This window comes from Seleniivibrio woodruffii, from assembly GCF_029267515.1.
Taxonomy (GTDB): Bacteria; Chrysiogenota; Deferribacteres; order Deferribacterales; family Geovibrionaceae; genus Seleniivibrio; species Seleniivibrio woodruffii_A.
This window is the reverse complement of sequence record NZ_JAJUIS010000009.1, coordinates 1-55,671: the sequence shown is the minus strand read 5'-3', so window position 1 is coordinate 55,671 and position 55,671 is coordinate 1. Positions and strand designations below refer to the sequence as shown.

Below are 55,671 nucleotides of genomic sequence, written 5' to 3'. Positions count from 1 at the left end.
AATATACATTTGTCCTCGACATAAGGAATATTTACATATGCTGCGATTTTCCTTGCTTCTTCGGACTGCACGCCCTCCTGAAGCCAGATGAGTTTTGCGTTTTTTCCTGCTGCCTCGCGCACAACCTCTGCGGCAAATGCGCTCTGGCGGAAGATATCCACTATGTCCGGTTCAAAATCAAGTTCGTCAAGACTGTCCACAGTGGGAATGCCGAGAACCTCTTTTTCGATGGGGTTGACCGGTACGCATTTATAACCGTTTTTCATAAGAAATTTCATTATTCCGTTGCTGGCGCGCTCCGGTTTGTTTGAAGCGCCGACGATGGCGACTGTTTTTGCGTTTGAAATAAGCTCCCTGAGCTGTTCGTCTGTAAGATTGGTCATTGAAATCCTCCGAGTTAAGTGTATTATAACAGAAGGGAACATATGATACAAGGATTGTATAACAGCCTTAACGGCATGAAGACACAGATTGACGCTCTTGACGGGACAGCAAACAACGTTGCCAATATTAACACGCCCGGTTATAAAACACCTCTGACGGCTGCTTCTGACGAAGCTATGGACAAGGTGGACATCAAGTGGTCAGGTGTTGACGCTGCAAAGGAAATGACGGATATGATGGTTGAGAAGAGGGCGTTTCAGTTCAACGTGGAGGCTCTGCGAGCTCAGGACGAGATGCTTGGAACCATCATAGATCTGAGAGGCTGAGCGGAATCTCAATATAAAAAATCGTTCCCGTTTCCTCTGTAGAGCTGAAATATACGGCTCCTTTAAGATACCTCTCGGTGAGCAGTCTCATGCTGTATGTACCGAGTCCCCTCCCTATGCCTTTTGTTGAGAAAGATCGCTGGAAAATGGATGCTTTGATCTCCTCTTTCATCACACAGTTATTCTGAACGTATATTATGAGTCTGTCTTCGGTCATCCTGCTGCCTACGACGACACTGTCGCCGTCTTTGGAAGCCTCAACAGCGTTTTTGGTCATATTCGTTACAACCCGCTTGAGAATATTTTCGTCAGTGTTTACAAAAGTTTCCTCTCTGTCGGATTCAATGACGAACGTTATGCTTTTGTCCAATGTGGTTTCTTTGAAAAAAGCGGCGACAGATACGAGTATTTTCTGAATATTGCATGATGTTTCCATAACGTCCAGTTCATCTTTTTCCGCCAAAGCAAGCATGTAGCTGGAGCGCAGTTCATTGTTGAGGCTGCTCATGGCGCCTGTCAGAAGAGAAGTGGTCTCTTTTATGGCGTTAAGGTCATCTCTTTTCGCATAACTGTCGATGAAATCGACTATAAGTGTTAGCCCGCCGGCAAGGTTGTTTATGTCATGGAAGAATATTTTTTCAAGTGCCTGTTTTCTATGCTCCGCGCTGACGTCCAGAACGCAGAAAAGAGTGAACAGTCTGTTATCAATGTTTAGCTTTGACGTGCTGACCTTCAGGTCGTATGAAAGTCCGTTTTCAGCTTTTATACGGCACTGCTCAAGCTGACGTTTGCCTTCAGCCGCGTTCGTTATCGCCTGATATGCTCCGCAATAACGGCAAAACTTTGTTTCTCCGCATACGTCAGCATTTTCGAGGGCGTTGACGCATCTGAAAATATCGCCCGGTCTTACGCCTGTTGCCGGATTAAGTTGATTGTTTTCTGCGAAATCCGAAAATTGTTTGTTGTAAAAGACGATTCTGCGATCATGGTCTAAAATAAACAGCATTTCATGCACTGTTTCTGAAACAGCGAACAGAACCGGATAACTGTCGTGCAATAAGTTTGTCAAATCTTTGTTATGTTTATAATCATCCATATTTAACCTTTTTTGAGTATATGCTTTTTAACTAAGGTTTGCATCAGTTTTTTACAAAAATGCGATATTGAATAAAAAAAGATTAACTGATAATATTTTCTTCGTCCAACTTCGTTTGAACAAAGACTGTCTGTATTTGTCTTTTTGACAGAATGGGAGTATTATCTCCGGATATGCAGATTCTTCTAAAGATTAACTTTAGTTAATCCGAATGATTTACGATTATAACAGTGTGCGCGGCACGCTATTTTGATAATATTAAACTATTGAAAACAGTGAGCGGACATCCGCAAAACGGGTGCCTGTGCTCCTGACAGGATGGTACAGTGAGCGAACAGGAAAAGAACACGGAACAGACACCGGAAAAAGGCAAAAAGAGTTTTGGCAACACAATAGTGCTGTTTATCGTCTTTTTTATAATTTTCACAGCGCTTGTCACAGGCGTTGCATTCTTTGCGGATAAGCTGAAACGCTCCGGAAAGGATGCGAAAACCACAGAGCAGGTTAAGCCGGAGGATATGACAAATCCTGAAAGCGGAAAATCATTTACCGTTGACGGACATGGAACCACTGTGGAGCACAATGAACCTGCGGCACAGGAGGCTCCGAAACCTGTGTCGGAAAAACCAGATTCGGTTCTTACTTCGCCCCCTGTGGAAACTGCGAAACACGCTGAACCGATGAAACAGCCGGAACCTGCAAAACCTGTTGTGAAAGAGGAACCTGCAAAGACTCCAGCTCCGTCTGTAAAACAGGAAGCTCCCAAACCCGTTGTAAAAGAAGAACATAAACCTGCAGTTAAAGCGGAACCTGTAAAACCTGTCGTTAAGACAGAAGCTCCTAAACCAGCGGTTAAGGCTGAAACTCCCAAGCCCGCTGTTAAAGAGGAAGCTCCGAAAGCGGCAGTTAAAGCCGAACCCGCTAAACCCGCCGTTAAAAAAGAAGCTCCCAAGGCTGCTGCAAAACCCGCTCCCGCTGCTGAGAAAAAGGCTGAAGCCAGCGGTAAGACAGGAGAATATTACGTTCAGCTTGCATCATTTAAGAGTCTTGATCTTGCAAAAGAGGAGTTTCAGAGAATGAGTCCCAAGGTGAACGACCTGCAGCTTGTTCAGGTTGATCTCGGCGAGAAAGGCGTATGGTACAGGCTCAGATGCGGTACTCCCCTTGCTTATGACAAAGCGCTTGCAAGAGCCGAAGAGATAAAAGCAAAAACAGGATATAATCCCGACATAATGAAAAAATGATGCTTACACGCTTTCTGATCATAACAGCCCTGCTTTTTTCGGCAGGGCTTTCTTTTTCTTCGGAGCAGAATCCCCGCATAAACGGTGTTCAGGTGTTCGTGCTTAACAAAAGCTACGACGGTGATATGGATGCTTTTTTCAGCGGGCTGAAAGCCAAGGGTTACGACACGGTGATGCTGCGTGTTTTCCACAACGGAGGAGACAGGTATCATTTCGCCGGAGAGAACGCGGACTGCAAAAGCGGAGTGTATTTCAAAACGGACAGAGCCTGCGTTGTTCGCGACGTTCTGGGCGAGGCTTCGGTTTCGGCAAGAAAAAACGGTATGAGGATATACGCATGGATGGCGACACGCTCCCTCAGTTTTCTCAAAACCCCGGAGCATATGGAAAAAGTCTTCACGCCTGAGGGTACTGCCGAGGGTTACGGAGCGTCGGTGTTTGACAAAGAGGTGAGAGCTGAGCTTAAAGGGCTGTTTGCAGATCTCGCGAAATACGATATAGACGGCATCCTGTTTCAGGACGATTTCATCATGCGCTATGCGGAAGGCGCTTCGGATGACGCAGTGGCTCTTTATGAGGCTGAAACAGGTAATAAGCTGGCTTACGACACACTCTTTTCATGCAGCGGCAGCTATCCGGTCACACGCGTTTCAAATGCCTGCGGTGAAACTTTTCTGTATTGGGTAAGATGGAAGAACGCAAAGCTGATGGACTTCTTCGGTGAACTGAAAAGCTCTGCGATGGCTGTAAATCCTGATATGAAATTTGCCGCAAACGTTTACTATGAAACGCCCATAGACAAAACAAAAGGGCTGGCTTGGTATTCACAGAGTATACAGTCCATGCTTGCTGCCGGTTTCGACTATCTCGCCGTGATGGGATATCACGACCAGATAGCAACCGAGATGCGCAAGGAGACCGACGAAGCGGTGGACGTGCTTTACGAGATGGCGGAAAATCTTGTGGCGGCAGCGGACGACGAAAACCGTATAATTCTTAAACTCCAGATAACATCATTCGATAAAAAGAGAAAGATAGACGATTCCCAGATAGATCTGCTCTGCCGCATGACGGCGGATTATCCCGGCATAAGCCGCGTTCTTGTACCCGTAAACTCCCTTTCCGACATCAAAGACATCTGTTTTTCCAACTGAACTTGTTCTCTTGAAAAAAGCCTGATACACTATAATATTATCTGTATAAACCATAGGAGGATATCATGCCCAGAATAGGAATAGTGCTGAGCGGATGCGGGGTTTATGACGGTGCTGAGATACACGAGGCTGTGCTGTCAATGTATTACCTGAAAAAATACGGCAACGAACTTCTCATTATGGCTCCTAATGTGGGTCAGGCTCATGTTGTGAACCATCTCACCGGACAGGAGGAACAGGGGCAGAAAAGAAACGTTCTGGAGGAATCCGCAAGGATCGCCAGAGGAAATATAACCGATATCTCGAAAGTGACCGTGGACGATTTCGATGCTCTTCTTTTTCCGGGAGGCTTCGGTGCTGCCAAAAATCTTGTGTCCTTTGCTTTCGACGGTGCGAAATGCTCCATAAACCCCGATGTGAAACGGCTCATTAAGGCTACAGTCGATGCGAAAAAACCCCTTGCGGCGGTTTGCATAGCGCCTGTTGTCGTTGCGAAAGCCCTTGAGGACTCAGGCGTCAGAGCTAAGCTCACGATCGGCAACGACCCCGGCACGGCAAACGCCATAAACGCCATGGGAGCGGAGCACATCGAAAGCCCAGTTAAAGAGGTAATAATCGATGCACACCTTAACATAATCACCAACCCTGCCTATATGCTTGCCGCTGATATTGCAGAGGTCGGCGAGGCAATTAAAAAGACAATGCAGGCACTCACGGGGATGGTGAACAACCTTACTTCCGGGTGCTGAGAAAAGTAAGTACGGAGGGGCATTTGCCCCTCTTTTTTTTGCGCCGCTCACCCCTCCTGCTGTAATAATATAAAATTCGGGTAATATTAACTAAACAAGTGTTTATCTTCTTGATAAATCATTAAGTTTGATATATGCTAATTATTATTGAAGTGTAATTGGAGGCTGTATGCGTATCTTACTTGCGAACGACGACGGCATATATTCAGACGGTATCTACACGCTGTACAAAGCTCTGAAAGAGTTTGCGGACGTAACCGTTGTTGCACCCATAACAGAGCAGTCAGCCGTCGGGCACGCAATCACCATTGCAGACCCTCTGCGCGTTACGGATTTCTATAAATTCGGTGAATTTTTCGGATACGGCATAAAAGGCACTCCCGCCGATTGCGTTAAGATAGCCCTTACAAACATTATGAAGGAAGCCCCGGATCTCATTGTTTCCGGCATCAACCACGGCGCAAACGTCGCCAGCAACGTGATCTATTCAGGAACGGTTTCCGCCGCGACAGAGGGGGCTATGCTAGGCATCCGCTCCATTGCTGTCAGCCTTGCCACAAAGGAAAAATTCGATTTTTCACACGCCGCACAGGTGGGTGCATATTTCGCAAAATACCTGCACAACTCCGACCTGCCTGAGAACACTGTACTGAACATAAACGTTCCTGCCTTGTCTATGAAGAATATAAAGGGATGGCGCTTTGCAACACAGGGCAATGCGCGTTTCCTTGACACCTTCGAGAAAAGACGGGACCCCAGAGGATACAGCTATTACTGGCTGACAGGGGAGAAGAAGGAAGCCGATATGGACGAAACTTCCGACGACTACCTTGTTTCCAACGGTTTTGTCAGCGTAACTCCGCTGATGTTTGACATGACGGATCATAAGATGTATAAACATTTGAAAGATAAGGGAGACGAAGGTGAATTCAGTTAAAAGATTCATACTTGCCGTGCTTCTGGTTTCCGCGTTCAGCGGAATTGTGGGATGCGAGGGCGGATGCTCCGATGCAAACCCCACTTCACCGGATCAGTCACAGCAGCAAAGCAACTGAAAAACAAGGGTAAATGAAAAAAATTACTGCTACAATAGCTCTTTTAGTGTTGAACAACGCGGCACAGGCGGCTGTAACTCTGCCGGACTTCGCCTTCACAGGAAAAGAACTGACGGATTTTTCAATCCGTCCCTCTTTCAAGCAAGTGTCCGTTTCGTTCAGCGTGCAATCCGGTTTCGACAGCTATCTGAAGCAGGAGAGCTTCGAACTTAAACAGGTCGATTCGAAGGCATATCAGTCTGCCGATCCTGGCGGAATGTATTCCGGCAGCTTCGGAACGTCCCTGTCCTCTGTTTTCGTGGGAGAAAAAGCCTATCGCAACAATATCGTGAAAGGCTATCTGGACAAACAGTATCTTTCTGTAATCCAGTCCTATGACAAATATTACCCTAAAATAGCGAAGACTCAGTATGAACAGGAAGTCAATCTGGTCTATGCGTTTGCGCTCCTTGAAACAGGCTCCATAAGCAAATCCATGGACATCATGAAGGGTGTCGCATACAGCGATAGCCCGTTCGCGGGCGTGGCTTCCGACAGGATAATGCAGTATTATCTGGACACTAAACTATACGAAGAGGCGGACATCTTCGCCTCCGGTCTGAAAAACGTTACTCCGTATTCGCTCTACGGCTGGCTTTACAGCCTTCTTCAGCTTCAAAGATACGAAAGAGTCATTGAGACTTTTAATGCCCACAGCGACATAACGTCCAAGGACAAGAGATTCTACGATTTCCTGATAACGGCTGAATACAGCCTCGGCAGGTTTGACGAAGTTATGAAGAACTCTGCCAACGCCGGCGGCAATACTTTTGCCCTGCTGGCGGATTCCTGTCTTGTGCGCGGAGATGTGAAATGCGCCATAGACAACTATGACAGCATCACAGCCGACAACATGAAGAACGTTATTTACGGAAAGATAGCGGTTGCGGAAGGTAACTATAAAGAGGCTGAGAAAGTGCTCTCGTCTCTGGATTCCGACGAGGACAGACTTAATATATTCTTTTTTTATGTCGGAAGGAATTTCCCCGACATCGACCTGACATTTCTGGACAAGTTCGTGTTCGAAAGCAAGATAAACAACGATTACAACAGATTTTACAGAGGCATATGGTATCTCTCCAAAGGGGATGAGATGAACGCCATACGTCAGATTGACGGCATCATCTTCAACCGTGACCTGATAAATTCTGCCTATTACTACCGCGGACTTGCCTATTCCACCATAGACACCGGCAGGGCGCAGAGATATTTTTTGCGGTTCATGGAACTTTCGCAGGACGAACAGAAACTTATGGTCTCAAGGTACATGCTGGGGCAGATATATTATCTGGACGGCAGATACGACGACGCGCTTATGCTTATCCAGCCCTGCACAACGGACTACTGCCGTGTGCTAAAGGGCAAGATATTCATAGAGAAGAAAGACCTCGATTCCGCATGGAAGAGCGTTGACGGCGTTAAGGGCAACGATGCGGCGTTTGTCCGCGCATCCATACTTTATAACAGAAAGAACTATAAGGAAGCTCTGGCACAGCTTAACCCTGTCACTCCCAAGGATGTGCAGAGCGACCTGCTGCTGATGCTGACATACCTGAAACTCGGCGACAGTTCGTCCGCCGGAGAGGTTTTCAGCAGGAACTCTAAAGACGAAAGATTCATGGATGCTTATCTTGAGAATATGATGCTTGCCGGGCAGTATCAGCAGGTGCTTAAACTCACAGACGGCAACAGGACGAAATACAGGCTGGTGCGTTCCAAAGCGCTTTTCTCGCTGGGAAAATATCAGGAAGCTCTCGCCGGATTCCGCAGTCTTGTGGATGGCGGACAGCACAGCTTTGACGCCTGGTACGGCATCCTGACTTCATACACCGCCATGAGAGACGACAAGCGTTTCGACGATGCGGCGCGGGAGATAACTCAGGTTCGGCAGTCGTTTGACAGAAAAGATTTTCTTGTTTTGCAAACCGCAAAAATGGCGCTGGACGCAAAGGATACCCGCCTTGCTACAATGCTGCTTAACCATTTCTTCGACAATTATGACGTTTCACCTTATAAACGCGACGCTTATCTGCTGCGCGGACAGCTTTTCCGCGATACAGGCAGAGTTGAGCAGTGTCTTGATGATGCCCAGATGATGCAGAAAGACGGTCGCAGCGACGAAGGGCTTTTTCTTAAAGCCGAATGTCTGCAAACGTCCAAACCGGATGAGGCAAAGGCAATTTTTGAGGATCTGGCAAAAAATTCCGACCGTTACAGGGAACTGAGCTATGCTAAGCTGATAGCTTTGGAGAATACCCCCAACGAGCTTAAACCCGCGGTCATGTATTTCAGGAACAGGGATGCCGAGGTTTATGTGAACGGGCTTGAGAGATATTTCTCTATGCTCACAGCCGCCCAGCTCTCCGCTGAAAAAACGTTCCTTGATGGGCTTATAAAGGATGCAAATCCCGCCGTTCTGCCGCTGGCATATTTTTACAGCGGTTCGGCGCAGTTCAACTCTAAAGATTACGAGACTTCCGCTGCGACGCTTCTTAAAGGATATTATCTGTATCCGAACTCGAAATATGCCGCGAAAAGCCTCGAAAAAGCCGCCGCCGCCTATGACAATCTGGGCAGAAAGGAAGAGGCGGACATAATGCGCAAAAAAATTAAGAAATAGGATAAACACTTCCCAAGGAGGATATTTATGTTCGAGTTGAATATGGAGCTGATGCAAAAGGGCGGGGTGCTGATGTACCCTATAGTGCTGCTCTCGGTCATTGCTCTTGCTGTTTTTTTTGAAAGGCTGGTGAGCCTGCGTGAATCGAACTTTGTCCCCAAAGACTTCATGGAAAGGCTGATGGATAAGCTGAACAACAAGGACATCGAAGCCGCGAAGACCATGTGTGCCGAGAATAAATCCTCTATATCCATAATAGCCTCTGATATTCTGAAAAACCTGAACCTGCCTTTCGCTAGGCTTGCTGAGACTGCGGAGGAATCTGGCAGATTTCAGGCGAAACGTCTTGAACGCTTTCTGCCGACACTTCAGGCGATATCAACTATAGCTCCTATGCTGGGATTCCTCGGTACTGTATTCGGTATGATAAAAACTTTTATGGCTCTTGCAACTTATGGTGCGGGAAACGCACAGCCGCTTGCGGCGGGTATTGCCGAAGCGCTGATAACAACGGCGGCAGGTCTTTGCGTTGCTATCCCCACAATGGCTGTCTACTATTTTGTGCGTTTCCGAAGTGAACGCATTACAACTGAGCTTGAAAAATCCGCAAGCAGGATAATGAACGCGGTCGTTAAAGAGGACTAAATGAAATTCTCCAGAGACGAAAAGAAGAATCCTGAAATAAACGTTACGCCGCTGATAGATATCGTATTCATACTGCTTATATTTCTGATGGTGTCCACGTCTTTCAACTTCACAAACTCCATAGACGTGAATCTCCCCGCGGCAAAAGGGGATGAAAAGCCCATTGTTGAGAACATACGCGTCGTAATGACAAAGGACGGGATCATAACCGTTAACGATCAGACAGTGCAGCTTACAGGCGTTGAACCGCTTCTGGTTGAGTTTAAAAAGACAGCGCCGGACGCAACCGTCATAATTGAAGCGGATAAAGAGGTTGCCCACGGACAGGTCGTAACAGTTATGGATGCCAGCCGCAAGGCGGGATATACAAAGTTTGCCATCGCTGTTGAGGAACAGGAGTAACATTTGAGATTTACACTCTTTCTCATCCTTTCGTTGCTGCTGCATATTCTGATAATTCTGAACGTGCACGGACTCAGTGTTGCGAAACGTGAGAAACCTCAAAGCAAAATCATAGACGTTGAGATTGTGCCCCCCGCTCCCAAAGAGGAGGTTATGCCTCAGATGCCCGAAACCGCGGAAGCCGATGAAGGCGCGGCGGAAGAGGGCGAAAAAATTGCGGGGAACATTATTCCTCCCCCCGCCTCCTCTGTGCCTGAGATTGAGATACCTAAAGTGTCAACGGCTGATCTGGCAAAAATAGCCATGCCTAAACTGAATCTTAACACAACCGCTAAATCGGGAAGTTCGTATGCAGATTCTGCTTTGCAGACTGAGATAGCCTCCGAGGCGGAAAAATATCACCGCTCAGAAAGCCAGTCTGCAGGTGAGCAGTCCTCCGGCAAAAACGCGGGCGCGCAGGACGCAAACGATTTCTTTAAAATTAAGAATCTCGGCGGAAACAGAAAGCTGACATACGTTCCTGAAAAGCCTTCTTTCTCTTTAACATCAAATACTAATGTGCGTGTTGGCTTTAAGGTTGACCGCAGCGGAAACACATATTCCATAGTCCTTTTAAACAGAACCGATTCAAATATCGAAAGGCTTGCCATTGACTTTGTGCGCAAATTGAAGTTTAATGCCGTTCTGAACGCAGATGCCGAATCTGCGGAAATAACATTATATTTCAGAGTGAGATAGTGGATACAAGCCTTCAAACCTACGTTGAGAACCTGATTCGCGAAAAAGGACAGATAACCTTTGCCGAATTTATGGACATCGCCCTTTACAAAGAGGGGATGGGATACTATCAGAAAGAGAACCCCTTCGGACAGCAGGGCAGTTTCTATACTTCAGTAAACGCATCCGAATCTTTCGGGCGCACCCTGGCGAAATCCTTTGTGTACATGATAAAAACTCTGAAACTGGAAAACGCCTTCTGCGAGATGGGTGCGGGCAGCGGGATGCTTGCCAACGACATTCTCAACTATCTGAAAGTGAACGAAAAAGAGATATATGACATACTGTCTTACACCATTATAGAGAAGAGCGGATACCTCATTAAACGTCAGAAAGAGCTCATTGAGAAAGAGCATAAGGGCAAGGTCGTCTGGAAGAGCTTTGAAGAGCTGAATAATTTTTCCGGCGTGTTCTACAGCAACGAGCTTGTGGACGCATTCCCCGTTCACCGCGTTATACGCATGAACGACGAGTTGAAAGAGCTTTACGTTAAAGAGGTTGACGGAAAGCTGCGCTTTTTTCCCGATGAGCTTTCGACTCCCCGCCTCAAAGAGTTTCTTGACGCTATCAATCTGAAAGTTGTGGAGACCCAGATAGTTGACATCAATCTTGATATGGTCGGCTGGGTGCACGCGCTGGCAGAAAAGTTGGGCAAGGCTGTTGTTGTCACCATCGATTACGGTTTTGAAGCACCAATGCTCTATCAGTCCTACAGACGGGACGGAACAGTCACCTGCTATTACCGCCACACACAGAACAACGATTTCTTTGAGCGCATAGGCTATCAGGACATAACCGCATTCGTGGATTTCACCTCTCTGTCGCTTTATGGCTCGCAGAATGGGCTCAACCCTCTTGCGTATATGCCCCAATGGCTGTATCTGGTACAGTCCGGCATACTGGAAGAGATTTCCGCCTGCAAAACAGACCTGCAAAAGCAGTCCGTCAAGGCGCTTATAATGCCTGAAGGCGGTTTCGGTACCAATTTTCAGGTGTTTGTGCAGGGTAAAAACGTTGATATCAGTAATGATTTTAAGTATACCCGCTCCGCTAAAGAGGTGCTTGACGAGATGGGGAAAGTTTTTTCCGCCTGAAACTGGCACGCAACATGCTTATTAGTCCTCAGAACAAAGTTTACAGGGGGCTAAGATGATAATTTCAGGAAAATATTACCCGACACAGGATCTCACAAATAAAGCAGAGACATCCTCTTCATCAAAAACATCAGACGTAGACAGCCTTACGGCGCTGAAAACTTTCTTCGGCGAAAGCGAAGAGTCCAAGCCCACAGGCTTTGCCGACACAGTTGACATATCCGCGAAGGCGCTTTCCGTTCTTGAGGACTACGTTCAGTCGTCAGGATCAAACGAGAGTGATTCGCTTCTTAGCTATATCAAAGGAACAGCGCGTGAAAAATTCCTCGGCACATATGACAAAAGCGCCATGGAAGAGCTTTCCGGCGCTATGCAGTCATACAATAACAAAGAATTGCAGGAAGTATACGAGAAGGTGAAGGAAGCCAACCAGCAAATGTCCGGCGACTTCATCTCCGTAGCTTCAAGATACGGCGTGCAGTCACTTCTTTAAGAATCAGAGCTCCACAATTTCCATAACATCGCTGAACACAGACCTGACGGCATCGTCCGTCAGGTCGTTCAGAATTGCAATGTTGAATTTATCCGATTTTGCCGCCGCAAAGTGGTTGTTGACCGCGAACCCTGCGAAAGGCAGCCCCTCTTTTTCAAGAAAATAATGGTTGAGCATGGCGTGGTTGATACATCCGAGCTGATTGGGCACAACAACGATTGTCTCCAGCCCGCAGTCCCGCGCTATGTCATAGTTCATGTATCCCTCGTCCAGAGGCACCATGAGACCGCCTGCACTTTCCACCACCAGCCAGTCGTAACCGCTTATGCCGTTTATCTTTTTTATAGTATTTTCATAGGGAAAATCATCGAACGCAAGATACGGCGCAGCGGGGAACTTAGCCGTGTTGAGCGTATAGGCGTGCTCCGGTTTCAGACCGGACATGTTTATAACTGTCTGCCTGTCGTCGTCTTCGGGAAACCCGGTCTGTACGGGTTTTACATAGCAGACGGAATCGCCTTTTTCCAGCAGATACTTACAGAGCAGTCCGCAGTAATGTGTTTTTCCGATCCCTGTGTCGGTTCCTGATATGAACAGTTTTCTCATCACAGCACCTCATAAACGGATTCATAAGCTATATCAGCAAGTTTTATCATCTCATCCTCGGTTATGACATACGGGGTCATAAAATATATCACGTCGCCCAGATTGCGCAGGTACGCGCCTTTTTCAATTGCTTTGCGGAATATGCGGAATCCGGTTCTGTCTTTCCATTCGAATTTTTCTTTTGTATCAGTATCTTTAACGAGTTCTACGGCTGAAACGCATCCGAGGTGGCGCACTTCTCCCACATGAGGTTTGCCGAGGAATTTTTTATCAAGATATTCGTGCATGGCGTGGAATTTTTTTGCGTTCGTTTCAACAACTTTGTCTTCGCGGAATATTTTCATGGTCTCCACTCCGGCGGCGCAGGCGAGCGGGTTGCCTGTGTAGCTGTGACTGTGGAGGAAGGCTTTCAGCGTTGTGTAGTCATCGTAAAAAGCGTCGTAGATGCCGTCATGGGTCATAACGACGCTGAGAGGCAGGTAACCGGATGTTATCCCTTTTGAGAGGCATAAAAAATCGGGACATACGCCAGCCTGTTCCAGAGCGAACATTGTTCCCGTTCTGCCGAACCCGCAGGCTATCTCATCAAAAATAGTGTGAATGTCGTAATGCTCAGCCGCCTGTACCAGCTTTTGCAGATATCTCGGCGGATACATCTTAAATCCGCCAGCGCACTGGAGCAGTGGTTCAAGGATAACGGCTGTGATGCGGTCATGGTTTTCCGCCATGGCTTTTTCCATATGGCAGAAACACTCTGCATCGCAGGATGAGCGTTCTTTAGCGAACGGGCAGCGGTAGCAGTCCGGTCCCTGGACGCGGACGTTCTCTATCATTATGTTGCCGAAAAGTTCTGTATAAAGTTCCTCGCCGCAGACGGAGAGTGCGCCAAGTGTTTCGCCGTGGTATCCTGCGTCGAGGTACATGTAGCGGTTCTTTTTTGTATTGCCTGTGTTGTAGCGGTATCCGTAGCTCAGCTTCATAGCCGATTCCACCGCGGCGGAACCGATATCGGCAAAGAACACCTTAGTCAGTTTTTCCGGTGTTAGCTTGACAAGTTCGTCCGCAAGGGTTTGCGCAGGCGTATGGGTTATGCCGGCAAAAATCACATGCTCTATCTTATCCATTTGATCGGAAATGGCTTTTTTGAGTCTGGGGTTGTTGTGCCCGAAAAGATTCACCCACCATGACGATACTGCGTCTATGTATTTTCTGCCTGCGTCGTCGAACAGATAGATTCCTTCGCCCCGTTCGATTTTGATTATGGGGTAGGTTTCATGGTCTTTCATCTGGGTGCAGGGGTGCCAAATGGGCGTGTTAACTTTCATGATTCTTCCTTATTCATTGACAGGGTCTGTGCCTTTGATATTATTTCCCCATGAGAGATAAAATCAAGAAAAAACTGAACGAACTGCACGAACAGCATCTTTTCCGCACCATGCCGGAAATGAGCGAGGGTGCGGGCAAGTTTGTGAACATCAACGGCATAAAATATCTTAACCTTGCTTCAAACAATTATCTGGGACTTTCCGAGGTGGAGGCGATACGCTCGGCGTCAGCAGAGGCGGTTATGAAGCTGGGTACCACCAGCGGCGCATCCCGCATAGTGACGGGCAACTACAGCATTTACGACGAACTGGAGCATAAAACCGCACTGTTTAAGCAGACGGAGAAAGCTCTTGTTTTCAACAGCGGGTATGCGGCTAATCTTTCCATATTCTCAGCATTTGCAGACAGGAACACTGCCGTTTTCTCCGATAAGCTGAACCACGCCAGCATCATAGACGGAATAATCCTCAGCGGTGCAAAGCACGTCCGGTATAAGCATAACGACGTATCCGATCTCGCCGCACTTCTGGAAAAACATAAGGATATCAAAGATAAAATAATAGCTACCGACACGGTGTTCAGTATGGACGGCGACGTTTGCCGCCTGAGGGATATCGTTGCTCTGGCGAAACAGTACGGAGCGCTTACGGTTATCGACGAGGCTCACGCTTCCGGCGTGTTCGGGCGTGGAAGCGGCTATGCCCATGAGTCTGGGCTTGAAACCTCAATAGACGTTCATATGGGCACTTACAGCAAGGCTTTCGGCTCGTTCGGGGCATATGTTGCCGGCGATGCGGATATTATAGATTATCTGCGCAACAGAGGACGCTCGTTTATCTATTCAACATCGCTTCCGCCCGCCGTTATCGCAGCAAACCTTGCGGCGCTGAACTACGTTCAGGATAACCACGATATAGGTTACAGACTGCTCGATTTCTCAGACAGTATCCGCGGCGCTCTGCGTTCCATGGGATTTGACACGGGTCTGAGTGTAACTCAGATAATTCCCGTTATCCTCGGCGCAAATGAGAGGGTTATGCTGGCGAAAGAGTTTCTCATGGAAAAGGGCATATACGCAGGCGCCATACGACCGCCCACTGTTCCTGTGAACACTGCACGTCTGAGGCTCACCATGCGGCTTGACGTGACGGATGAAACGGAAAGGATACTGGACGCGTTCAGGGCGCTGAAAGCGAGCGGTATATGAAAGATATTTTTCTGTCGGGCTGGTGCGGGTTTCCTGCATTGTTCGGCGGCTTTGCGGATAAGTTTGAGTTCCTTGTGCCGTTTTACGATGATATTGATATTGAAAAACTGTCAGGCAGAAACCTTGTCTGCTGGTCAACGGGCGCGAATCTCGCACTGAAAGCCGGAAGACTGGATTTTGAGAACGTAGTTCTGGTGTCTCCGTTCATCCGATTTACCGATTACACGCCGGAACGTGTTCTGAAACTTATGATAAAGAAATTCCGCACTGCACCGGAAACGGTGATAAAAGATTTTCTTGCCGCCTGCGGCTGTCCCGGAATTGTGCTCCCGCAGATAAGGGATTATTCCGTGCTTGAAAAAGGGCTTGAGTACCTTCTGGAAACCGGAGAAGGCATACGGGAAACAATGCCGCCTTTGACTGTTATCCACGGTGCGCAGGATGGTGTTGTGAACGTTTCCTCCGGTGTGGCTGTGTCTGAAAGGTTTTCTGCCTACTTTGTGCGGGCGGATTGCGGTCATTTCGTTCCGCCGGAGATAATTTCGGAATACCTGATATGAAGATACACATAAAACACGCCTTCTGCTCGTCTTCGGAATCCTATGATTCATCTTGCGATATTCAGCGCATTGTTGCAGAACATCTAGCAGAACTCCTGCCGGATGGCACACAGGACAGGATACTTGAGATTGGAACGGGAACGGGTATATTTACGAAACTGCTGAATGAAAAATGCGGTTCGGCAGTGTGTGTTGATATTGCTGATGCTCTTTTGGCAAAGGCGGCACGGCAGTTTCCTGATAATATTTTCATCTGCGGCGACGGCGAATATCTGCCCGTCGGCGGTGAATTTGCTCTTATAACCGGTTCTTCCGCCATTCAATGGTTCCAGCAGCCTGAGAAAAGCATTCCTGCAATGCTGAAACACCTTAAAAAAGGCGGAAAGTTCGCATTTTCGGTATTTGTTGAGGGAACTTTCGTTGAAATGTCTATACTCAACCAGATGACGGGTTTCGGTTCTGTGTATGCCCTGCCGAAAGAGGATGATTTTGCGCGTATATTTGAAGGCTGCGGCGTTTCCGTTAATAAAGAGGTACGGGAATACGTTCTGAATTTCGAAAGCGTTTCCGGCTTTCTTAAAAAGCAGAAGGGGACAGGTGCGACTTTCAGCGGTAAGGATAAGGTCACATCAAAGACGTCCTATAAAAAATTTCTTGAACTCTATCCGGAGCTTTTCGGTGAAAATGGAAAAATTCCGGTCACATACAGGATATTATACATAAGCGGAGAGAAATGAAAAAGGCAGCCGGAAGGCTGCCTTTTTTTACTGTTGTAGTGTCGAAGTATTGTGTTATTCCGCGCCTATACCAAGATAAGTCCTGATCTTGTCGTCTTCAAATTTCTCCTGAGCTTCAGGTTCGGGAGACATGAGTGAAACAAGTATCGCCACTATGAACGCCAGCGGCATAGAGAACACTGCGGGGTTCTTCATGGGGAAGATAGCGGTTTCGTTTCCGAGTATGTTCACCCAAACAGTGGGGCTGAGGATGATGAGCACTGTTGCGCACAGACCGCCGGAAAGTATTGACCAGACAGCACCCTGAGTTGTCATTTTTTTCCATATGATGGAAAGGAACAGAGCGGGGAAGTTGGCGCTTGCCGCTATTGCGAATGCAAGACCCACAAGGAACGCAACGTTCTGTCCTTTGAAAAGGATACCGAGTGCAACTGCAACTATACCGAAGATAACAACTGACATTCTCGCAACTTTAACCTGCTCTTCCTCTGTCGCGTGACCTTTTTTGAATACGCTTACATAGATGTCGTGGCTCATTGCTGAGGATGCAGCCAGTGTCAGACCGGCAACAACCGCGAGGATAGTGGCGAATGCAACCGCTGCTATGAAGCCGAGGAAGGGTGTTCCGCCGAGAAGTTCAGCCAGAGCGGGAGCAGCCATGTTTCCGCCTGCGTCAATAGCTTTTATGGGCTCTTTACCGATGAGAACTGCAGCCGCAAAACCCACGATCGGGATAACCAGATAGAAGTAGCCTATGAAAGTTGTTGCGTATGCAACAGATTTTCTGGCTTCTTTAGCGTCCGGCACGGTGAAGAATCTCATAAGGATGTGCGGCAGACCAAGCAGACCGAACATCAGAGCGAGACCGAGTGAAAGTGTGTCCAGAGGACTTTTTACAAGACCGCCGGGGTTAAGCATATTGTCCGCGGGGTACATTGTAACAACTTCTGTATAAAGGTTGCTGATGCTGAAATCAAATTTCGCAAGAGCAAGCACTGTAAGAACGGTTACACCGAAAACAAGAAGTACGGCTTTGATGATCTGTACCCATGTTGTTGCAAGCATACCGCCGAAAAGAACGTAAAGAAGCATAACCACACCAACTATGATCTCTGCCATTTCATAGGGCATACCGAACATAAGCTGGATAAGTTTGCCTGAACCCACCATCTGCGCGATGGTGTAGCAAAGAACAACGAGCAGACCGCCGACAGCGGATGCTATACGGATGGGACCTGATTTAAGTCTGGATGCCACAACGTCAGCAAAGGTGTATTTACCAAGGTTACGCAGAGGCTCTGCGATGAGGAACATAAGCGCGGGCCATCCGACCAGCCAGCCCACCGCATATATGGCGCCGTCGTAGCCGCTGAGTGCCACCATACCGGAAATACCGAGGAAAGACGCCGCAGACATATAGTCGCCTGCAAGAGCCAAACCGTTCTGGAAACCTGTAACGCTGCGTCCGGCAGCATAAAACTCACTTGTAGTCTTTGTTTTCTTTGCCGCAAAGTAGGTTATGATAAGAGTCAGAATAACCACCAGAACAAAGAAAAGAATGGCGGTGCCGTTAGGTTGACCGAGTGTTGATTGCATAGTTTTCTCCTTGTTCCGTTACTGAAGGTCTTTTTTCAAAGACTCAACTTTTTTGTCATAAACGTTGTTTGCCCACACGACATATATAAGTGTGAGTATCCATGAGCCAACGATTACGGCTGTACAGAGTACGATCCCGAGTGTCACGTTTTTGCCTACCATGATGGCTGCGATCTCTTTGTGTTCTGCTACAATGTAAATGTAGCCGTAGTAGATCACGAACAGAATCGCCAGCATGATGAAGCTGAACGTCCAGCGTGTTCTGACTAAGTCTTTGAACTTTTCAGAGTTCGTAAAGTCTCTAGCAGTCATTTTGCTCCTCCTGATAAAAATCTGCAAAGGTGTTAAGTGATAGAAAACATGGTTAACTTGTTTTTTACCCAATTAACCATGGCACGAATATAAAACACTTTTTAATTATAATCAACAATAAAAATGAGCTTAAATTAAAATAATTTTTTAAACGGTTTCGTATGTGGAAATTATCTTAATGGATAATTTTGATACATATATGTGTAATTTATTCATGATAAAGTATAAATTTTAAAAACGCGCATGTTTGTGCTGTTATATTTTAAAACAGGTATTAAGCGGCTCTATTCGGCTGTGGGGCACGGTTCAGGATTGTATACAGTATTCAGGATCATAAAAAATCCTTGTTTTTCAGCAAAGGGTTAATCGTGGCTTATAAATATCAATAAATGACGAACCATAATATTACGGTGTTTGATATTTGTGAGACAATATTTATTTTACTTCTTATTGAAATGATGTATAATCAACACATGCAGATATTGATATGTTTAACATAAGTCCTTTCGGGGGAGATATGCAGTATTCGGAAATTTCATCCATTGAGGAAATAGTTGATACAGCGGAGAAATTGCCATTATTTTCATCTGTGCCCAGAGAGATGCTCAAAAATGCAATTATGAAATGTGAGTCTGTTACGGCGGATGCTTCGGAAGCACTCTTTAAAAAGGGAGAGTCATATCATAAAGGGCTTTATATTATTCTGAACGGCAGGGTTCGGCTTACTGACGGTGGGAGTCGTGAAGTCATTGTTGACAGCGGAGGAGTTATCGGAATATCAACCTTCGTGGGCAAATCTACTTACAGGGTGACGGCATACGCAGATATGGCTTGTCTGATGCTCTTTATGCCGGAGCTTTATGTTTATAAACTTATGGAGGACGTGCCGGAGTTCCGCACAGCTTTCCACAGCCTTGTTTCAGAGCGTAACGCAGAGCTGGAGGGCAGGGCGAGCTGGTCTGTGGCGTCCACAACTTATAAGCCGCTGGGAAGTTATATGTCTTCTCCCGTACTCAGTGTTAACATTGAAGATTCAGTTCTGGATGCCTCAAAGCTCATGGCTGAGGCAAACGTCGGAGCAATTGTAGTTGTGGGCGGGGACGGTACTCTTCAGGGGCTTCTAACGTCTAAACACGTTGTCCAGCGGTTCATTCCCGATATGCAGAAGAACCCGACGGACATTACCGCCGGAAAATATATGGAACGCTCTCCGGTTGCGCTTCCTGTCGAATATCCCCTTGTGGAGGCGCTGGCGCAGATGCAGCATTCTCAGGCGGACTATGTTGTTGTCATAAGCGGAAACAGACCTGTCGGTATCCTTTCCAACAACGACATTTCAAAGATGCTGTTTCATAACATAAACGTATTCGTTACATATGTTGACAAGCTGGACACTCTGGATGAACTGAAAAAGGCATATTCAGATATGTATTCCGTTGCGGCATCCCTTATGGAGAACTCGCGGGTCAGTTATGATATTCTGCCGGTTCTTTCTTCCGTGCATCTTAACATTCAGCGCAAGATATACCGCATATGCGGCGAGGAATATTTCAGAGAGACCGGGTTTGATCTTACCAAGGTCCGACATACTCTGATGATTATGGGTTCCGGCGGGCGCAGGGAGATGGCGCTCGATCCTGATCAGGACAACGGATTTATCTTTGACGATTCCGTAACGGATGAAGAGATCGCCATGTTTATCAAATTCGGTGCAAAATATTCCGATGCGCTGGAATACGTCGGTTATGAAAAGTGCCGCGGAAACGTCATGGTTACAAACCCTGAGATGTCGCTTCGCATATCCGACTGGAAACAGAAAATATCCCGCTGGGTTTCAAATCCCGGTTCGCTGGGGATAATGTGGTCATCCATCATTTTTGACTTCGACGGCTTTGCCGGAGACGAGAAGCTGGTATGGGAACTGCGCAACCACATCAATCAGAATATGAACAACAGTCCTATCTTTCTTATCCAGATGCTGGAGCGTGACAGCAGCCTCAGGATACCCATTTCAATGTTCGGAAAATTCATAGGGGAAAAGGACGGGAAGCATAAGGGAGAAATAAACTTGAAATCCTCTGCGTCTGCGTTTATAGTTGATGTGATTAGAGCTTTCACACTCAAGCACGGCTTGAATGATCTGAACACAGTGGAAAGAATGAAGACTCTGCGGCGTATGAACGTCATCAGCGAAGAGCTTTATCTGCACACTCTGGAAGCGTATGAGACCGTTGTGGACATCATTCTGAAAAGTCAGGTGGAGAAAGCGGCTGCGGGCGTTCATGTAAATAAATATATAAATCCCGATGAACTCTCTCTGTATAACAGGGAGAGGCTGAAAAAGGCTCTGGGGCACATCCAGAAACTTTTGAACATCGGGCTTCGTTATTTTAAGGGGCACCCGTGATGCACACGAATAGTGGATATATTAACACGGGTTTCGGGGGTAAAGTCTCCCGAAAATAGAGGAGACAGTGATGAAGAAGCTTGCCGTAGTTATGTCTGTGCCTTCAACAGCAGCAGCACTCAAAGCAATGGCGCAGATAAAGAACAAACTGGGGCAAACCAAAAGAACAAGGGTAATGTTCACCGAAAACGGCAAACTTACTTTTGTCTCAGGAATTTTGCAGAAATCCGTTAAAAATGTTACTCAGCTTGACAAATACAGCGGCTGTGATGTTTTGATTGTTCCTTCGTATGGCGACGAAACCGGAACAGGACCGAACCTTTCAGATATAAAGATGTACCTCAATAATAATCTTGGATTCAGCATTTTCGTATGCGCTGTTCCGGAAGAGGACGATTCAGAACTGATGGCGGTTACAGAGAACATCGCAGACATAGTTAAGTCCAACATGGGGATCTGAGCTTTCTTCATTTACTAAAAATGCTTAATGACTTCTTTCCGTGTTGCTTTCACCGGCAGCCACTCTCGTTCTGTCACGTTTGCGCATATTGCGCAAAATCTTGTGAAACAGGGCGTGGGGGTCTATTTCATAATGCCCGGTGCGAAACACCGCATTAAATATCTGACGGATATGGGGTTTGACTGTAGTCATATTCTTGACATCGCGGACGCTGACAAATCTTATGACCAAGAAGCGTTGGCACTTCTGGAGGCGCACAGCAGAGTCACAGCATCGTACATGATCATGAGCGACAGACTTTTGTGCAAAAGAGGGGAAGCTGCTTACGGGTATCTTGGCGGAGTTTTTAAAAGCGCTTCAAAGTTTATAGCGGACAATGAGATAGATATCGTTTTTTCTGAGGCTACGTGGGCTTATGAGCTTGCTGTCTGCGCCGCGTGTTCCAGCGCAGGTGCGGAGTTTATCGTGCCACACAGTGTGCGTATCCCGAACGGCAGGTTCGGCTTTTTCAGCGGAATATTTCAGGACAGACTTATCCGTATGAACCGTTCTGAACAGGTACTGCCGCTTCCGGCAAAATTCAGGGCCGAACACGCTCCCGCGCAGCCTGAACTGATCTCAAAACGCCATTTCAAAAGTTTTTTCATACACTTGAGCAGATTAATATGCGGTACGGCGAAGGACGAAACCGAACAGAACGTTTTCGGACTGGTGAGAGAACGCATCGCATGTGATTTAAATATGCGTCTGTCCGGTTTCTCCCGTATGCAGAGAGTTTTATCGGGTGATTATGTTTACATGCCGTTGCATGTATCGCCGGAGGCATCTCTGGACGTTCTGGGCGGTTTTTGCCAAAACCAGCTCGAACTTGTGCGGAATGTAGTAAAGTCTCTGCCTCATGGCGTGTCGCTGGCAGTCCGCGAGCATCCTGCGGGCTTGGGAAAGCGCCGTTACGGTTTTTTCCGTGAGATCGGAAAACTGCCCAACGTGGTCTGCGTTTCCCCATATGCCGATGGAGCAGAGCTTATCGCAGGCGCACGGGCGGTTATTTCCGTTTCAGGTTCCGCCGCTTATGAGGCGGCTTTTGCCGGAGTGGGTTCAGTGGTGTTTTCCGATATGTTTTTCAGTGTGCTGCCCACTGTTTTCAGGTGCACAGGCGCAGAGAGCATCGGCAGTGCTCTTGAACATGCGATGAACGCTAAACCTGACAGACATGCACTGGCGGAGTTTCTGGCTGATATCACTGCTAATTCATACGAAGGATGTGTGGATTCGGCGGAGATATATCCGCAGGCGATAGAAAAAGAGAACGCCCGCAGGGTTTCGCAGGCGTTCATGGATGTAATCGGGTATTATTCCTCTTCGGAAAGACCTTTATATGCGGCGTCTATGTCGTCCAGATGAAGCTGATATGCTTCATAAAGTGTGGCTTTAGCCTCATCCGGTGCAATATGGGTGCCGGCTATGACGATTTCAGTCTTATGCTTTAGCCGCGCGTTGTAAAGGTCGAGTTCAGCGGTCTGCTGTTCCTCGAAACTTTTGCCCATTATCTTCAGCTTTCCTGCATAGTTTTCTGACATTATGGTGTTTATGAAGTTTTTCACCGCGTCTTTGTGGAGACTGCCCTTGCCGTGCCCCATGGATACGGATATATCTATTTTCAGCCCTGAAAGGGTTTCGAGCATTTTAAAATTATCTCCGATTTCACTGTCCAGAACGTTCCCGACAAAATCCGCAGCAGGAGCCTCTATGGAGAGATTTACCTTCCGGAATATCTCCCAGTCGGTCACCTGATTATAGGCGTTGCCTATGAAGATGGGGCTTGCGCCGGATGCTGCATCGCCTGTGAGCCAGCGCGCGAAGTCTGAAAATGCCGATGCAGAAGGACCGAACCCGCCCGAAAGCGTCAGCAATGCCTGCTTTTCAGGGTCTATCAGAGCATAACTGACATCACCCAGACAACCGCCCTCTGTTGGCGCTTCCTGAACCATTCCTTCGCGGTTGAACCACACGGGCAGGAATATCTTCTCTTTAATAAGACTTACGATGTATAGTTTACGGTCGGACAGAGTTATCGGTTCAAATATCTTGAACATAAGTTCGCAGCTTTTTCCGTCGAAAAAACCGAAGTCCATGCCTCCCGCAGACAGTGCCTCCAGCTTGAAATCCATATCCTGATAAAAGGTGTCCACTGCGGATTCCAGTCTGTAAAAATTTACCGTTACGTTTTTTCTTTCAGCCATTGCAATTTCCTTGAGTTTCAGTCATGCCATCTTATACTAAGTTACAAAACAGTCAATAAGGAGAGACACAATGAGTGCTATGGCGTTCGTTTCAATCACACCCCTTGGCGGGGGCGAAAGCGTTTCAAAATACGTTGCGAAGTCTGTTCAGGTTATCAAAGACAGCGGGCTTAACTGGCAGCTGACTCCCATGGGAACCATTATTGAAGGAGAGAAGCTGGACGAGGTTCTTGCCGTTGTTAACAAAGCTGTGGAAGCGCAGGCTGAGTGCGACAGAATATCCGTTTCCGTGAAAATTGATTACAGAAAAAATAAACCGCTGGGACTTAACACAAAAGTTGATTCTGTGATGAATAAGCTGAAATAGTCTTATAAAGAATTGCCGCCTGTTTCCGAATTAATATCTATCAGAAAAACGGAGCGGTCACATGGCGGCGAAAGAAGGCACAGAAAACTTTACGGATTTTCAGGAACGCATAAGGGAACTGCATCTTGTCATAAGAAGCTGCGAACGCCACGGTGTTCAGGCTGACGAACAGGTGGGCAGACTGAAAAAGGTCGTTAAGGGGATGGAAGAGGTTATGAAAAAATCGCTTTCATTCAGCGGCAGGGAAAAATTCTGATGCAGTTCAGTTTCGGCTATACCATTGCGGGTATCGGTGCCACGCTGTTTATTTTCGGCGCGTGGTTTGTTTGCGGGGTACTCCTTGAAAACAGAAGGATCAAGCAGAAATGCCTCCTGCTTGCGGAATCTATCCGTGTGCTTAGAAACAGCAGCGGCGAACTGAACGAAACCCAGAAAGCCTGCTTTGAGCATCTTGCTGATGCTTTCGAAACGTATATTAAACCCAATGCTAAATATAAATCCGGTCTTGTTCAGGCGCTTAACAGGATATGCGGATGCAGCCACAGTCAACTGGATATGTTTGACTGTTTCGAACACAGACGCGTGAACGGCTTCTTTATGGATATGGTGAACAGGAGCGGATTTCTGTTCATAAATATGATATATATGGCGCAGCTCGAACAGCGCGGCTTCCACGTTGCCGATATGGGCGGCGGCATAACAGGCAGATTATAAAAAAAGCCGCTGTTCCCAGCGGCTTTAACTATCCTATTGCTTTTTCATTCTTTTTCTTTAACCGTCCCCGCATGAGCACTGCTGCTGTCACCATGTTCTGTAGTGCGGACAGCGTTTCTCCCCAGCCCCTTGTTTTCAGTCCGCAGTCAGGATTGATCCAGACCTGTTCCGCCGGAATATATTTCAATATTCTGTCTATTTTGCCGGAAAGCTCTGTTGCAGTGGGAATGCGGCTGCTGTGGATGTCGTACAGTCCGGCGCCTATGCCGCTTTTATAGCCGCTGCGCCTGAAACTTTCAAGAACACCCATTTCGCTTCTGCCCGCCTCGATGCTTATAACGTCCGCATCCAGCCTTTTTATGTGCGGCATTATCCTGTCAAACTCGCTGTAACACATGTGGGTGTGCACCTGCGTACTGTCTTTCAGCACCGATGTCACCAGTCTGAAACACCGCACTGCATCATTGAAATAGTGTTCGTGCATCTCTATGCCCAGAGGCATCGCCTCCACAAAAGCGGGTTCATCTATCTGTATTATCGGTATGCCCGCCTGCTCAAGCTCAAGCGCCTCTCCGCGCAGCGCCAGCGCTATCTGCTCCCAGACAGCCTCCTGCGGGATGTCTTCACGCATGAAGCTCCATTTCGCTATGGTTACGGGTCCTGTCAATATAGCCTTCACAGGTTTCTCAGTGAGGGATGCAGCGTATTTTATCCATTTCAGCGTTATTGGTTTGACACGTCTGACATCGCCGTGTATCACGGGAGGCTTCACGCATCTGCTTCCGTAACTCTGTACCCAGCCGTTTTCAAGGAAACAGAAACCTTCCAGATTTTCACCGAAATATTCTGCCATGTCATTTCGTTCCGGTTCGCCGTGGACAAGAACGTCCAGTCCCAGCTTTATCTGGCGCTGAATGTTGTCGTATATCTCTTTTTTTATTCCGCTTTCATATGTTTCACCAGAAATTTCGCCGCTTTTGAAGCGGCTGCGCAGACTTCTGATATGCTGCGTTTGCGGGAAAGAGCCTATGGTTGTTGTGGGCAGGGGCGGCAGACATAGGGTTTCCTCCTGAATTTTACGGCGGACGGAATAAGGGCTTCTGTCCGTTGCTATCTCAGTCTTTGCGGCTGTGTATTGCACGGCAGTGCCGGATGCGCCCGCCATATGTGACGGCAGAGCTGCGGTTTCGCGGCATTTCTGCACGGCGAAAGCCATGCTGTTTTTCAGCGTGCCTTCGAGTCTGTTCTCGTTTCTTATATCAACAGGGCAGTGCAGAAGTGAACAGGATGATGCACACATAACCCTTTCTCCGCCCAGCCTTCTTTCCAGCATATCCAGCAAACCCTTTGCCCTGCCTGTGTCTGTTTTCCAGATATTACGACCGTTGACAACTCCGGCGGACACCGACATATGAGCGGGCAGCTCGCTGATGATATCCTTCATATCATGCCTGATGCACGTTATATCCAGATGGATAACATCATACCCGGATTCATATATCGGCGTCATGTTTAAGAGGGGGTCGCCGAAGTATGTTGTCAGCATCAGCTTTCTGTCCGATGCTGCATCCTTTATCTTTCTGTGGGTTGGAATGAACGACAGCCACGCTTCCTTTTCAAGCTCCGTGCAGAGTATCGGCTCGTCGATCTGTATGAATTTGCACTCCGCGGGTAGCTGTTTGATGGCGGCGCAGTATATTTCGGCAAGTTCATCCATAAGCTCCCAGCGGTTCTTTATCCAAACCGGGTTTGACAGTGCAAGGAATGTTGCGGGACCTATGAGAACCGCTTTGGGTGCGTATCCGTGTTCAACAGCGAGAGATACATCTGAAGTGAGTTTTGAAAAGTCAGGCTCCTGACGGAAAGTGATGTCAGGTTCGGGAACTATATAATGATAATTTGTGTTGAACCATTTTTTCATAGGCAGAGCCGCTAGATTGCGCAGTGCGTCGCCGCGCGCCATGGCGAAATACATTTCTGCTTTTGTCATATCTCCGAATGTGTATCTGCGGGGCACAAGTCCAAGCATGAACATTGTGTCCAGCATCCTGTCGTACAGGGAGAAATCACCTGCTGTGACATAGGAAAGCCCTGCGTCGCTCTGGGTGCGGAATGATTCCAGTTTCAGATTCTCTGCGGTTTTTTCAAGGTCTGATAGTGTCGCTTTGCCTGCCCAGAAATTTTCAAGGGCGAATTTAAGTTCCCTGCGGGAACCTATAGAGGGGAAACCAAGGATGTGTGTTTGCATTTGAAACGCTCCTTTCAAAATATTTTGAAAAAGAGCAGGACAAATTGTGCCGCATATGAAGAGCGAAAGAAAACAGCATGAAGTTTTCTGCGCTTCTGTCTGTAACGCGAGACAGTCCGGCTCCTTACAGTTCCGGGTCGTCTTCTGGCTTCCGGCTCCTGTATCGTTTTGCCCTTCCCGAAAAATCAGTGGGCAAAACAGGAAAAATGCCGGTTACAGCGGCGCGTCCGCGACGGATTTTCACCGTCTTCCGTTTCCCGTTCTGTGTGTGTTAAAGTTTATAACCCCAACGGTTCACAAATGTCAAAAGAAAAATTTTCCGGCAGTTTTTTCCTTATTATGACGGAAGTAGGTAATTTTCTCCATTTTTTGCACGTTTTTTAATCAGTTTTTTTGGCACGCCATTTGATATGTAGTATGCGTAACAAAAATCGGGGGCATGAAAATGGCTCAACTTGCATCAACAGGGATAGGCGGTTTCGAGGCTGAAATAGGTTTCGACATTCAGGTCGCATCGCCCGAAGAGAGACTGTTAGACAGGGTATATGATTTCCCTGAAGCGCTTCCCGAAAAAGCTATGGATATGCTGGTTGATCTGGCAAGTGATGACTCGGTTTCGAACAGGGAGATGGATTATATTTATTTCCAGATAGTTACGCTCCCTATGATGGCGGCTTCGGGAATGTTTGCCGACCAGAAGCAGAGGTTCCTTGCAGAGAACAAATGCTGCTTCAAAGATTACATCAGATACAGACTGAACCGACTGAACAGTATGTCTTTAAACGGCTATGACAGGCGGTTTTGCGAGCGTATCAGACAGCTCCTCTGGAGATTCACTGTCGTTTGACCTCGCCAAGTCCTTTAAACACGGCGTCGAAAGCGTGACTAGTTCACGAAATACTGTCCTGGGGGTGTGATGATGCACCCCCGTCCTTATTTTAGAGGTGTTGGAGATTTCTAATTAAGTTTGCCACTAATCTTCAAAGTTTACCACTTGTAGTTGCCTGCACAATTTTATATCTTTAAATTAAAAATGAAAGACGACAAAATTTAAATTATGCAATATGCGTTATGCGGTTTGCATAATTAGCTTGATTTGTGTTTTGTATGAGTAGTAGCCAGTATCCAACTTAATTAGAATGCTACAATTGCGGTTGTTCTTTAATCCTTGGATTTAATAATTTTGAAGATTCCATGTGCTGCAGGCTCTGAGACTCCTGAGTCTTTTGCATAATCCAGCCAGTTCATGGCTACGCTTTGTATTTGTTCAAAAATAACCTTAGGCTTTTTGATATTCATCGTATTTGCGATTGCGAGTATGTCGGCTTCTGTGATGTTGTCTCGTTTGCCGTTTACAGACATTTGATGCCTGCTGACCCATATGCTGTCGGGCTTATAGCTGAATGTCATGTCGAATGCCGGAGCTAAAGACCACTTCCCCTGTTCGTTCATCAGGAAGGCTATGTTTTTCGTGTGGTCGTCTCTGTTGAATGTCAGTACATTAAAGACCATTCTCCTGAACATCTGCTCCGCATCGCCATATGGCAGACGCAGACTTCTCATTACCTGAAAAGCATCCTCATATGAGTAGATGGCGGGGTTATTGAAGTCGAAGTGGGCAATTCCGCATAACGACTGCATGTGCAGTTTTTTGTTGCCTTGTCTGTCGAATCGCTTTGTCATGAAATGTGCATGATTACCTATCTCAAGCAGACGGCACTCTGACATAGTGATACCGCAGTCCTGAGCCATTTTATAATACGCATATTCTATACGACCGAATCCTTGCGGGTTGATAGATTGGTCAACACCATCAAATTTAAGCAGTGTATGGGTAAAACCTTCGGGAATAGCAACCTGTCCTGATATGATTTCTCCGGTTCTGTCGTTGATGGCTATTACAGCTTTGGCTCTTGCGCCACCTGCGGAAGTTCCCACTGTAAGAATATCTTTCATCATCTCTGCTGAATCAGCGGAAGTTTTAAGCTGCTCCCGTCTGGAGAGGATATCGGCGACAAGAGCTGTCATCTCCTCGATATCTATTTTTGCAGAGGTGGTGCGTTTGTGCAGTGCAGGGGAATACTCCAGAGCACCCATGCCTCTGTTGCCTATATAGCAGAGTTTTTCTACTGGGTTCATGTCGGCTTTTGTTCTGCCGGTTCTGCTTAGCCATTCATCAAGAATTGTGTTTCCGAACTTGTCAGGCAAAGAGTCTGCAAGCATCCCAGGCAGCCCTTGAAATGTGTCTTTGGGTAATGCCGGAAATTGGTATATTGTGTTCTGTGCTCCTTTTGCGGGCATTGTAATAGGGGATGGCTCGAGAATGTTATTGTTCGCAAAGTCAGGATAATATTGAAACAGTGCAACCTGTCTGTCTGCATCCCATGACACGGCACCTATTCTTTTGTTCCATAAATGAACTGTGGCAACGTTTACCATTCCGATTCATCCTGTTTTTTTGTTTTTTTCTGTTTTGATGCTCTCTGTCTCTGTTTGCCTTTCATCTCGGCCAGTGCTATGGGGCTTACAAGCTGCGTTGGGATAAAGTTGTCTAGCTGGTCAAGCATCTCAAGTGTTCTCATTATGGCTATAATATTACTTATCTTGGATGATGTGTTGCCGGATTCTATATTTTGGAGTGTGCGCAACGATATGCCAGACTTTTCGGCAAGTGTGTCCTGAGACATATTTCTGTTGATTCGAGCCGTTTTGAGCCGTTCTCCAATTTCATTTACAATGGCTTTGTCGGTTAGGTTATAGTAGTTCATGAAGGTAATATAAATGGTGCTGTTGTGTGTGTCAATATGAAATAAAATGCGTAATAAGCTCTATTATTGGCAATAATAAGCAAAATAATTTGTTTTATATTGGGTACTATTGTTCTGTGCTTAGGGTGTTATTGTAATCGGCTCAGATTTATTAATGAGATATCAATGAAAAAACGCCAAAACCTTTCAGAAGATTATGCAATGATAATAGCGTTGCATTTCATTGCGATATGCAATATTATGTATTTAGAGGTGAGCAATGGCACACGCAATAAGAATTTCTGATGAAATAGTTGATTCTGCTAAGATTTTATCGAAGGTGGAGAACCGTTCTGTCGGTGGTCAGATAGAGTACTGGGCAAAAATCGGAAAAATTGCAGAAGAAAATCCCGATTTGAATTTCAGCATGATAAAGGATCTGCTTGTTGCACTCGAACAGGCAAAGCAAGGTGAACTTGAGGAGTATACGTTTGGAGAAGGAGCGTAATGCGTAAATTGCTTCAAACACCTACTTTCTTGAGGAACAAGAAGAAGCTGTATAAGAACCAGCTGTCAGAACTTGATGAGGCTATAAAGGCTATTTATGCAGACCCTTATGTCGGTGAACAAAAGAAAGGTGATTTGGCATCAATATTTGTCTATAAATGCAAGATTACTAAGCAGTTATTTTTAGTCACATATCAGTTTGATGATTCTAATATTGTCCTTCTCTCAATTGGTAGCCATGAAAACTTTTATAAAGAACTTAAAAGATAAAAAGCGGCTAGTTTAGTTTCCAACTTATTAGAAAAATTTCAGTATAATTAATTGGTCGGAACTGTAAGTTCCAGTTACCAACTTAATTAGAAATCTACATGTTGATTTCCAACCTGACCACCCATTTCATTTGATACCCTCATCCCCCGGTGTTATTATTAATCTAAAATGTTCCGGCGGTACTATGTTTATTAGACTATTAACTGTTTTCTTTTTTATGATGACATTTGTCTGTTCAGAAGCAAATATGCGCCTGCCTGTACGGTATGAGCAAGCGCCTTCGTCAGCTCTGCTGCCTGCCGGTTCTGACCTCACAGTGATGTCGGAAAAGCTCGATTTTATGTGCATGAATACATATTGCTATGTCAGTGCAGAATATAAAATTCGCTCTGAAAAGCCCCAGCATCTTGTTATGACATTCATAGGACCTGCTGTCCAGAACATCACCGCAGTAATAAACTCAAATAAGGCTATTGTCTCACCTCAGACTGTTTTTGAATTTAAGGAATTTTCTGCCGAGTTTTTCGGTGCAAATTTCGACGAGTCAAAACTGCCAGACCCTCAATTATGCCGTGAAACACCGACATTAAAAAATGTCTCAGGCTGGAAAGGCTTTGTACTGTGTACGATCAAAGATAATTACATTCGAAATGCAAATATGTTCTTTTCAGAGAAAACTGAGCCATGGAAACTTTATAAAATCGACTTTGAGGCACAGATTGAGAGCGGCGTTAACACTGTCAGGGTGGATTATATCCAGCCGTATTCATATGAAGAAAAATGGGGCGGAAAAGGAAAGTACGCTGATCATTTTAAATATGTGACATATGAACTCTGGCCTCTGAAAGAATGGAAGCTGGCGGATGATTTCCACATGGATATAAGCATAAAAGTTTCTGTGCAGAGGCACGGGTTTCTGAAAATGAAAAAGAACGGATTTGAAGTTTTCGGCAGAAATTTTTCTGATGCCGGCTTCATCGACCCGCGTTACAACAGAGACATCCAGCTTACTTCCGGACGTAAATCCGGTAGCGCTGAAACAATTTATGAGAGCATAAGTTTTTACAGGAATATGTTTCCAGAGCGGCTCTATATAATATTCGGTGACGAAAAAAATCTGGATGATTATAAGCACACGAAGAGTTTAATGCCTATGCGAACTCCGCTTGATTAAAAAACTGCAATTGCAATTTCAACCGCTTGGACCAATTATACTATAATCAAAATACTTATAACGAGCAGTGCTATGAAAAAGTTATTAATCTCACTTCTGTTTCTTTTGTCATTCGCAGTTTATGCGGACACAGTACAAAAAGTGGAAAAGGGTGAAAAAGAGGGTTCTGTATCAAAAAATTGGGTGATGGACATTCTGAAAAACGGACATGTTGATAACGTTGCGTTTTTCGATGCCAGACCCATGGATTTCTATAACAAGCAGCACACAGATACCATAGGGTATCTTGATCCGGATATGTTTTATGAGGATGGAGGCTGTGAAAAAGCCATATCAATGATACCTAAGGATAAAATCGTGGTTCTCATATGCCCCGGACCCCGTGCTCAGGAATCTTATCAGAATCTTACTGATTCGGCAGCTAACGGTGGCTGTGGGTATAGCGGAGGTAACGTATACTGGATACGCACTAACGTTGTGTACCACAAAGACCATATTGAGGTTAAATAGAACTGAAAACCTCGTCAACGTCGATTGCCTGCATACACATGTTTTCGGGACAGGCGTGGGTGCCGTCTTTTTCGCATGGTGCGCAAGGGCGTTTTGACATGATTATGTTACTGATATTTGGCGGTGCACATTCTTTCGGGTTTGTTGCGCCGAATATGGAGGTAACAGGTGTGTCCGTGCAGGCTGCAAGGTGTGTCAGTCCGCTGTCGCAGCCGATGTAGCGCACTGCGCCTGCTATTATGTGAAAGCAGTCCGAAAGGGTTGTTCTGCCCGTGTAATCGAATATTTTCGGGTGGTCTGTTCTGAATCTGTCCTCCTCCGTTCCAAGAAGCGCCACGCAGTAATCCGTTTCCTGAACAATCTTTAAAGCGAGTTCCGCCTGTTTGTCCCATATCTTCTGTGGGGTATATCTGCGGAAATTTCTGCCGCCGCCCGCTGCAAGCGCTATATACGGCTTTGCCGGAAGTTTAACGGTCAGCGGTTCCGGATGATATGAATATCCGAAATTAAGACCCGCGTTCACGGTTTTCAGATGCCATAGACAGCGCGGCGTTCCCGTAGCCTTGACAGAACATTTCGCACCTGTCAGTCTGCCGATAAGATGCCATTTAGCGTCAGTATGGAATATATAGACGCTGTCGAAATTCCGCAGCAATCTCAGCACATTCAGCGCTTCAAACGGCATGAGCCGGCTGTAAAGTTTTCTGGAGTTGAATGTAAGGATATCTGTGACCGCAGGATGGTTTTTAAGTACATGGGCGTATTCCGCGCCGCATACAAGGGTTATTTCGCTTTGAAGGTATTTCTTTCTAAGAGCTGCAAGCGCTGGTGTAATCTGAATCAGGTCGCCGACGGCGCCTGTTTTAACAGCGGCAATTTTCATGGATACAACGCAAAAAAGCCGGAGTTATAAGATATCTCCGGCTTTGCAAACTGATTTAATACAGTCAATTAAGCAGTTTTAAGAGCGTTGAGCTTCTTAGCAAGTCTGGACTGACGGCGAGCCACCTGATTTTTGTGGATAACGCCTTTAGATCCGATAGAAGCTATAGTGGCTGTAGCAGATTTGAAAGCTGCTTCAGCAGTTTGTGCGTCGCCTGTTTGTGCGGCAGCGGCAAACTTTTTAACCATAGTTTTCATTTTAGACTTGTATGACTTGTTTCTAAGATTTCTTTTTTCGCTCTGACGGATTCTTTTCAGTGCAGAAATTGTATGAGCCACGTCATTCACCTCTATTTATTCTTATGAGCGGATAAGACTATCAGAAAGATATGCTGATGTCAACCACTAAACATATTCAAACTTGCGCTTGATATACATTTTTTGCAGTGATAGATTACCTTAAACTATATACGGAGATAAATATATGAAAAAATATATTGCAGTAATGATAATTTCTGCTTTTGTCATGGGCTGTGCCGGACAGACAGCCGCTGTTGCGCCCGCAGATGAGGCGAGAATTGACGCCCTTCAGCTTCAGCAGAAAAGTGATTCCGAGCGCATAGCGAAGCTGGAAAAAGAGCTGAGCGAGGTAAAGGAAAACCTTGAGCGTTCACAGAGACAGTCCAAACAGCTTGGCGAGAGTTACGACACACTTGTCGAAATGTTCAAAGATTATAAACAGGTCGTGGTCGGTCTTATGGATAACATGAAAAAAATGATGAACAGCGCGCCCAAAGAGAAAGAGACGGCGCCCAAAGGTAATTAATCCGCGAGATATATTTCGATCCGCTCTTTGCCTTTGCCGGGGTTGACGCGTTTAAGTGTCAGCCCGCCTATCTCCTTTGTGCTTTTGATGTGTGTGCCCCCACAGGGAACCTGTGCGAATCCTTCTATTTGCCAGAAACGGTGTTCGTTTTCAACATCGTCGAAATCGCAGATTATTTTATAGTCGGAGGCGATCATCTCCGCGAGTTTTGCATCGAGAAAGTTGAAGGTTGAAGAGATATTTCCTTCCCACGCAAAATCCACCCGCGCCTTATCATACGTTATATTTGCGCCTATCTTTTCCGGGTGTCCGTAGTTCTGATAAACCAGCTCAAGCACAAGCTCCGCCGCAAAATGCAGCTTCATAACGCGGTACCGCTTTTCCCAGTCTATACATATTTCTACGCTGTCGCCGAGACAAAGGGTGTGGTTTTCGGGAATAGTGTAAAAAATCTCAAAACCGTCCCGCCTTGCCTGTAATATCTCAAATCCGCCTATAGTGCCGATGTCGGACTGCTGCCCGCCCTCGAAAGCATACGCAACGGTATGGCTGAGCGTTATCATATCGTTCTCAACAGACATCACTTTTGCTGTGCAGTGTGTAAGGTAGGGGTCTTTCCAGAATAGTTTCTCAACTGCCATGCGGGGTTTTATAGCAGACTTTCCTGTTTTATTCAATTTGATTTCATCCAATAGAGTTAGATAAAAATTAATTTTCGATATGTATATTAAAAATCCTTTGCGTGATATTCTCAAATATTACTTACGGAGTTTTTATGCGTACAATCATATTTCTACTGATGATCCTGCTTGCTTTTTCAGCTTATGCACAGGAGCGCAAGGCGGTGTGTGAAAAACCGCTCTACGCGTTTAATTATCAGACAAAGACAATCTTATCCCAGAATATCAAAGATGAGGATTTCAGGCGCGGATGCTGCTCGCATCACGGCGGAGTATGCGGATGTTCCGGCGGTCGTGCGTTATGCTGTGACGGAAGCCTCAGCCCTTCCTGCGGGTGTGATTAGGCACAATCATCATCAGTTTTGGTGTTTGATCAGATACTTTTCTATATGATACAATAAGATAATATATCATATAGGAGTTGAACTATGTCCATCATGCAGGAATTTAAAAAATTTGCCATGCGCGGCAACGTAGTGGATATGGCGGTCGGTATAATCATCGGCGGCGCGTTCGGAAAGATAGTGTCCAGCTTTGTAGCGGACGTACTCATGCCGCCCATCGGGCTTCTGCTGGGGAATGTCAGCTTTTCTCAGTTGTCAGTAACTCTTAAAGAGGCGGTTGGCGAACAAGCTGCTGTAACGCTTAATTACGGTATGTTTATTCAGGCTGTGCTGGATTTCGTTATAATGGCTTTTGCTGTGTTTATGCTTGTAAAGGCTATGAACAGCATGAAAAAGAAAGAGGAAGAGGTTGCTGCTGCACCTCCCGCCCCCAGCAGGGAAGAGGAGATACTCACCGAGATAAGGGATATTCTGAAAAACAGATAGAAGATGTCAGCGGCACCGTTTCCCCCCTAAAGGCGTGCCCCTTGGCGGCGCCGCTGACAATATTGATGCTGGCTCGCACGTATGGAACATTTTGTTTTTAGCATTTGCTTGGTAAAGCGAAGGTAAGAGTTTTTCTGTTTTTTTTAAGGGCGGCGTTTTTTTTCGCCGCCCCTTATCCTTCACCTACAGGATAAACCGGAAAGCGCCTCTTTAACGGCGCCTCTCAGCATACTTGCTATTCCTCTATAAAAATCCGTTGCTGAATTTTCTGTCATCTTATCTGTAAACTCATCCACCCAAGTTGCGGGGTGTGCTGTGAGAAAAGAGATTATCTCTTCTTTTTCCGCTGTATCCTCCGATGCCGCTGCGGCGGCGCAAAGGTAGTTAAGGTACGCACATTCGAAAGCTATGTGGTCGTCCGGTTCCTTGTTCAGGTTGTTTATTTCCAGTCCGAATTTTCTGTATCTGGCACGGACCTGAAGGGTCGCCTCGCCGAATATGGTGTGGTCCTGCTCTTTGTAGACGGATTCCCATGGCGGAGCGAAGAGGTGTCCGGGACCTATAAAAAGTTTATTGAAATTGTCCGTAAGCTCTCCGAAATCTTCATCTTTATAATTTTTAAGATAATTTTTCAGCATCGCCAGCCCGGCGAGTGATTCAGTGCTTTTCTGAAAGCACCATTCGTCAAAAAGAGCAGCACTCTCTTTGACTGCTTCTATATATTCCCTTTCGGGTGCATCCAGCAGCACTTTGTTGAAAAAGCTGAATGCTGCCATTGCTTCAAGGTATTTTTCGCTGTCTGCAAACACTCTGTTCTCTGTTGTGTTCATAGTTTAATCCTTTAGGTGAATAGGGGGCAGGGGTGCAAAAGACCCCTGCCTGAAAACTTATCAGAATACTTCTTCCTTGTTCATGACAACGGAACCGGAAGACGCGTCTTTATGGAGCTTAAAGACTGCGTTGGGGTTTGTTGTCGCCGGGAAGGAGGCAACGGTGTTCGCGGCACCGTATTTCGCTTTCAGTTCCTCGATTTCGCCGAAGTCCAGCGCCCTTGAGGGGCAAGCCTTCACACATGCGGGGTCGGGGATACCGTTTGAGTTCTTTTCATCAGAGCACATGATACATTTTTTCATGTGCTGCGCCTGATAGTCGTAAACGGGGGCTGTGTATGGGCATACATTCTGGCAGCCGAAGCATGATATACATTTTGAAGCGTCGTAAACGACGATGCCGTCCGCCTCTCTCTTTGTATAAGCGCCTGCCGGGCAGACGTTGAGGCAAGCGGGGTTGTCGCACTGGTTGCACGACATGGAGACGTAGAAGGCGAACACGTTTTTGCTGAAAGCGTTATCGTCCGTGTCGCTCCATGTGCCGCCTGAAAATTCGTATACTTTTCTGAATTTTTCGCCGGAGTTCAGGTTTTGCCTGTCCTTACATGCGACAAAGCACGCTTTGCAGCCTGTACAGTGTTTTGTGTCTATATAGAATCCGTACTGTTTGCTCATCTTATCCTCCTTAGCCTACTTTCTTAACGGCAGCGAGAACGCTGTGCTGACAGTTGCCTTTTGACACGGGTCCGGGACGGAGGCTGGTGAGGACGTTCATGCACCCGCCGTAGTCCACAACGTCGGTGTTGCCTATTTCAGATGTTGAGAGAGTGCCTGAGTGCACGATATCGCTGCTGTACCATTTGCCGCCGGGGTTATACCATGCGCCCTGAGGCAGACCGATTACTCCGGGCATAACTCTGGAAGTCACTTTAGCTTTGATGCGCACCTTGCCGTTGGCGTTGTATATTTCAACTGTGTCGCCGTGGGCGATGCCGAGGGTCTGTGCGTCCTGAGTGTTTATCCATGCCGTCTGCATACTGGCTTCCCTGTTCCATTCGCAGTTGTAATAGGTTGAGTGGGTTCTCTGTTTATAGTGGAATCCTACAACCTGAAACGGATAGGTTGTTCTTGCGGGGTCTTCATAGCCGCTCCATGCCGCGTAGTATTCGGGCAGAGGGGTTATTTTGTCCATGCCGTCGTTGTATACTGCGGGGAACTGCCACTGGTGTTTGAGGTTGTAGAGACGTTTTGAGAATATCTCAAACTTGCCGGACGGAGTTGACACTCTTTTTGTGGTCGGGCTTGCGACGAAGTCTTTGAATGCCACAGAAGGCACGGCTGTTGTGCTGACGTGTTTTATCAGACCTTTCGCATAGCATTTTGCATATGTGTCCTGACCGAGAGCGGATGTGAACACTCCCTGATCGCCGTAGTTTGTAAGTGACTGGTTGAACAGGTATTCAAGCCATTCGTCCTGAGTTTTGCCCTGAGTGTATGCGGCTTTGATGCCTATTTTTTCTGAAATCAGCGACATCATCTCATAAATGGTCTTGCACTCGAACATGGGCTCTACAGCTTTGTTCTGGAACTTGATGTCGCATGTGTTTCCGCCCTCGTTGGTGGACATGTCGTTCTGTTCGAAGTTCGTACAGTCGGGCAGGATGTAGTCGGATATCATTGCTGACGGAGTGAAATAGTTGTCGATGGTAACGATGCACTCAAGGAGGTTTTCGTCTTTATACATCGTCATAGTGCTGTTAACGTCCGCGTGCTGGTTCAGCATACAGTTGCCTGCGTAGTTCCATATGAACTTGATGGGCAGGGGAAGTGCCGTATCCTGTGTTGCGAGTCCGCGAACGCCCCAGTTTCTTCCGGTCATAACGGTGTTGTCTTTGATAGCCTGCGGCCATGCAAAGTTGGAGATGGTGTAGCTTACGGGGTTTGCGGGGAAGGTGCTGGACCAGCCGTCCATGCTGATGGAGACAGACGCTGCCGCTTCTCTTGCCGCTGAACCGCCGCCGACGATACCGATGTTTTTGGTGAGGATGGTTATCAGACCAACTGCTCTGGAGTTTGCTCCGCCGAGTGAATGTCTCTGGAGACCCCAGCCCTGAATAACCATCGCGGGTGACTGGTTAACGAGCTGTTTTGCGAAGGATTTAATAGTCTCTTCGGGGATACCTGTTATGGCGGACGCCCATGCGGGTGTTTTTACCACGCCGTCTGTTCCGAGACCGAGGATGTAAGATTTATATGAGCTGTTAGCGGGTATTGCAGGCTCTGTTGAGTCAGTATTACCCCATGCTTTGTCATATGCGGGTTCATAGTAGCTCTCGGCACCTGCCGTAACCTCGACCACGCCTGCGAGTGAAGTTTCGCTCCAGCCGATGCTGCGCGCGTCTATCCATGATTCGTCAATAAGCCCTTCGCTGAGAAGATAGTTCGCCATGCCGGCAACCAGAGCTGAGTCTGTTCCGGGGCGGATCGCAATCCAGTCAGCTTCAAGTGCAATAGCCGTGTCTGTGTAATAGGGGTCAACCACGATGAATTTAAGGTCGGGGTTTGCCTCTTTCGCCTTGAGCAGGTGATATGTAAAGTGTTTCGCGGAACCCATTCTGGTGTTCGCGGGGTTGTTTCCCCACATAACCACAAGGTTGCTGTTCACTGCGTCGGTGATGGTGTTGTTGCTCCAGCTTGTTCCTTCCAGAAGGCAGAGTTCTGCTGTTATCTGTGAGGTGGAATAGTCCGAATAATGGTCAAGCCATCCTCCCCAGAGGTTGTGCAGTCTTGCCATAGGTGTTGATGCGGGCGGCCATGAGCATGACATTTTGCCGCATATTGTACCTGTCGCGTACTGGATATAGAATGAGCCGGGACCATAGTTTGATTTAACGGACTGCATCTTGGCGGCTATTTCGCTGATAGCCTGATCCCATGAGATTCGCTCGAATTTTCCCGCACCTCTGGGGCTGCCGGATACTCTCTTCATGGGGTATTTAAGCCTGTCCGCGTTATAGATACGCTGGCGGACGGAGCGTCCGCGCACGCAGGAGCGCATCTGATAGCTTGCGCCGTATGCGCCGTATGTATCGTCTGATTCGTTGTCGGAGCTGACGCGGACAACCACGCCGTCTTTAACGTAGAGTTTGAGCGGACAGTTGCTTCCGCAGTTAACGTTGCACGCAGACCATACCGCCTTGTCGTAGTCGAAATTTTTAGGTTCGATAACAGTATCCGAGCTGTCGTAGTCGTCGTCTATTTTGTCCGAACCGCCCATGGAACCGCAGCCAACAGTTGCGGCTGCTCCGAGCAGTGCGCTCCATTTAACAAATGTTCTTCTGGAGATGTCCATTGCCTTATCAATACGTTGTTTGTCCATTACTGACATGTTTGCCTCCCTTAGTTACCGAACAGTTCTCTGGGTCCGTGCGATGTCATGTGGCACGTTCCGCATGTTGTTTCCTGCACCGGATAATGGCAGCCGCTTCTGCAATGCAGGTTTTTGTCGTTTGTGCTTGTTGTGCCGCCCCAGTCGCCCCTGTGTGATATCGGAGCGGAGTTCTGGTGACATGCGAAGCAGCTCGCCTCAGTGTGACATGCCAGACATTTGTCTCTGTCCCACTGTGCTTTCAGACCGTGGGTTTTGCGTTTAAAAGACGCGTTATGGTCTCTTGGCGCTGTGTCGTTGTGGCATTTTATGCAGGACGTACGGTTTTCGTGGCAGTCCAGACATGATGCGGGGTCTGCTTTGCTTTCCGCGCCGTGCTGTTTCATCCACATGTTGTCGTGTGTTTCCGGTTTTGATGTCTGATATGCGAAAACTGTCATACATATCAGGCAGAACATTATAGATATTACATATTTCATGGTATCCGCCTTATATTGCAAGACTGACCCACAGCTCTACGCTGTAGTTCTGTTCAAGGTCGGTGTTCAGGTCTTTGAGTATTTCGCTGTTCTCGTAGCTCATATCAAGAGAGAGAGCCGCTCTTTCATTGAATTTGTGCTCGCCGCCGAGATATACCTCGCGAACCCAGTTCTTTTCCGTTCCGTTGTCGAGATCATATTCGAACCTGTTAAATCTTGAACCGAGCCAGAGGTTGGTTTTGTCTGAAAGAACCTGTGTAAGCTCGCCGCCGAAGACAACCTGTGAGTTTTCCTCTGTGTCGATGCTCTCTGCAATGTTCCAGTAGTCCGCTGTGAGCGAAAGGAAGGTGTCGGGTGTGAAAAGCCCTATAAAGTCAAGATTGCCGGAATATTTGACATAGCTTCTGTTGTCGAGAGTGTCCTCTCCGGTTCTGTTTTTAACCTCTGCTCCTAAGCCCGCAGCCATATGTTTTCCAAGTCCCTGATAAACCTTAGCCTTCACTTTGGTGTATTTTCCGTATGGTGAGAGCGAATAGGTTATTGGGTTTGTGATGTAGGTTCCTTCGCCCTTGCCTATCTCGTCCAGAAGCTGCTGGAAAGAGATTGAGAGCGTCGTTTTTGTTGGGCTGTTTCTGTACACACCGTCAACGGTGTAGAAACTGTTTCCGTCTGTGTTGCCGTATTCGCCGGATACTCTGCCTTTTGCGTAGTTATAGTCCGCCCGCAGTTTATAGATATCCGAACTCTCGTCTTCCATATCCACATAGGTGTAGCCGGAAGAGAGTTTAAGTCTGTCAGTCAGCTTTGCAACAAAGCCGGTTCCCGCAGCTTTGGAGTCGCTGTCGTCCAGATAGAAGGTGTCCGGCTGCCCGCCGAAGGCATACACAGTAAGTCTGTCGTTCAGAAGTGTCACGTCGCCGTCGATACCGTTCATATGGATGGTGTCGATGTGTGTCACATACTGGTTTCCGATGGTTACGTTGGTGTTTTTAACGACACCTGAGAATTTCAGAAAGCCCTGATACATTCTGACCGCCCAACCGCTGTCCTCTGCATCAAGTATGTCGTCTCTGAAATAGTAGCGTCCGGACTGCTTGTATCCGCCGTCGCCGTCAATGTCTTTTCCGGCACGCATGAATAAAACGCCGGACATGGTACCCTGTCCCACTGAAACACTTGTAACGTCCGCTTTCAGATACTGATAAAAGTTCTGGTCAGACTGATAATCATTGTCCAGCAGTTTGTACCGCGATGTGAGAGAAACGTTCAGAGTGCCGTCGCCGAACTTGTGTCCGTTTGCGGTCTTGGTTATCCCCTGCGGCGTGGTGTGCACCTGCCAGCTTTCGGGAGTCGTATAGTCCGCATCATCAAGTCCGGAGGCAAAAACGCTGCCGGCACCCAGAGCCAGCATAAAAATACATGAAAGTATTTTTCTCATCGTTGCTTCCTCCTTTAATAGAACAAGAAGAACTTATCCTTAATTGAAATTATCAATAGAGAAGTGAAGCATTGGTCAAATGTTTAGAAATTGAAAAGAAATATTGAAGAAAAATACGTTATATTTCAAAAGAATAACGCTGTTTAAGCATATTTTCAGATGTATTGATAAAATCTATATTTGATCGCTGTCGCACTGCGTTTCTATGTGATTATCGTCAATTTTATAGCCGCGTCCCCTTATGCTGTGGAGCAGCTGTTTTTCATAAGGTTTGTCCACCAACTGCCGCAGTATATAGAAATGTGACTTGAGTGAGTTGCTTACAGGGGGTTGATCCTTCCATATGTCATATTCCAACTCCTCTTTTGAGACAATACCTGGCGATTTCTCCATCAGTCTGAGCAGTATGCGGAAACAGACATGGGGCAGGGTGATGGAATCGCCCGCTCTTTCCACTGTGCCTTTTTCCGGATCAAGGCTGAGGTTTGAAACGGTAAACACGTTTGTGACGCACTGGCGGAATCGTCTTGAGAGCGCTTTCAGACGTATGAGCAGCTCTTCAAGGTCGAAAGGCTTTGTAAGGTAGTCGTCGGCACCGCATTCAAATCCGTTTATTTTGTCGTCGATCAGTATCCTTGCGGTGAGCATCAGTACTGGAATCTTGAGCCTCATGATCCGCCGTATCCTTGAACAGACCTCGAATCCGTTTATGCCGTGAAGGTTTATGTCAAGGATAACCGCGTCGTACATATTGTCCTTGAGAAGCTCAAGCGCAAGCTCGCCCGACATGGCGTAGTCCATGTCAAACCCGTGCCCTTCCATAAACTCAATAATGTTTTCCGCTATGTCCAGATCGTCTTCAACAAGCAGGAATTTCATTTTATGGCGCTCCATTTGCGTTTCTACGCAATAATAACGAAAATATGGTCAAATCATGGTGAAGTGCGTAATTATATATCGTCTTTTATAGCTATAAGTCTTCGCCTTTCATTCCGTACTTTTTGCCGAACGGGTCAGATAACGCATTATCTGCGCTTCCTCCTGCGGGGTGACGCCGGAATGTATCTTCATTGACTTAACGATATTCTTCCATTGGGCTGCGGTATACATGTCAGGCTCGTATGCTCTGTGGCATGTGCCGCACCGTTCGTAATATATTTCGCCTGAATCCGTTTCCGGCTGTTTTTTATCAGCCGCCTGCGTATTAAAAGTTATCGCTGCATAAAATGCCGTGAGGCAAAGCGCAGTTATTATCAGAATCCGTATTATTACAGTCTCTCCCTGACAGGCGGGCTGTCATATGCTGTGTTAGGCGGCAGCTTTCCGCTGACCTTGCGTATCGCCACAAGGCAGGTGTTGGCTGATATCGCCTGTGCAAGTCTGGATGTGGGGCGGTCGGAGGTGAGTACGTTCACCTGTCCTGAGACACATCGGGAATTGTTTTTTGTGGGGTTTTCCGCTGCATACCATGCACCCTCTTCAACAGCAAGCACTCCTCTGGTTATCCGGTCCGTAGTGAACACTCCGGCAAGTATGGTTCCGCGGGAGTTATATATTTCAACGGTGTCTCCGTGTTTCAGACCGAGACGGCGCGCATCAAATTTGTTTATGTAGACCGGCTCGCGTCCGGCAACCTTGTGCGAAGCCGCAAGCTGGGTGTTGTCGAGCTGGGAATGGAGCCTGTGCGTCGGGTGCGGCGTTATAAGCTGGAAAGGGTAGCGTTTTGCCATGTACGACGCGGGTCCCTCCTGCGGTTCTATCCATGCAGGATGACCGGGGCAGTCGTTATACCCGAAAGAGGCGACTTTTTCAGAGAAAAGCTCTATCCTGCCAGACGGCGTACGGAGAAAATTTGCCACCGGATCTTTGCGGAAATCCGCATGGCGAACATATTCTTTGCTTGATTTCGGTGCGTTGAAATGGACGTACCCTTTTTTCCAGAATTCTTCAAAGCTGACGTTGGTACGCATTTTTGAATAGCTCCATTTTATCCATTCGTTCACAGACTTGCCACCGGTGAAGGCGCGCTCGAATCCGAACCGTTTTGAAAGTTCCAGAAAAATGTCGTAATCGTTCCGAGCTTCAAACATCGGTGTTATAAGCTGTTTCATGGCAAAAGCATACTCCACTCCGTATGATGAGCCGAAGGTGATATCGTTACGCTCGAAACTTGTTGTTGCCGGCAGAACTATATCGGAGTATCTGGCGGTGGGCGTCCACCATGGTTCATGAGTTATTACCGTGTCAACCTTACGGAAGCCTTCGATGAGCTTGTTAACGTTCGGCTGGTGCCCTATGGGTGTGACCCCTGCGGAATAGATGAGCTTTATGTTTGGATATGTCAGTTTTTTCCCGTTGTAATCGATAGTCTTGCCGGGATTCAGCAGCATTTCACACATACGCGACGCCGGAATAAGTATGTTCACAGGGTTGCGTCCCTGGGACAGCATAAGAGGTATCCCCGCTCCCGTGTACGGAGTGCCCGCACTGCAGTAGTGGATGTTAAAGTATATTCCGCCGCCAGCAAGTCCTATCTGACCTATCATGCAGGCGAGAGCAACGAGGCTCCAGTGGAACTGTTCTCCGTACTGAACTCTTTGCGGTGCCCAGCTTCCTGTTACCAGCGTTCTGTGTTTAACCGCCATCCGCGCCAGTTCTTTTATCTTCTGGGCGGGTACCCCGCATATCTTCTCCGCCCATTTTGCGTCTTTGACCGTGCCGTCCTTTTCGCCGCGGAGATATTTCAGAAATACGTCGAACCCTACCGTATACTTGTTTATGAAATTCCTGTTGTACAGGTTCTCTTTGTACAGAGTATAACACATGGCGAGTATCATCGGTACGTCGCTGGCTGCTTTTATCGGTACCCACTCGCTTCCTATAGCTTCGATTGAGCTGTTTTTCGTGGGGTCTATAGTTACGAACTTGATTCCTTTTTTCTTCATCTTACGGAACCATTCGCTGCCTGTGTGTATTGGCACGTGATAGTCAACCTTGTTTGTCTTGAAAGGATCCGCTCCCCACATGATGATGAGCTGGGTCTTGTCCAGAACAACCTCGTGGGATGTCTGCTGGCTGTAGACTTCTATGTCGCCCATGACGTGCGGGAGTATCTGTGTCGCCGCGCCTGCGGAATAGTCGCCGACAATATCTGTGAATCCGCCGAAGAGCCCAAGCATCCTTCCCTGAAGCGAAGACGCCTGATGTATCCGTCCGGGGTGAGCCCATCTGGCATATGTAGTTTTGAATATCGATTCGTTTCCGTATTCGCTTTTTGTATTTGCCAGCGCCTCTGCTACAAGGTCAAGCGCCGTCTGCCAGTCAACCCGCACAAACTCTTCCGCGCCTCGTAGATGTCTTCTGTCGCTGCCGTCCAGATAACTTTTACGAACGCAGGGGTATTGCACCCTGTTTCTGGCATATATTGCGTCCTTTTGTGCGAAGAGCAGATCTACAGGATCCAGATCTATATCCATAGCTTCGATACGCACGATTTTCCCGTTTTTTATATGTGCTTTCAGGGGTCCCATGTGTGTTGCATGGGTTATCACTCTGTCTCCGGCGGCAAGCGCCTCCGGATTGCAGGCTATCATTGCGGCTACAGCGCCCGCCATGCGCAGAAATTCTCTGCGGTCGATATTCATATAATTCCCCCGTCAACCGCCGCCGGTCTGCATATGCCGGGGCATTTAATTTTATCCGTTCCGTTTTTGTCACAACATAATATAATTGTGCTTCCTTTGCCTTCTTCAGACTGGATATTCAGTCTCCATCCGAGCTGCGAGCACATCCTGTGCACTATGGAAAGCCCGAACCCGAACCCGTCCGCCTTTGAAACGCCGCCCACAACATTTATATTGTCAAGGACATGCCGCGGTATCCCAGGGCCGGAATCCCTGACGGATATACATGGACCGTATATGGATACTACTATTTCTCCGTGCTGGGTGTATGTCATGGCGTTGCGGATAAGGTTGCCTAATATAATAGTCAATATCTCCGGAGCAACTGGAAGCGTAACGGACTCATATTCCTCCACCGAAACGGAGATTGTCTTGCTGCGCATGAGGTAGCTGTTGTTATCTATACATTCCCTGACAACCTCGGCTACCCTGCTTGTTCCGTAGGTATCTTTACGTTCCTGTCTGGAAAGCCAGAGAAACGAGTTTATCAGATGTTCCATATTCATCGCGGCGCGTTTCAGGCGTGCAAGGAGATTCTGCTTTTTGAAATCATCGTCTCGTATATCATCGGATAGTATCTTTATGGCTCCCTGCATAACAGTCAGCGGTGTACGCAATTCGTGGCTTGCGTCCCTTGCGAAAGCCTTTTCCCTGTCTATAGCAGCCTGCATCTCGCGTATGGCATGTTCAAGGGTTGTTGCAAGGAAGCCTACCTCGTCGTCTTCAAATTTTTTTGCCATATCTTTCGGCAGCACTCCGGTTTCGTCCTTGGTCTTAACTATCTTTGTGAGCCTCACAACAGGAGAAACTGCCTTGTATGCTGTTATCACGCCGAGCAGCAACCCTATTATAAAAGTTGGCAGAAGGGTTATCATCAGATATTCCCTTATGATGTTCATGGTGCTGTGGTCGTTCAGCAGTGTGGTGACGTTGAAAAGCAGATAAAACCGCTGACCGTCCGGCAGATCTCTTATTGCTATATAGTAGTTCTGTTTGTCGTTCTGTTTTTCGTAGTTTCCGGCTTTAAGATGTAAAAGCTGCTTTGCTGCCCATTCAGGCATAAGATCTTCACCTAGATAGCTGGTCATATAAGGTGAGTCGGGCACGGGTATTTCCGAACCGAAAGCAACGGGGGAAACAGGAGAACGGGTTATTGATTCTATATATCTCTCTGTTTCCAACTGAAGTCTTTTTTTAAGGGCGTATTGTTCAGTATATTTGGTGGAAATAAGGATGCTTGCGAATATTGCGGTGCCCAGAAGTATGCTGAACCCGCAGAACACAAGAACAATCCTGAAACGTAGTGATTTGCTTATTATATTCATGGTAAAACTAAAATTCCCCCTGCTTAATATAAGCATATGCCGGAACGTATCAAGTAAAATATTGATTAATTTTAAACGCAAACCGGTGAAGTATGGGTGAAGCGGGAATAACGGTATGTAGAACCGGTGCAGCCATTGTGTGGGAGGGGGCTGCCTGTTAGGCATTGAACTAAGATCAGGGTAGCAGACATTATTGCAATAATAAACGAATTATTTATAAGCGGGATGAAGCCCTTTTTATTGTCATATATGCAACTGAATGCAGATAAAAAACTTTAATTTCGTCTGTAAAATAGGTAATTTGAGGCACAGTTTGCGTTATAAATTTCTCTGTGTGTTCAAAACCACGATATTCTCCCCTTGGCTGGCGTTTATAAGTTTTTCCGCAAGCCCCACGTCGCCAAGTACACGTTTCCAGTACGGCAGTTTTTTTCCGGGAGAGCCAATGACAATATGTCCGACACGGTGTTCTTCCGCAAACTTCAGTATGGTTCCGACAATATCGTCGCTTCTGTATGTGTATACGGTTGCTCCAAGCTCCTGTGCCAGTTCAAGCGTATCACCCAGAAGACGCTGGGTGCGGGCATCTATCTTTTCCGGTTTCTCTTTGGAGGTTTCCACATAAAGAGCGTACCAGTTGCGGTTCAGCTTTCCCGCCAGTCTCGAAGCGTACCTCAGCAGCATCCCGCTGTTTGGTCCTTTGGAGCTCAGACAAACCATTACCTGATCTGGGTTGGCGGTCATTTCATCTTTTTCCGCTGCCCTCTGTCTGAAATCTATGTGCGCCGCAAGCTCCCTAAGGGTCAGTTCACGCAGGTGCTCAAGGTTGTTGACCCGAAAGAAGTTTTCCAGAGCAGCCTCGATCTTTTCGGCGATGTATACCTTGCCCTCGGAAAGTCTCTGGCGCAGATCCTCTGCGGTCACGTCAACGTTTACTATCTGGTCTGCATCTGCAACGACCTTGTCAGGTATGCGTTCCTTCACCTTCACTCCGGTCAGCTTCTCTATGGTGTCGTAAAGGCTTTCTATGTGCTGAACGTTCAGCGCCGATATAACGTGTATCCCTGCCGTCCGCAGTTCCTCCACATCCTGCCAGCGTTTCGCGTGTCTGCTGCCGGGGATGTTGGTATGCGCAAGCTCGTCAACAATGACCGCCTCTGGACGGCGGGTCATTATCCCCGCCGTGTCCATTTCATAAATGTCAATACCCCTGTAGCTCATGCTTATCTGCGGAACGGTTTCAAGCCCTTCAAGAAGAGCCTCCGTTTCCTTCCGTCCGTGTGTTTCCGCATAGCCCACCACTACGTCGATGCCCTCGCTTTTGAGTTTGTGCGCCTCCTGAAGCATCTTATATGTCTTGCCGACCCCAGCGGCATAGCCTAGATATATCTTCAGCCTGCCTCTCTGAGCCTGTTTTATCATCCGCAGAAAGCTGTCCGCACGTTCGCCGTTCATGTTCTATTCCACCCTGTCCAGTGCCATGTTGAGTTCCAGCACGTTTACAATTTTCAGATAGCTGTCCGTGTGTTCATCTATCACAGCAATGATTCTGTTTTTGTCCGTATTTCTTGCTTTTGCCACCCGTTCCGCCTGAAATACTGCGGAATCAAGGCTGATGTGCGGGTCAAGCCCGCTGCCTGAAGCCGTCACCATGTCTGCGGGCAGCCCGCTGCCGTTTTCAGCGATTATTTTCTCAGCTCTTTCCCTTATCTCTTTGGAATAGGGTGAAAGATTGCTCCCGCCGGCTCCGGCGGCGTTATAGTCCACTGCGGATGGTCTGGGATGAAAATATCGTTCACCTTTAAAATTCTGGGCAATAAGCCTGCTGCCCACGACCCTGCCGTCTTTATATATCAGCGATCCTTCCGCCTTCTCCTTTGCCAGAAAGCCGACAGCGTAAACGGCTCCGGTGTAGAGCACACAGCATACCGCCATTGTTATAAATGCAGCTTTAACACCCTGTATTATATCACTTTTCATGTCAGTCTCCTAAAACATTCCAGTTGCCGAAAGAATCATGTCAATGACCTTTATGCCGGCGAAGGGCAGAACCACCCCTCCGAAACCGTATATCAGCAGGTTGCGTTTCAACAGTGCATCCGCTCCCATTGCTCTGAATCTCACACCTTTTATGGCAAGGGGAATAAGCGCAGGTATCACCACAGCATTGAATATCAGAGCGGACAGAACCGCACTTTCCGGAGATGCAAGGTTCATTATGTTAAGCCCTGCCAGATGGGGCATGGCAAGAATGAACATCGCCGGGATTATCGCAAAATACTTTGCAACGTCATTTGACACGGAGAAGGTCGTAAGTGCGCCGCGGGTCATAAGGAGTTGTTTGCCTATTTCAATGACCTCTATTAGCTTTGTAGGGTTATTATCCAGATCTACCATATTCCCTGCTTCTTTTGCCGCCTGCGTGCCGGAATTCATTGCCACTCCGATGTCCGCCTGTGCAAGAGCGGGGGCATCGTTAGTTCCATCCCCTATCATGGCGATGAGCCGTCCGCCTTTCTGCTCTTTCCTGATATAGTTCAGTTTGTCCTCCGGTTTAGCCTCGGCAACAAACCCGTCAACTCCTGCCTCTCCGGCTATCGACTTTGCTGTCAGAGGGTTGTCCCCTGTCACCATAATTATCCGCAGACCCATTGCCCTGAGACGTGCAAATCTCGACTGTATGCCCGCTTTAAGAACGTCGGACAGAGAGATTACACCGAGAATACGGTCGTTTTCAGCAACAACTATTGGCGTGCAGCCTGCGGAGGCAATCCTGTCGGTTATCTCTTTAAGGTCGGCGGGTATTCTGCCGCCGTTCTGCTGAACAAAGGCGGTTACTGCGTCGTATGCCCCTTTGCGCAGCCTGTGTCCATTCGTGTCCACTCCGCTGAGTCTGGTGTGCGCCGAAAAGCTGATTACAGCAGCGTCTGCAGGTGTTTCAGCCGTACTGCCTGAGAGCTGTTCCGCAAGGGCGACAATGGATTTTCCTTCAGGTGTCATGTCCCCGAACGATGCTTTCATAGCTGTTTCCGTGAGCTGTGCCTCTGTTACGCCGCTGACCGGCACGAACTGCACCGCCTGCCTGTTGCCCACTGTTATGGTGCCTGTTTTGTCCAGAAGGATGGTGTCGATATCTCCCGCCAGTTCAACCGCCTTTCCGCTTTTTGCCAGTATATTCGCCGCAAGCGCTCTGTTCATTCCGGCTATGCCGATTGCAGGGAGCAGCGCGCTTATGGTGGTGGGTATCAGACACACCAGAAGAGCTGTAAGGGTGGGGATTGAAAGCTCTGCACCGAAGTATCTGCCGATTGGCAGAAGGGCGGTTGTCACCAGCAGGAAAGCCAGTGTAAGTCCGGCAAGAGTGACCGTAAGCGCAAGCTCGTTCGGTGTTTTCTGCCGCACAGCACCCTCAACAAGCGCTATCATCCTGTCCAGAAAAGATTCGCCCGCTCCGGCAGTGACAATCACCTCTATGTCGCCTGTCAGCACCTTCGTACCCGCAGTAACGCCTGATCTGTCTCCGCCGGATTCGCGGATAACGGGGGCAGATTCACCGGTTATGGCTGATTCGTCAACGGACGCTATACCTTTGTCCACCTCTCCGTCGCATGGGATGATGTCACCCGCACAGACGAGCACCCTGTCGCCGACTTTAAGCTCAGACGAACCGACCTTTTCTGATCCGCCGTCTGTCAGTCTTGTGCAGACGGTGTCCCTGCGTACCTGTTTCAGACTGTCTGCACCCGCCTTGCCTTTTGCCTCTGCAAGTGCTTCCGCAAAGTTGGCAAACACCACTGTGAGCCAGAGAATAAGCGTAACGGAGACTGCATAAGCATCCGCAGATACTGCAAAAAGTGATATTGTGGATAGTACAGCGCCCATCTCTGTCACAAACATCACCGGATTCTTTATCATCACTCTCGGCGACAGCATCCTAAAGGACTGAGCGGCGGCATATGTCACCGCCTGTTTATTGAATATTGCGGAGGAACGTGCCTCGCGTCTTTCTGTTTTCGTCATTTTAAAGCTCCTGCCATATATTCCGATACGGGACCGAGAACAGCTACGGGCATGAAAAGCAGCGCACCTATGAAGATTATGCTTCCGAGTATCACAGCGCCGAAAAGCACGGTATCAGTGTGCAGTGTGCCGCTGGTGTCAGGCGATATCCTTTTGGCGGCGAGAGAACCCGCAGCCATAAGCGGCAGAACAATTGGAACGTAGCGGGATACGAGCATTACGATACCCGTTGCTATGTTCCATGCCGGAGTGTTATCGCCAAGTCCCTCGAAACCGGAACCGTTGTTTGCGGATGAGGATGTGAACTCGTAAAGTATCTCAGTGAATCCGTGCGCTCCGGTATTGTGAACCGTCTCTGCACCCCACGGCATGATTGTGAACAGTGCCGTTCCGCCGAGTATGCAGAGCGGATGCACCAGAAGAGCGAGAAGCACCAGCTTCATCTCCTGCGTTTCAACCTTGCGTCCCAGATATTCAGGCGTTCTGCCCACCATCATCCCGCAGATGAAAACACCCGTCAGGATGTATATAAGCATATTTATCATTCCTACACCCACGCCGCCGAAGGTTTCGTTAAGCCACATGCCTGTCAGCGGAACAAGTCCCGTCAGCGGGTTAAGGCTGTCGTGCATGTTATTCACGGAACCGTTGCTGGTGGATGTTGTCACCACAGCCCAGAGAGGCGCGGCGGATGTTCCGAATCTGAGCTCCTTGCCCTCAAGGTTGGAAGACGTCTGAACGTCAAGCCCTGCAAGTGCTCCAGCGGGTGCAGATTCAAAGTATGCAGCGAAGGACAGTTTCATCACCAGAAGCAGAAGCATCACGCCGAAGATGACAGCAGCATGGCGCATCTTTCCGGTAAGTCTTCCGAACATCCATACACAGGACATGGGGATTATGATTATGCTCATGGTCTCCACAGCGTTTGACCAGAAATTAGGGTTTTCAAAGGGATGGGCGGAGTTCGGTCCGAAGAATCCGCCGCCGTTGGAACCGAGCTGTTTTATGGCTATGAAAGCTGCCGCAGGACCCCTTGCGATGTTCTGTAACGCACCTTCAATTGTATGCGCCTCAACTGTTCCGCCGAATGTCATTGGTACGCCTGTGAATATCAGCAGTACGGCCACCACGAACGAAACCGGCAGAAGGATATAGAACGTTGCACGCATCATATCCTTATAGAAATTGCCGAATCCTTTGCCGCCCAATCCTCTTGCTATGGCGGTGAGAACCGCAATGCCTGTCGCAGCCGACACGAACTGCAGCCACATCAGAGCGAAAAGCTGTGAAAAATAGCTCATGGACACTTCGCCTGAATAGTGCTGAAGGTTGGTGTTGGTGGTGAACGAAGCGGCGGTGTTGAATATAAGGTCTGCCGTCAGAGCGCCTTTGCCGTCGGGATTTAGAGGGAGATACTGCTGGAAGGCAAGTACGGCGAAACTGACGGCAAACATGATGACATTGAAGACGGCAAACTGTTTAAGATAGCTTTGCCATGTGCCTTGCTCACTGCTGTCCATTATATATGTCATGTATCTGCCGAGAAACCACGACAGAACCGCAGATATACCTATTATTAACGTTACGAATACCATCTTAAATCTCCTTACAGTTTTTCAGGGAATAGCAGGGCATAAACCAGATATGCACCGCAACCTATGACAAAAATTGAAGCAAGCCAGATCATTTGCTTTCCTCCTTATATACCGGAATTGTGAATCTGAACTGAGAGCCGGAACCTTCGCGGCTGACCACGGAAACCTGACCGCCGTGGGACTGCACTATCTCCCTTACGATGGCAAGCCCAAGTCCTGTTCCGCTGCTGCCCTCCTGTCCGGGCACTCTGTAAAAACGGTCGAAAATATGTTCAATATGTTCCTGCGCAATGCCTTTGCCTGTATCGGTCACAGAGAAACAGACGTAGTCGCCGTCATGCGCCGCATCAATCGTTATTTCACCGCCTGCCGTCGTGAAACGGAACGCGTTGTTTATAAGGTTTGAAAAAACGTGCGCTATGGCTTCTCTGTCCGCCAGAACTTCCGGCAGATCGTGCGACTCTTTGCAGATCAGCCGCAGACCCCTGTCCATAGCGTCCGCTTCATAGGCATCTTTTGCATCCGCCATCAGAAGTCCGGCGGAATAGACTGCTGCGGTGTTTTTCTTCCCTTCCGCCGCGTCTATGGCTATCAGACTGTCAATTATCGATGAAAGTCTGTCGCTGCCGTCGCGCGCTTCGAGCAGAAGCTCGGTCTGTTTTTCGTTGAGACTGCCGACGCGCTCCTCAAGCAGAAGATGAACCGCCATCCTGACCGATGTCAGCGGCGTTTTAAGCTGATGGGACACTGTTGCTGCAACGCTTTTTTTCAACTCCATCTGCTCGTTCACCTGTGTCACATCTTTCAGTATCAGTGCGGCGGACGTCATTTTTTTGTCCGCTCTGCCGAGAGGGATGGGTATTATAGTTGGCTGAAAGAAATATTCAGATCCGTCTATGAAATGCTGAATATATCCGTCATGAGTCTGCTGCTTGTGCTCTATCAGGCACTGCTCGAACAGCTTATCCGCCCAGTCCAGTCCGAGGTTCCCGATATCTTCGCCGGGTCTGAAACCGAAATTTTTCTCTGCGGTTTCGCTGGCGGATTTTATTGTGCCGTTGGTGTTGATAACAACTATGGCTTCCGGCAGCACCTTCAGCATGTCGTCGGCTGAACGTTCCGCTGTGGCGACCTTTGCCATATCCAGCTTTTTCACCGCACGCAGCGCATGTGCCATCTCATTGAACGACTCTGAAAGCTGACCTATCTCGTCTTTTGAGCCGACTTCCAGTACAAGGTTGAGATTTCCCTCTTTTATGTGTCCGGTAGACTCTATCAGCCGTCTGATGGGGCGCAGTATCCATTTGTGGGTGAGCATTGAGAATAGGGCGGCGATTATGAACGACGCCGCAATCGCGGCTATTGTCCGGTTGAAGACAGTTTCCGAAAGCTCGGATGCCGTTCTGCCCGCCTGAACCATATGAGCCTGATTCATGTCAAGAATCTTCTGAGCGTTGCTTTTTATCTCATAAAATAGCGGATAGAGTTTTTTGTGGTACATCTCCCGCTTCGTATCAGGCGACACGGTGTTTTCCGTCATACTTCCGAGACTGGAGGAGTATTCCGAAAACAATACAGCTATCCTGTCCGCCGCGGCTTTTTCACCGGGTAATGTAATGTTGCTCTCCTCTATCCGCAAAGCATCGCGGAATTTGTCAATGTTCTCATTGATGAGCCTGTGCCCTTCCTCTGCGTTTCCTGTCAGTATGAAAAGCAGCCCGCTGTCTATCCTTTCCAGAGACTCCTTCATCTGCTGGCTCGCAGTCACACTGCGGTAGTTCTCTTTAAGAATAGTATCCACAGCACCGCCGAGCCTTCCCACGTTGAAAAGCGTGAAAATACCCGACAAAAGAATGATAACCAAAAGCCCGCCGAAACCGAGCATCAGTTTTTGTCTGATTCCAATCATGGCATCCTCCGCTTATGTATAAAGCATAATGGATGCCAGAGTATATATTATTGATAATTAACGATTATAAGGGTTGATGTATTGCATTATGCAATGTTTGGGGTTGTGGACGGGTTGCAGATTGCAAGGTTTTCAGATGCCGTACTGTTTCCTTTTGCGCCAGAGCGTCGCCTGATCAATTCCAAGGACGTCCGCTGCCTCCTGCAAAGAGGTGCAGGCAGATATCACGCCTCTTATGTGTTTTTCTTCCACTGTGTTCAGAGAAACTTTATCACCTATGGTTATATCGTGATTCTGTTTCCGTTCATGAAAAGGGAAATATTCCGCTCCGACGGTTTCTGTCCGGCACATTATTGCCGCACGCTCTATGACGTTGCGCATTTCGCGCAGATTACCGCGCCATTTGCACGATTTCAGCAGCTTTTCCGCTTCCGGAGAAAAGCCTTTAAATATACGATGGTTCTGCGCACCGAAAAACCGCAGGATGTCCAGAGCAAGTGGAATTATGTCCTCTGTGCGTTCTGCAAGGGAGGGCATGTCGAGCTGTATAACGTTCAGACGGTAATAAAGATCTTCGCGGAACAGCCCCTGTTTTACAGCCTCCTCAAGATTGGCATTTGTCGCTGAGATTATGCGGACATCCGCATGTTTGGTCTTCTGGTCGCCGACACGTTCATATTCCCTGTCCTGTATGAAACGCAGAAGTTTCGGCTGTATAGACAGTGGAAGTTCGCCTATTTCGTCCAGAAAAAGAGTACCGCCCTCGCACGATGCTATCCGTCCGGCGTTGTCGCGCACGGCTCCTGTGAAAGCTCCTTTAATGTGCCCGAAAAGCTCGCTTTCAAGCAGTTCTGCGGAAAGGGAAGGGCAGGACACAACGGCTATGGGCTTTCCCGAACGTTTGCTCCACGAGTGGATGGCTTTTGCCAGAATGGTCTTACCAGTACCGTTTTCTCCCCTTATGAGTATTGTTGCGTCCGTTGGGGCAACCTGTTTTGCGGTGTCGAGAACCAGTTTCATGGCGGGATTGTTAGTTGAAAATGACGTTTCAGGACGCAGTTTTGCCAGATCGTCCTTCAGACGGGAAATATCGTCCTCCATCCTTCGGACAGATGATATTCTTTCGGTGACGATGTCCACCTGTTCAGGTGTAAACGGTTTCGGAAGGTAATCCGCCGCACCCAGACGCATTGCCTGAACGGCAGTGTCCACTGTTGCATATGCTGTTATTACAACTATCTTCATCCATGGGCATGTTTTCAGAAATGCGGGGACGAGCTCCATTCCGTTGTCCGTTCCAAGCCGCAGGTCTATGAAGGCAGTGTCATATATCTGCCTGTCCGCCTCTGCCAGTGCATCTTTTATATTTGAAACGCCTTTTACGGTGTGTCCTCTGGATTCAAGACACAAGGAGAGCATTTTTCTGATTCCGGCTTCATCGTCTACCACAAGAACTTTCAGCATAGCCACCTCTGAATGAAAGATAGCAGAGTGAGGATGTTTACGCAATACGCAGCAGTTTTAGTCACCATGAACACAAAAAAAGGTGTACCTTATGGGTACACCCTTCTTTCGTATGCCGAGAGGGGGACTCGAACCCCCACAGGCTTTGACGCCCACAGGATCCTTAGTCCTGCGTGTCTACCAGTTCCACCACCTCGGCCTTGCGAGAAACAGAAATTACATGAACGCCAAATAAATGTCAAGAAACTTTTTT

The 55,671-nt window shown here is 47.6% G+C and carries 58 protein-coding genes, 1 tRNA gene and 1 riboswitch (1 of these 60 only partly in view); of the genes, 29 read left to right on the top strand and 30 right to left on the bottom strand.

Annotated features, from left to right (window positions below):
• Positions 1–383: the 5' portion of a CoA-binding protein gene (locus tag Q7P67_RS10370; protein WP_303851909.1), read on the bottom strand. The gene continues 37 nt to the left of window position 1, outside the view; only the first 383 of its 420 coding nucleotides appear in the window; its start codon is at positions 381–383; its stop codon lies off the left edge, out of view.
• A 42-nt stretch (positions 384–425) separates the two neighbouring features.
• Between Q7P67_RS10370 and Q7P67_RS10365 the strand changes: the two genes are divergently transcribed.
• Positions 426–710: a flagellar basal body rod C-terminal domain-containing protein gene (locus Q7P67_RS10365; RefSeq protein WP_303851907.1), complete on the top strand. Its 285-nt coding sequence runs from the start codon at positions 426–428 to the stop codon at positions 708–710.
• On the opposite strand, the gene Q7P67_RS10360 is transcribed toward Q7P67_RS10365, so the two are convergent.
• Positions 691–1,779, bottom strand: a complete 1,089-nt coding sequence (locus Q7P67_RS10360) for a HAMP domain-containing sensor histidine kinase (RefSeq protein ID WP_303851905.1) — start codon at positions 1,777–1,779, stop codon at positions 691–693. The genes Q7P67_RS10365 and Q7P67_RS10360 overlap by 20 nt on opposite strands.
• A 353-nt stretch (positions 1,780–2,132) precedes the next feature.
• Between Q7P67_RS10360 and Q7P67_RS10355 the strand changes: the two genes are divergently transcribed.
• The 11 genes from Q7P67_RS10355 (at position 2,133) to Q7P67_RS10305 (ending at position 12,078) form a co-directional block, all read left to right on the top strand.
• On the top strand, positions 2,133–3,050 hold the full coding sequence (locus Q7P67_RS10355) for an SPOR domain-containing protein (RefSeq protein WP_303851903.1): 918 nt from the start codon (positions 2,133–2,135) through the stop codon (positions 3,048–3,050).
• Complete coding sequence (locus Q7P67_RS10350; RefSeq protein WP_303851901.1) at positions 3,047–4,204, top strand: poly-beta-1,6-N-acetyl-D-glucosamine N-deacetylase PgaB; 1,158 nt, start codon at positions 3,047–3,049, stop codon at positions 4,202–4,204. The genes Q7P67_RS10355 and Q7P67_RS10350 overlap by 4 nt, the downstream gene beginning before the upstream one ends.
• A 65-nt stretch (positions 4,205–4,269) precedes the next feature.
• Entirely contained in the window at positions 4,270–4,953 is a 684-nt protein-coding gene (gene elbB, locus Q7P67_RS10345) for an isoprenoid biosynthesis glyoxalase ElbB (protein WP_303851899.1), read from the top strand.
• A gap of 169 nt (positions 4,954–5,122) precedes the next feature.
• Complete coding sequence (gene surE / locus Q7P67_RS10340) at positions 5,123–5,890, top strand: 5'/3'-nucleotidase SurE (protein WP_303851897.1); 768 nt, start codon at positions 5,123–5,125, stop codon at positions 5,888–5,890.
• On the top strand, positions 5,877–6,008 hold the full coding sequence (locus tag Q7P67_RS10335; protein WP_303851895.1) for a hypothetical protein: 132 nt from the start codon (positions 5,877–5,879) through the stop codon (positions 6,006–6,008). Before surE ends, Q7P67_RS10335 begins: the two co-directional genes overlap by 14 nt.
• A 13-nt stretch (positions 6,009–6,021) precedes the next feature.
• Positions 6,022–8,667, top strand: coding sequence for a hypothetical protein (locus tag Q7P67_RS10330; protein WP_303851893.1), 2,646 nt, complete (start codon positions 6,022–6,024; stop codon positions 8,665–8,667).
• A gap of 27 nt (positions 8,668–8,694) precedes the next feature.
• Positions 8,695–9,312, top strand: a complete 618-nt coding sequence (locus Q7P67_RS10325; protein ID WP_303851891.1) for a MotA/TolQ/ExbB proton channel family protein — start codon at positions 8,695–8,697, stop codon at positions 9,310–9,312.
• Entirely contained in the window at positions 9,313–9,714 is a 402-nt protein-coding gene (locus Q7P67_RS10320; protein WP_303851889.1) for a biopolymer transporter ExbD, read from the top strand.
• A gap of 3 nt (positions 9,715–9,717) precedes the next feature.
• Positions 9,718–10,452 (top strand): hypothetical protein, encoded by a 735-nt coding sequence (locus tag Q7P67_RS10315; protein WP_303851887.1) that lies wholly within the window; start codon positions 9,718–9,720, stop codon positions 10,450–10,452.
• Positions 10,452–11,585, top strand: a complete 1,134-nt coding sequence (locus Q7P67_RS10310; RefSeq protein WP_303851886.1) for a class I SAM-dependent methyltransferase — start codon at positions 10,452–10,454, stop codon at positions 11,583–11,585. The genes Q7P67_RS10315 and Q7P67_RS10310 overlap by 1 nt, the downstream gene beginning before the upstream one ends.
• 55 nt (positions 11,586–11,640) lie before the next feature.
• On the top strand, positions 11,641–12,078 hold the full coding sequence (locus tag Q7P67_RS10305; RefSeq protein ID WP_303851885.1) for a hypothetical protein: 438 nt from the start codon (positions 11,641–11,643) through the stop codon (positions 12,076–12,078).
• 3 nt (positions 12,079–12,081) lie between these two features.
• Here Q7P67_RS10305 and bioD read toward each other — a convergent pair whose 3' ends face one another.
• Both bioD and bioA read right to left on the bottom strand, forming a co-directional pair.
• Positions 12,082–12,684, bottom strand: coding sequence for a dethiobiotin synthase (gene bioD, locus Q7P67_RS10300; protein WP_303851883.1), 603 nt, complete (start codon positions 12,682–12,684; stop codon positions 12,082–12,084).
• A complete protein-coding gene (gene bioA, locus Q7P67_RS10295; protein WP_303851881.1) occupies positions 12,684–14,009 on the bottom strand; it encodes an adenosylmethionine--8-amino-7-oxononanoate transaminase in 1,326 nt (441 codons plus the stop codon). Before bioA ends, bioD begins: the two co-directional genes overlap by 1 nt.
• A gap of 50 nt (positions 14,010–14,059) precedes the next feature.
• Here bioA and Q7P67_RS10290 point away from each other — a divergent pair, with 50 nt between their 5' ends.
• Genes Q7P67_RS10290 through Q7P67_RS10280 form a run of 3 tightly spaced genes read left to right on the top strand, consistent with a single transcriptional unit; the run spans position 14,060 to position 16,514 of the window.
• Complete coding sequence (locus Q7P67_RS10290) at positions 14,060–15,217, top strand: 8-amino-7-oxononanoate synthase (protein ID WP_303851879.1); 1,158 nt, start codon at positions 14,060–14,062, stop codon at positions 15,215–15,217.
• Positions 15,214–15,777: an alpha/beta hydrolase gene (locus Q7P67_RS10285; RefSeq protein WP_303851878.1), complete on the top strand. Its 564-nt coding sequence runs from the start codon at positions 15,214–15,216 to the stop codon at positions 15,775–15,777. The genes Q7P67_RS10290 and Q7P67_RS10285 overlap by 4 nt, the downstream gene beginning before the upstream one ends.
• Positions 15,774–16,514, top strand: a complete 741-nt coding sequence (locus tag Q7P67_RS10280; protein ID WP_303851877.1) for a methyltransferase domain-containing protein — start codon at positions 15,774–15,776, stop codon at positions 16,512–16,514. Before Q7P67_RS10285 ends, Q7P67_RS10280 begins: the two co-directional genes overlap by 4 nt.
• Positions 16,515–16,568: 54 nt before the next feature.
• On the opposite strand, the gene Q7P67_RS10275 is transcribed toward Q7P67_RS10280, so the two are convergent.
• Positions 16,569–18,110 carry a sodium/solute symporter gene (locus Q7P67_RS10275; protein WP_303851876.1) on the bottom strand — a complete coding sequence of 514 codons (1,542 nt, stop codon included), beginning with the start codon at positions 18,108–18,110 and terminating at the stop codon, positions 16,569–16,571.
• An 18-nt stretch (positions 18,111–18,128) separates the two neighbouring features.
• Complete coding sequence (locus tag Q7P67_RS10270) at positions 18,129–18,422, bottom strand: DUF485 domain-containing protein (protein WP_303851875.1); 294 nt, start codon at positions 18,420–18,422, stop codon at positions 18,129–18,131.
• A 517-nt stretch (positions 18,423–18,939) separates the two neighbouring features.
• Between Q7P67_RS10270 and Q7P67_RS10265 the strand changes: the two genes are divergently transcribed.
• The 3 genes from Q7P67_RS10265 (at position 18,940) to Q7P67_RS10255 (ending at position 22,693) form a co-directional block, all read left to right on the top strand.
• Complete coding sequence (locus Q7P67_RS10265) at positions 18,940–20,829, top strand: putative nucleotidyltransferase substrate binding domain-containing protein (protein ID WP_303851874.1); 1,890 nt, start codon at positions 18,940–18,942, stop codon at positions 20,827–20,829.
• A 70-nt stretch (positions 20,830–20,899) separates the two neighbouring features.
• Positions 20,900–21,289, top strand: coding sequence for a hypothetical protein (locus Q7P67_RS10260; RefSeq protein ID WP_303851873.1), 390 nt, complete (start codon positions 20,900–20,902; stop codon positions 21,287–21,289).
• Between the two features lie 27 nt (positions 21,290–21,316).
• Positions 21,317–22,693, top strand: a complete 1,377-nt coding sequence (locus tag Q7P67_RS10255) for a hypothetical protein (RefSeq protein ID WP_303851872.1) — start codon at positions 21,317–21,319, stop codon at positions 22,691–22,693.
• Here Q7P67_RS10255 and Q7P67_RS10250 read toward each other — a convergent pair.
• Positions 22,642–23,532, bottom strand: a complete 891-nt coding sequence (locus Q7P67_RS10250) for a DUF6731 family protein (protein WP_303851871.1) — start codon at positions 23,530–23,532, stop codon at positions 22,642–22,644. The genes Q7P67_RS10255 and Q7P67_RS10250 overlap by 52 nt on opposite strands.
• A 70-nt stretch (positions 23,533–23,602) precedes the next feature.
• On the opposite strand from Q7P67_RS10250, the gene Q7P67_RS10245 reads away from it, so the two are divergent.
• From Q7P67_RS10245 to Q7P67_RS10235, 3 genes are all read left to right on the top strand, one after another.
• Positions 23,603–23,899, top strand: coding sequence for an MTH1187 family thiamine-binding protein (locus tag Q7P67_RS10245; protein ID WP_303851870.1), 297 nt, complete (start codon positions 23,603–23,605; stop codon positions 23,897–23,899).
• Positions 23,900–23,960: 61 nt separating this feature from the next.
• Positions 23,961–24,155, top strand: coding sequence for a hypothetical protein (locus tag Q7P67_RS10240; protein ID WP_303851869.1), 195 nt, complete (start codon positions 23,961–23,963; stop codon positions 24,153–24,155).
• The gene (locus Q7P67_RS10235; RefSeq protein ID WP_303851868.1) at positions 24,155–24,613 is read left to right on the top strand and encodes a hypothetical protein; all 459 of its coding nucleotides are present in this window, start codon (positions 24,155–24,157) and stop codon (positions 24,611–24,613) included. The genes Q7P67_RS10240 and Q7P67_RS10235 overlap by 1 nt, the downstream gene beginning before the upstream one ends.
• Positions 24,614–24,641: 28 nt before the next feature.
• Here Q7P67_RS10235 and metE read toward each other — a convergent pair whose 3' ends face one another.
• Positions 24,642–26,861, bottom strand: a complete 2,220-nt coding sequence (gene metE / locus Q7P67_RS10230; protein ID WP_303851867.1) for a 5-methyltetrahydropteroyltriglutamate--homocysteine S-methyltransferase — start codon at positions 26,859–26,861, stop codon at positions 24,642–24,644.
• Positions 26,862–26,977: 116 nt separating this feature from the next.
• Positions 26,978–27,167: riboswitch (cobalamin riboswitch) on the bottom strand.
• Between the two features lie 139 nt (positions 27,168–27,306).
• Here metE and Q7P67_RS10225 point away from each other — a divergent pair.
• Positions 27,307–27,708: a hypothetical protein gene (locus Q7P67_RS10225; protein WP_303851866.1), complete on the top strand. Its 402-nt coding sequence runs from the start codon at positions 27,307–27,309 to the stop codon at positions 27,706–27,708.
• Positions 27,709–28,022: 314 nt separating this feature from the next.
• Here the strand turns inward: Q7P67_RS10225 and Q7P67_RS10220 are convergent, their stop codons facing one another.
• Complete coding sequence (locus Q7P67_RS10220; RefSeq protein ID WP_303851865.1) at positions 28,023–29,300, bottom strand: type II toxin-antitoxin system HipA family toxin; 1,278 nt, start codon at positions 29,298–29,300, stop codon at positions 28,023–28,025.
• A complete protein-coding gene (locus Q7P67_RS10215) occupies positions 29,294–29,629 on the bottom strand; it encodes a helix-turn-helix domain-containing protein (RefSeq protein ID WP_303851864.1) in 336 nt (111 codons plus the stop codon). The genes Q7P67_RS10220 and Q7P67_RS10215 overlap by 7 nt, the downstream gene beginning before the upstream one ends.
• A 259-nt stretch (positions 29,630–29,888) precedes the next feature.
• Between Q7P67_RS10215 and Q7P67_RS10210 the strand changes: the two genes are divergently transcribed.
• The 4 genes from Q7P67_RS10210 (at position 29,889) to Q7P67_RS10195 (ending at position 32,069) form a co-directional block, all read left to right on the top strand.
• Positions 29,889–30,116, top strand: coding sequence for a ParD-like family protein (locus Q7P67_RS10210; protein WP_303851863.1), 228 nt, complete (start codon positions 29,889–29,891; stop codon positions 30,114–30,116).
• Complete coding sequence (locus Q7P67_RS10205; protein ID WP_303851862.1) at positions 30,116–30,385, top strand: type II toxin-antitoxin system RelE/ParE family toxin; 270 nt, start codon at positions 30,116–30,118, stop codon at positions 30,383–30,385. The genes Q7P67_RS10210 and Q7P67_RS10205 overlap by 1 nt, the downstream gene beginning before the upstream one ends.
• A 217-nt stretch (positions 30,386–30,602) precedes the next feature.
• Positions 30,603–31,559 (top strand): hypothetical protein, encoded by a 957-nt coding sequence (locus Q7P67_RS10200; protein WP_303851861.1) that lies wholly within the window; start codon positions 30,603–30,605, stop codon positions 31,557–31,559.
• A gap of 72 nt (positions 31,560–31,631) precedes the next feature.
• Entirely contained in the window at positions 31,632–32,069 is a 438-nt protein-coding gene (locus tag Q7P67_RS10195) for a hypothetical protein (RefSeq protein ID WP_303851860.1), read from the top strand.
• On the opposite strand, the gene Q7P67_RS10190 is transcribed toward Q7P67_RS10195, so the two are convergent.
• Both Q7P67_RS10190 and rpsT read right to left on the bottom strand, forming a co-directional pair.
• Entirely contained in the window at positions 32,062–32,952 is an 891-nt protein-coding gene (locus Q7P67_RS10190; RefSeq protein ID WP_303851859.1) for a glycosyltransferase family 9 protein, read from the bottom strand. The two genes, Q7P67_RS10195 and Q7P67_RS10190, sit on opposite strands and share 8 nt — an antisense overlap.
• Positions 32,953–33,020: 68 nt before the next feature.
• A complete protein-coding gene (rpsT, locus tag Q7P67_RS10185) occupies positions 33,021–33,290 on the bottom strand; it encodes a 30S ribosomal protein S20 (RefSeq protein ID WP_303851858.1) in 270 nt (89 codons plus the stop codon).
• Between the two features lie 145 nt (positions 33,291–33,435).
• Between rpsT and Q7P67_RS10180 the strand changes: the two genes are divergently transcribed.
• On the top strand, positions 33,436–33,777 hold the full coding sequence (locus Q7P67_RS10180; protein ID WP_303851857.1) for a hypothetical protein: 342 nt from the start codon (positions 33,436–33,438) through the stop codon (positions 33,775–33,777).
• Here Q7P67_RS10180 and Q7P67_RS10175 read toward each other — a convergent pair.
• The gene (locus tag Q7P67_RS10175) at positions 33,774–34,418 is read right to left on the bottom strand and encodes an alanyl-tRNA editing protein (protein WP_369696025.1); all 645 of its coding nucleotides are present in this window, start codon (positions 34,416–34,418) and stop codon (positions 33,774–33,776) included. The two genes, Q7P67_RS10180 and Q7P67_RS10175, sit on opposite strands and share 4 nt — an antisense overlap.
• Positions 34,419–34,552: 134 nt before the next feature.
• Here Q7P67_RS10175 and Q7P67_RS10170 point away from each other — a divergent pair, with 134 nt between their 5' ends.
• Together Q7P67_RS10170 and mscL are read left to right on the top strand one after the other, a co-directional pair.
• The gene (locus Q7P67_RS10170; protein WP_303851855.1) at positions 34,553–34,801 is read left to right on the top strand and encodes a hypothetical protein; all 249 of its coding nucleotides are present in this window, start codon (positions 34,553–34,555) and stop codon (positions 34,799–34,801) included.
• Between the two features lie 84 nt (positions 34,802–34,885).
• Positions 34,886–35,287 carry a large-conductance mechanosensitive channel protein MscL gene (gene mscL / locus Q7P67_RS10165; RefSeq protein ID WP_303851854.1) on the top strand — a complete coding sequence of 134 codons (402 nt, stop codon included), beginning with the start codon at positions 34,886–34,888 and terminating at the stop codon, positions 35,285–35,287.
• A 179-nt stretch (positions 35,288–35,466) separates the two neighbouring features.
• Here mscL and Q7P67_RS10160 read toward each other — a convergent pair whose 3' ends face one another.
• The 17 genes from Q7P67_RS10160 to Q7P67_RS10085 form a co-directional block, all read right to left on the bottom strand.
• The gene (locus tag Q7P67_RS10160; RefSeq protein WP_303851853.1) at positions 35,467–36,117 is read right to left on the bottom strand and encodes a molecular chaperone; all 651 of its coding nucleotides are present in this window, start codon (positions 36,115–36,117) and stop codon (positions 35,467–35,469) included.
• A 60-nt stretch (positions 36,118–36,177) separates the two neighbouring features.
• Positions 36,178–36,792, bottom strand: coding sequence for a 4Fe-4S dicluster domain-containing protein (locus Q7P67_RS10155; RefSeq protein WP_303851852.1), 615 nt, complete (start codon positions 36,790–36,792; stop codon positions 36,178–36,180).
• 10 nt (positions 36,793–36,802) lie between these two features.
• The gene (locus Q7P67_RS10150) at positions 36,803–39,505 is read right to left on the bottom strand and encodes a DMSO/selenate family reductase complex A subunit (RefSeq protein WP_303851851.1); all 2,703 of its coding nucleotides are present in this window, start codon (positions 39,503–39,505) and stop codon (positions 36,803–36,805) included.
• Positions 39,506–39,516: 11 nt separating this feature from the next.
• A complete protein-coding gene (locus tag Q7P67_RS10145; RefSeq protein ID WP_303851850.1) occupies positions 39,517–39,984 on the bottom strand; it encodes a hypothetical protein in 468 nt (155 codons plus the stop codon).
• 10 nt (positions 39,985–39,994) lie between these two features.
• A complete protein-coding gene (locus tag Q7P67_RS10140; RefSeq protein ID WP_303851849.1) occupies positions 39,995–41,422 on the bottom strand; it encodes a hypothetical protein in 1,428 nt (475 codons plus the stop codon).
• Positions 41,423–41,596: 174 nt separating this feature from the next.
• Positions 41,597–42,301: a response regulator transcription factor gene (locus Q7P67_RS10135; RefSeq protein ID WP_303851848.1), complete on the bottom strand. Its 705-nt coding sequence runs from the start codon at positions 42,299–42,301 to the stop codon at positions 41,597–41,599.
• 108 nt (positions 42,302–42,409) lie between these two features.
• Positions 42,410–42,580: a hypothetical protein gene (locus tag Q7P67_RS10130; protein ID WP_303852022.1), complete on the bottom strand. Its 171-nt coding sequence runs from the start codon at positions 42,578–42,580 to the stop codon at positions 42,410–42,412.
• A 110-nt stretch (positions 42,581–42,690) separates the two neighbouring features.
• Entirely contained in the window at positions 42,691–45,066 is a 2,376-nt protein-coding gene (locus Q7P67_RS10125) for a molybdopterin-dependent oxidoreductase (RefSeq protein WP_303851847.1), read from the bottom strand.
• Positions 45,063–46,430: a HAMP domain-containing sensor histidine kinase gene (locus tag Q7P67_RS10120; RefSeq protein ID WP_303851846.1), complete on the bottom strand. Its 1,368-nt coding sequence runs from the start codon at positions 46,428–46,430 to the stop codon at positions 45,063–45,065. The genes Q7P67_RS10125 and Q7P67_RS10120 overlap by 4 nt, the downstream gene beginning before the upstream one ends.
• Before the next feature lie 318 nt (positions 46,431–46,748).
• Positions 46,749–47,885: a sensor histidine kinase KdpD gene (locus tag Q7P67_RS10115; RefSeq protein ID WP_303851845.1), complete on the bottom strand. Its 1,137-nt coding sequence runs from the start codon at positions 47,883–47,885 to the stop codon at positions 46,749–46,751.
• 3 nt (positions 47,886–47,888) lie between these two features.
• Complete coding sequence (locus Q7P67_RS10110; RefSeq protein WP_303851844.1) at positions 47,889–48,410, bottom strand: potassium-transporting ATPase subunit C; 522 nt, start codon at positions 48,408–48,410, stop codon at positions 47,889–47,891.
• Between the two features lie 9 nt (positions 48,411–48,419).
• The gene (gene kdpB / locus Q7P67_RS10105) at positions 48,420–50,450 is read right to left on the bottom strand and encodes a potassium-transporting ATPase subunit KdpB (protein ID WP_303851843.1); all 2,031 of its coding nucleotides are present in this window, start codon (positions 50,448–50,450) and stop codon (positions 48,420–48,422) included.
• Positions 50,447–52,045: a potassium-transporting ATPase subunit KdpA gene (gene kdpA / locus Q7P67_RS10100; protein WP_303851842.1), complete on the bottom strand. Its 1,599-nt coding sequence runs from the start codon at positions 52,043–52,045 to the stop codon at positions 50,447–50,449. Before kdpA ends, kdpB begins: the two co-directional genes overlap by 4 nt.
• Before the next feature lie 11 nt (positions 52,046–52,056).
• Positions 52,057–52,137, bottom strand: coding sequence for a potassium-transporting ATPase subunit F (locus Q7P67_RS13455; RefSeq protein ID WP_369696024.1), 81 nt, complete (start codon positions 52,135–52,137; stop codon positions 52,057–52,059).
• Positions 52,134–53,954: an ATP-binding protein gene (locus Q7P67_RS10095; protein ID WP_303851841.1), complete on the bottom strand. Its 1,821-nt coding sequence runs from the start codon at positions 53,952–53,954 to the stop codon at positions 52,134–52,136. The genes Q7P67_RS13455 and Q7P67_RS10095 overlap by 4 nt, the downstream gene beginning before the upstream one ends.
• Before the next feature lie 132 nt (positions 53,955–54,086).
• The gene (locus Q7P67_RS10090; protein WP_303851840.1) at positions 54,087–55,418 is read right to left on the bottom strand and encodes a sigma-54 dependent transcriptional regulator; all 1,332 of its coding nucleotides are present in this window, start codon (positions 55,416–55,418) and stop codon (positions 54,087–54,089) included.
• A gap of 113 nt (positions 55,419–55,531) precedes the next feature.
• Positions 55,532–55,617: transfer RNA gene (locus Q7P67_RS10085), tRNA-Leu, on the bottom strand.
• Positions 55,618–55,671 lie beyond the last annotated feature (54 nt).

What these genes read in the sequence shown, in the direction of transcription:
- Q7P67_RS10365 (WP_303851907.1), top strand. Translation starts at nt 426, where the DNA reads ATGATACAAGGATTGTATAACAGCCTTAACGGCATGAAGACACAGATT.
- Q7P67_RS10350 (WP_303851901.1), top strand. Translation starts at nt 3,047, where the DNA reads ATGATGCTTACACGCTTTCTGATCATAACAGCCCTGCTTTTTTCGGCA.
- elbB (WP_303851899.1), top strand. Translation starts at nt 4,270, where the DNA reads ATGCCCAGAATAGGAATAGTGCTGAGCGGATGCGGGGTTTATGACGGT.
- surE (WP_303851897.1), top strand. Translation starts at nt 5,123, where the DNA reads ATGCGTATCTTACTTGCGAACGACGACGGCATATATTCAGACGGTATC.
- Q7P67_RS10330 (WP_303851893.1), top strand. Translation starts at nt 6,022, where the DNA reads ATGAAAAAAATTACTGCTACAATAGCTCTTTTAGTGTTGAACAACGCG.
- Q7P67_RS10325 (WP_303851891.1), top strand. Translation starts at nt 8,695, where the DNA reads ATGTTCGAGTTGAATATGGAGCTGATGCAAAAGGGCGGGGTGCTGATG.
- Q7P67_RS10320 (WP_303851889.1), top strand. Translation starts at nt 9,313, where the DNA reads ATGAAATTCTCCAGAGACGAAAAGAAGAATCCTGAAATAAACGTTACG.
- Q7P67_RS10305 (WP_303851885.1), top strand. Translation starts at nt 11,641, where the DNA reads ATGATAATTTCAGGAAAATATTACCCGACACAGGATCTCACAAATAAA.
- bioD (WP_303851883.1), bottom strand. Translation starts at nt 12,684, where the DNA reads ATGAGAAAACTGTTCATATCAGGAACCGACACAGGGATCGGAAAAACA.
- bioA (WP_303851881.1), bottom strand. Translation starts at nt 14,009, where the DNA reads ATGAAAGTTAACACGCCCATTTGGCACCCCTGCACCCAGATGAAAGAC.
- Q7P67_RS10290 (WP_303851879.1), top strand. Translation starts at nt 14,060, where the DNA reads ATGAGAGATAAAATCAAGAAAAAACTGAACGAACTGCACGAACAGCAT.
- Q7P67_RS10285 (WP_303851878.1), top strand. Translation starts at nt 15,214, where the DNA reads ATGAAAGATATTTTTCTGTCGGGCTGGTGCGGGTTTCCTGCATTGTTC.
- Q7P67_RS10280 (WP_303851877.1), top strand. Translation starts at nt 15,774, where the DNA reads ATGAAGATACACATAAAACACGCCTTCTGCTCGTCTTCGGAATCCTAT.
- Q7P67_RS10275 (WP_303851876.1), bottom strand. Translation starts at nt 18,110, where the DNA reads ATGCAATCAACACTCGGTCAACCTAACGGCACCGCCATTCTTTTCTTT.
- Q7P67_RS10270 (WP_303851875.1), bottom strand. Translation starts at nt 18,422, where the DNA reads ATGACTGCTAGAGACTTTACGAACTCTGAAAAGTTCAAAGACTTAGTC.
- Q7P67_RS10265 (WP_303851874.1), top strand. Translation starts at nt 18,940, where the DNA reads ATGCAGTATTCGGAAATTTCATCCATTGAGGAAATAGTTGATACAGCG.
- Q7P67_RS10260 (WP_303851873.1), top strand. Translation starts at nt 20,900, where the DNA reads ATGAAGAAGCTTGCCGTAGTTATGTCTGTGCCTTCAACAGCAGCAGCA.
- Q7P67_RS10255 (WP_303851872.1), top strand. Translation starts at nt 21,317, where the DNA reads ATGACTTCTTTCCGTGTTGCTTTCACCGGCAGCCACTCTCGTTCTGTC.
- Q7P67_RS10250 (WP_303851871.1), bottom strand. Translation starts at nt 23,532, where the DNA reads ATGGCTGAAAGAAAAAACGTAACGGTAAATTTTTACAGACTGGAATCC.
- Q7P67_RS10245 (WP_303851870.1), top strand. Translation starts at nt 23,603, where the DNA reads ATGAGTGCTATGGCGTTCGTTTCAATCACACCCCTTGGCGGGGGCGAA.
- Q7P67_RS10240 (WP_303851869.1), top strand. Translation starts at nt 23,961, where the DNA reads ATGGCGGCGAAAGAAGGCACAGAAAACTTTACGGATTTTCAGGAACGC.
- Q7P67_RS10235 (WP_303851868.1), top strand. Translation starts at nt 24,155, where the DNA reads ATGCAGTTCAGTTTCGGCTATACCATTGCGGGTATCGGTGCCACGCTG.
- metE (WP_303851867.1), bottom strand. Translation starts at nt 26,861, where the DNA reads ATGCAAACACACATCCTTGGTTTCCCCTCTATAGGTTCCCGCAGGGAA.
- Q7P67_RS10225 (WP_303851866.1), top strand. Translation starts at nt 27,307, where the DNA reads ATGGCTCAACTTGCATCAACAGGGATAGGCGGTTTCGAGGCTGAAATA.
- Q7P67_RS10220 (WP_303851865.1), bottom strand. Translation starts at nt 29,300, where the DNA reads ATGGTAAACGTTGCCACAGTTCATTTATGGAACAAAAGAATAGGTGCC.
- Q7P67_RS10215 (WP_303851864.1), bottom strand. Translation starts at nt 29,629, where the DNA reads ATGAACTACTATAACCTAACCGACAAAGCCATTGTAAATGAAATTGGA.
- Q7P67_RS10210 (WP_303851863.1), top strand. Translation starts at nt 29,889, where the DNA reads ATGGCACACGCAATAAGAATTTCTGATGAAATAGTTGATTCTGCTAAG.
- Q7P67_RS10205 (WP_303851862.1), top strand. Translation starts at nt 30,116, where the DNA reads ATGCGTAAATTGCTTCAAACACCTACTTTCTTGAGGAACAAGAAGAAG.
- Q7P67_RS10200 (WP_303851861.1), top strand. Translation starts at nt 30,603, where the DNA reads ATGATGACATTTGTCTGTTCAGAAGCAAATATGCGCCTGCCTGTACGG.
- Q7P67_RS10195 (WP_303851860.1), top strand. Translation starts at nt 31,632, where the DNA reads ATGAAAAAGTTATTAATCTCACTTCTGTTTCTTTTGTCATTCGCAGTT.
- Q7P67_RS10190 (WP_303851859.1), bottom strand. Translation starts at nt 32,952, where the DNA reads ATGAAAATTGCCGCTGTTAAAACAGGCGCCGTCGGCGACCTGATTCAG.
- Q7P67_RS10180 (WP_303851857.1), top strand. Translation starts at nt 33,436, where the DNA reads ATGAAAAAATATATTGCAGTAATGATAATTTCTGCTTTTGTCATGGGC.
- Q7P67_RS10175 (WP_369696025.1), bottom strand. Translation starts at nt 34,418, where the DNA reads ATGGCAGTTGAGAAACTATTCTGGAAAGACCCCTACCTTACACACTGC.
- Q7P67_RS10170 (WP_303851855.1), top strand. Translation starts at nt 34,553, where the DNA reads ATGCGTACAATCATATTTCTACTGATGATCCTGCTTGCTTTTTCAGCT.
- mscL (WP_303851854.1), top strand. Translation starts at nt 34,886, where the DNA reads ATGTCCATCATGCAGGAATTTAAAAAATTTGCCATGCGCGGCAACGTA.
- Q7P67_RS10160 (WP_303851853.1), bottom strand. Translation starts at nt 36,117, where the DNA reads ATGAACACAACAGAGAACAGAGTGTTTGCAGACAGCGAAAAATACCTT.
- Q7P67_RS10155 (WP_303851852.1), bottom strand. Translation starts at nt 36,792, where the DNA reads ATGAGCAAACAGTACGGATTCTATATAGACACAAAACACTGTACAGGC.
- Q7P67_RS10150 (WP_303851851.1), bottom strand. Translation starts at nt 39,505, where the DNA reads ATGTCAGTAATGGACAAACAACGTATTGATAAGGCAATGGACATCTCC.
- Q7P67_RS10145 (WP_303851850.1), bottom strand. Translation starts at nt 39,984, where the DNA reads ATGAAATATGTAATATCTATAATGTTCTGCCTGATATGTATGACAGTT.
- Q7P67_RS10140 (WP_303851849.1), bottom strand. Translation starts at nt 41,422, where the DNA reads ATGAGAAAAATACTTTCATGTATTTTTATGCTGGCTCTGGGTGCCGGC.
- Q7P67_RS10135 (WP_303851848.1), bottom strand. Translation starts at nt 42,301, where the DNA reads ATGAAATTCCTGCTTGTTGAAGACGATCTGGACATAGCGGAAAACATT.
- Q7P67_RS10125 (WP_303851847.1), bottom strand. Translation starts at nt 45,066, where the DNA reads ATGAATATCGACCGCAGAGAATTTCTGCGCATGGCGGGCGCTGTAGCC.
- Q7P67_RS10120 (WP_303851846.1), bottom strand. Translation starts at nt 46,430, where the DNA reads ATGAATATAATAAGCAAATCACTACGTTTCAGGATTGTTCTTGTGTTC.
- Q7P67_RS10115 (WP_303851845.1), bottom strand. Translation starts at nt 47,885, where the DNA reads ATGAACGGCGAACGTGCGGACAGCTTTCTGCGGATGATAAAACAGGCT.
- Q7P67_RS10110 (WP_303851844.1), bottom strand. Translation starts at nt 48,410, where the DNA reads ATGAAAAGTGATATAATACAGGGTGTTAAAGCTGCATTTATAACAATG.
- kdpB (WP_303851843.1), bottom strand. Translation starts at nt 50,450, where the DNA reads ATGACGAAAACAGAAAGACGCGAGGCACGTTCCTCCGCAATATTCAAT.
- kdpA (WP_303851842.1), bottom strand. Translation starts at nt 52,045, where the DNA reads ATGGTATTCGTAACGTTAATAATAGGTATATCTGCGGTTCTGTCGTGG.
- Q7P67_RS13455 (WP_369696024.1), bottom strand. Translation starts at nt 52,137, where the DNA reads ATGATCTGGCTTGCTTCAATTTTTGTCATAGGTTGCGGTGCATATCTG.
- Q7P67_RS10095 (WP_303851841.1), bottom strand. Translation starts at nt 53,954, where the DNA reads ATGATTGGAATCAGACAAAAACTGATGCTCGGTTTCGGCGGGCTTTTG.
- Q7P67_RS10090 (WP_303851840.1), bottom strand. Translation starts at nt 55,418, where the DNA reads ATGCTGAAAGTTCTTGTGGTAGACGATGAAGCCGGAATCAGAAAAATG.